Here is a 57,671-nt window from a genome sequence, read left to right on the forward strand (position 1 = left end):
GGGACGGAAGCGGCGACCTGTTCGAGCTGTGCGGCGTCCAGGTCGACGAGCGGCACCATGTCCGGCGTGATCACGTCCGTGCCGGTGGGCGGGATGCCGTTCGGCGGCACGACGACGTCCGCCCGGCCCACCACCGACGCCAGCCCCGTCACCGTCGGCGAGGTGAACAGGGTGCGTACGTCCACCATGACGCCCCGCGTCCGCAACCGCTCCACCAGCGACACCGCCAGCAGCGAATGCCCGCCCAGCGCGAAGAACGAGTCATCCACACCGACCCGCTCCACGCCCAGGACCTCGGCGAAGGCCTGACACAGCACCCTCTCCCGCTCCGTCACCGGCTCACGGCCAACGGCGACGGGGCTGTGATCAGGGGCGGGAAGCGCCTTGCGGTCGAGCTTGCCGTTGACGGTCAGGGGCAGCTCGTCCAGGACGACGAAGGCGGAGGGCACCATGTAGTCGGGCAGGAAGGCCTCCATGGAGGCACGGATGTCAGCGACGGACACCTCGGCCGTGTCGCCACCCGGCACCACGTACGCGACGAGCCGCCGGTCGCCAGGACGGTCCTCGCGCACGACAACGGCGGCCTGAGCGAGCGCGCCGTGCCCGGCGAGGACCGTTTCGATCTCGCCGAGCTCGATGCGGAACCCACGGATCTTCACCTGGTCGTCCACGCGCCCCAGGAACTCCAGCTCGCCGTCGGTGTTCCAGCGGGCCAGGTCCCCCGTCCGGTACATGCGCTCGCCGGGTGCCCCGAACGGGCAGGCGACGAAGCGTTCCGCCGTCAGGCCCGGCCGGTTCAGATACCCACGCGCCAGGCCGACACCGGCGATGTACAGCTCACCGACCGCCCCCGCCGGAACCGGACGTAAGGCACTGTCGAGGACGAACATGCGCGTGTTGGCGATCGGCCGGCCGATCGGGACGGAGACCGCCTCCGAGCCGGAAACCTCCACGGCCGCGCACTCCCAGTACGTCACGTCCACCGACGCCTCCGTCGGCCCGTACAGATTGTGCAGCGGAACGCCCGCCACCACGGCCTGGAACCGGTTCGCCAGCCCCGCCGACAACGCCTCACCCGAACAGATCACCCGACGAAGGCCCGTGCACGAGGCCGCCGCCGGATCACCCAGGAAGGCCTGAAGCATCGACGGCACGAAATGAACCGTCGTCACGCCCCGGACCCGGATCAGCTCCGCCAGATAGCCCGGGTCCTTGTGCCCGCCCGGAGCCGCCACCACCAGCCCCGCACCCGCGATCAGCGGCCAGAAGAACTCCCACACCGACACATCGAAACCCGACGGCGTCTTCTGCAACACCCGATCATCAGCACCCAGACCGTACTCCGCCTGCATCCACACCAGCCGGTTCACGATCCCCCGATGCGGCACCACCACACCCTTCGGACGACCCGTCGAACCCGACGTGTAGATCACATACGCCGGATGCTCGGGGCGCAGCGGCGCCAGACGGTCCACGTCCGTCAGATCCTCCTGCGAGCAGGCAGCGAGTGCCGCGATGTTCCGGGGGTCGTCCAGGAGCAGATGCGGGATCGCGGTTTCGGGCAGGTCCTGGGCCACCGATGCCGATGTCACCACCGTCGTGGGCGCCGCGTCCCGCAGCATGTACGCGAGGCGGTCGGCCGGGTAGTCCGGGTCCAGCGGTACGTACGCCCCTCCGGCCTTCACCACCGCCAGCAGCGCCACCACCAGCTCCACGGACCGGGGCAGCGCGATACCCACCCGGGCCTCCGGGCCGACGCCCCGCTCCACGAGCAGCCGCGCCAGCCGGTTGGCCCGGCAGTTCAGCTCCCCGTATGAGACCTCTTCGTTGTCGAACACCACCGCGACCGCATCGGCGGACTGCTCCACCCGCGCCTCGAACAGCCCGGCCAACGACCGGCCGGGAACCGGTCCTTCCGTCGCGTTCCACTCGACCAGCAGACGCTCCAACTCCGCCGGCGGCACCACATCGAGCTGCTGGAGCGCGACCTCGGGACGGGCCTCCAGCTCCTCGGTGATGCTCCGCACCGCCGTGTGGAGGCAGCCGCACACCACTCGTGGGTCGATGGAGCCCGTCGCCTGGACGGTCAGGTGGAACTCCGTGCCCATGTCGTCCACCGAAGCCATGAGCGGGTAATTGGTCCGCTCCTGGTCGTGGAGCCGCTCCACTCCGTCGATGCCGGTGTCGGTCGACCGTTTGTCGGTTCCCTGACTGCGCCGGTAGTTGAGGAGGGTGGTGAACAGGGGCAGCGGGGGTTCGACGGCGCTGGCGCGCTGGGCCAGGGTCAGCGGCGCGTGCTCGTGTGCCAGTACGTCGGCGAGCTGGGCCTGCATCCCGCGTACCGCGTCGGCGACGGACACCCCGCCCACGGTCACCCGCACCGGGAGCGTGTTGATGAACAGCCCGGGTACCCGGTCCGCCCCGGCCCCGGCCTGGAGGCGGCCGAACACCACGGTGCCGAACACCACGTCGTCCCGCCCCGACAGCGCCGCCACCACCCGCGCCCACGCGACGTGGAACACCGTGGCCGCGCTCACGCCCAAGCCCCGGGCCACCTCACGCAACCGCTCTGCCAGCGGGCGTTCGACCTCAAGAGACACCTCGCTGAGGCCAGTGCCGTCGCCCTGGACGTCCAGCACCCCGTACGGCGCCGTGGGCTCGTCCACATCGCCCAGCAGCCCACGGAAGTACCGCTCGTGCTCCTCCCGAGATATACGCAACCGGGCCTGAGCGACGAACTCCCTGAACGGCAAGGGCTCACCCAGCTCCCCGCCACGGCCTGCCAGCAGAGCACCCACCTCACGCGCCACCACCTCCGACGACGTGTGATCACCCATCAGGTGATGCATCCGCAGAAGCAGCAGCCACCGGCCACCACCGGTTTCCCGGCCCACATGAACGTCCAGAAGCGGCGCACAACCCAAGTCCATCGGCACATCGCCCAGACCCAAAAGCTCCTCGACCGCCACCTCACCCGAGCCCGCCAGCCTCACCTCGGTAACCCGCAAGGGCGCCTCCCGCAGCACAACCTGCACCGGCTCGGGCAGCCCCTCCCACACCACCGCAGTCCGGAACACATCGTGCCGCTCGACAACCCGCCCCAGCGCCGACACGAAACCATCCAGCAGCGCCCGCGAATCGAACCCCAGAACCATCGGCAGCACATACACATCACCGCCACCACCACCAGCAGCCATCACATGATGGAAGAAGATGCCTTCCTGAAGCGGCGCCAGCGGATACACATCCGCCACATTGCGCGCCCCGCCGGGGACGGAAGCGGCGACCCGCTCAAGCTGCGCGGCGTCCAGGTCGACCAGCGGCACCATCTCCGGCGCGAGCACATCCACACCGCCCACCGGAATACCGTTCGCCGGCACCACCACATCCGCCCGGCCCACCACCGACGCCAACCCCGCCACCGTCGGCGACGTGAACAACGTCCGCACGTCCACCGCCACGCCCCGCGCCCGCAACCGCTCCACCAACGACACCGCCAGCAGCGAATGCCCACCCAACGCGAAGAACGAGTCGTCGATGCCCACCTGCTCCACGCCCAGGACCTCGGCGAAGGCCTGGCACAGCACCTCCTCCCGCACATCACGCGGCCCCCGGGATGACACGTCACCCGTGAGATCCGGCGCGGGCAACGCGTCGCGGTCAAGCTTTCCGTTGGCCGTCGACGGCAGCTCGTCCAGGACGACGAACGCGGACGGCACCATGTAGTCGGGCAGTACCTTCGCCACGCGCCCACGCAGTTCACTCGTCAGGCCCGCCGGGGCATCCTCCCCCGGCACCACGTACGCGACGAGCCGCCGATCGCCAGGACGGTCCTCCCGCACGACGACGGCGGCCTGAGCGACCACGTCGTGCCCGGCGAGGACCGTCTCGATCTCCCCGAGCTCGATGCGGAACCCACGGATCTTCACCTGGTCGTCCACGCGCCCCAGGAACTCCAGCTCACCGTCGCTGTTCCAGCGGGCCAGGTCCCCCGTCCGATACATACGCTCCCCCGGCGCCCCGAACGGGCACGCCACGAAACGCTCCGCCGACAGACCAGGCCGGTCCAGATACCCACGCGCCAGACCCGCACCGGCGACGTACAACTCACCGACCGCCCCCGCCGGCACCGGACGCAGGCCACCGTCGAGTACCAGGACTTCGGTGTTCGCGATCGGGCGACCGATGGGTGGGGTCATCGCCCCGGACAAGGGGGCGCTCATGGTGGCGCAGACCGTGGTCTCGGTGGGACCGTACTGATTGATCATTCGGCGCCCGGCCGAGCGCTGCTCCACGATCGCCGGTGCACACGTCTCGCCGCCCACCACCAGCGTCATTCCGTCCGGCAGGGCGTCGTCGGGAAGTGCGGCGAGCACGACCGGCGGTATTCCCGCGTGAGTGATCTCGTGCCTCTTGAGTACGTTCACCATGCCTTCGCCCGGGAGCAGTTCAGCCGCGGGTGCCATGACGAGACGTGCTCCGGAGAGGAGCGACATCCACACTTCCATCTGGGCCACGTCGAAGCTCGGTGAGGCGAACTGGAGCACGCGGCCTGCCCGGGTGATCTCGTTGACCTCGATCGCGGCGTGCGCCATGTTCACGAGGCTCCGGTGCTGGATGACGACGCCCTTGGGGCGGCCGGTGGAACCGGAGGTGTAGATGACGTACACCGGGTGCTCGCGGCGCAGCGGCGCGAGGCGCTCGGCGTCCGTCAGGTCCTCCGGTGCGCGTTCCGACAGTGCCCCGATGGTCTGCGGGTCGTCGAGTACCAGCAGCTCCACGCCGCACTCCGGCATGCCGGCGGCCGCCGGGCCCACCGTCAGGACCACGGACGGTGTGGAATCCCGCAGCATGTACGCGAGGCGGTCGGCCGGGTAGTCCGGGTCCAGCGGTACGTACGCCCCTCCGGCCTTCACCACCGCCAGCAGCGCCACCACCAGCTCTACGGACCGGGGCAGCGCGATACCCACCCGGGCCTCCGGGCCGACGCCCCGCTCCACGAGCAGCCGCGCCAGCCGGTTGGCCCGGCGGTTCAGCTCCCCGTACGAAACCTCTTCGTTGTCGAACACCACCGCGACCGCATCGGCGGACTGCTCCACCTGCGCCTCGAACAGCCCGGCCAACGACCCCTCGGGAATCGGCCTCTCCGTCGCGTTCCACTCGACCAGCAGACGCTCCAGCTCCGCCGGCGGCACCACATCGAGCTGCTGGAGCGCGGCCTCGGGACGGGCCTCCAGCTCTTCGGTGATGTTCCGCACCGCCGTGTGGAGGTAGCCGCACATCGTCCGCGGGTCCATGGGAGAGACGGACTGGACCCGGAGCTGGAAGTCGGTGCCGGTGTCGTCGATCGCCGCGGTGAGGGGGTAGTTGGTCCGCTCACGGACCCGGAGCCATTCGACGCCGTCGATGGCCAGGTCAACGGGCTCGGCGTCGCCCGAAGCGCCGTTGTGCCGGTAGTTGAGGAGGGTGGTGAACAGGGGTACCTGCGGATCGACGGCGCTGGCGCGCTGGGCGAGGCTCAGCGGCGCGTGCTCGTGTGCCAGTACGTCGGCGAGCTGGGCCTGCATCCCGCGTACCGCGTCGGCCACCGAGCCCCGCATGGCGGCGCGGACAGGGAGGGTGTTGATGAACAGACCCGGTACCCGGTCCGCCCCCGCACCCGCCTGGAGGCGGCCGAACACCACGGTGCCGAACACCACGTCGTCCCGCCTCGACAACGCCGCCACCACCCGCGCCCACGCGACATGGAACACCGTTGCCGCGCTCACGCCCAAGCCCCGGGCCACCTCACGCAACCGAGCCGCCGCTTCGCCCGCGAGGGGCAGGGACGCCTCGCTCACATCGCTGCCGTCGCCCTGGACGTCCAGCACCCCGTACGGCGCCGTGGGCTCGTCCACATCGCCCAGCAGCCCACGGAAGTACCGCTCATGCTCCTCCCGAGACATACGCAACCGCGCCTGGGCGACGAACTCCCTGAACGGCAAGGGCTCACCCAGCTCCCCGCCACGGCCTGCCAGCAGAGCACCCACCTCACGCGCCACCACCTCCGACGACGTGTGATCACCCATCAGGTGATGCATCCGCAGAAGCAGCAGCCACCGGCCACCACCGGTTTCCCGGCCCACATGAACGTCCAGAAGCGGCGCACAACCCAAGTCCATCGGCACATCGCCCAGACCCAAAAGCTCCTCGACCGCCACCTCACCCGAGCCCGCCAGCCTCACCTCGGTAACCCGCAAGGGCGCCTCCCGCAGCACAACCTGCACCGGCTCCGGCAGCCCCTCCCACACCACCGCAGTCCGGAACACATCGTGCCGCTCGACAACCCGCCCCAGCGCCGACACGAAACCATCCAGCAGCGCCCGCGAATCGAACCCCAGAACCATCGGCAGCACATACACATCACCGCCACCACCACCAGCAGCCATCACATGATGGAAGAAGATGCCCTCCTGGAGCGGCGCCAGCGGATACACATCCGCCACATTGCGCGCCCCACCCGGAACCGACGCCGCCACGTGCTCAAGCTGCGCCGCGTCCAGGTCGACCAGCGGCACCATCTCCGGCGCGAGCACATCCACACCGCCCACCGGAATACCGTTCGCCGGCACCACCACATCCGCCCGGCCCACCACCGACGCCAACCCCGCCACCGTCGGCGACGTGAACAACGTCCGCACGTCCACCGCCACGCCCCGCGCCCGCAACCGCTCCACCAACGACACCGCCAGCAGCGAATGCCCACCCAACGCGAAGAACGAGTCATCCACACCGACCCGCTCCACACCCAGGACCTCGGCAAAGGCCTGACACAGCACCCTCTCCCGCTCCGTCACCGGCTCACGGCCAACGGCGACGGGGCTGTGATCAGGGGCGGGAAGCGCCTTGCGGTCGAGCTTTCCGTTGACGGTCAGGGGCAGCTCGTCCAGGACCACGAACGCGGACGGCACCATGTAGTCCGGCAGGTACCGGGCCAGGAAGGCGTGCAGTTCAGCGCCGAGGGCCTGGCCTTTGTCGGCTCGGTCGTGGGTTTCCGTCGGCACGACGTAGGCGGCCAAGCGCCGGTCGCCGGGACGGTCCTCGCGCACGACAACGGCGGCCCGCACGACACTCGGGTACCTGGTCAGCAGCGTCTCGATCTCGCCGAGCTCGATGCGGAACCCACGGATCTTGACCTGGTCGTCGGCGCGCCCCAGGAACTCCAGCTCACCGTCGGTGTTCCAGCGGGCCAGGTCCCCCGTCCGGTACATGCGCTCCCCCGGCGCCCCGAACGGGCAGGCGACGAAACGCTCCGCCGACAGGCCAGGCCGGTCCAGATACCCACGCGCCAGGCCGACACCGGCGATGTACAGCTCACCGACCGCCCCCGCCGGAACCGGACGTAAGGCACTGTCGAGGACGAACATGCGCGTGTTGGCGATCGGCCGGCCGATCGGGACGGAGACCGCCTCCGAGCCGGAAACCTCCACGGCCGCGCACTCCCAATACGTCACGTCCACCGACGCCTCCGTCGGCCCGTACAGATTGTGCAGCGGCACACCCGCCACCACGGCCCGGAACCGTTGCGCCAGCCCCGCCGACAACGCCTCACCCGAACAGATCACCCGACGAAGGCCCGTGCACGAGGCCGCCGCCGGATCACCCAGGAAGGCCTGAAGCATCGACGGCACGAAATGAACCGTCGTCACGCCCCGGACCCGGATCAGCTCAGCGAGGTACCCCGGGTCCTTGTGCCCGCCCGGAGCCGCCACCACCAGCCCCGCACCCGCGATCAGCGGCCAGAAGAACTCCCACACCGACACATCGAAACCCGACGGCGTCTTCTGCAACACCCGATCATCAGCACCCAGACCATATTCCGCCTGCATCCACACCAGCCGGTTCACGATCCCCCGATGCGGCACCACCACACCCTTCGGACGACCCGTCGAACCCGACGTGTAGATCACATACGCCGGATGCTCGGGACACAGCGGCGCCAGACGGTCCACGTCGGTCAGATCCTCCGGCGAGTGCCGGGTCAGAGCCGCCGCGGTCTGCGGGTCGTCGAGGAGCAGCAGCTCCACTCCGCACTCCGGTATGTCGCCGGCCGCCGGGCCCGCCGTCAGGACCACGGACGGTGTGGAATCCCGCAGCATGTACGCGAGGCGGTCGGCCGGGTAGTCCGGGTCCAACGGCACGTACGCCCCTCCGGCCTTCACCACCGCGAGGAGCGCCACCACCAGCTCCACCGACCGGGGCAGCGCGACACCCACCCGGCCCTCCGGACCCACACCCCGCTCCACGAGCAACCGCGCCAGCCGGTTCGCCCGGCGGTTCAGCTCCCCGTACGAAACCTCCTCCTCACCGAACACCACCGCGACCGCACCGGCGGACCGCTCCACCCGCGCCTCGAACAGCCCGGCCAACGACCCGCCGGGAACCGGTCCTTCCGTCGCGTTCCACCCGACCAGCAGACGCTCCAGCTCCGTCGGCGGCACCACATCGAGCTGGTCCAACGCGGCCCCGGGACGGGCCTCCAGAGCGGTGGTGACGTTTTCGAGGGCGGTGCGCAGGTAGCCGCACATCAGGCGCGGGTCCACGGATTCCGTCGCCTGGACGGTCAGGTGGAACTCGGTGCCCATGTCGTCCACCGAAGCCGTGAGGGGGTAGTTGGTCCGCTCACGGATGTGGAGCCAGTCGACGCCGTCGATGGGCGGTGCCGCGGGCTCGCCGGCCGAAGCACTGCTGTGCCGGTAGTTGAGGAGGGTGGTGAACAGGGGCAGCGGGGGTTCGACGGCGCTGGCGCGCTGGGCCAGGGTCAGCGGCGCGTGCTCGTGTGCCAGTACGTCGGCCAACTGGCCGTGCATGGCACGTGCCGCGTCCGCCACCGACGCCCCGCCCACGGTCGCGCGGACGGGGAGCGTGTTGATGAACAGACCCGGTACCCGGTCGGCCCCGGCCCCGGCCTGGAGGCGGCCGAACACCACGGTGCCGAACACCACGTCGTCCCGCCCCGACAGCGCCGCCACCACCCGCGCCCACGCGACGTGGAACACCGTGGCCGGGCTGACCCCGTGGCTGTGTGCCGCCTTCCGCACCCGTGCGTCCAGCTCGCGTTCCACCGCGAGGGTGGCTTCGGCCACTTGGCTGCCGTCGCCGTGGACGTCCAGCACCCCGTACGGCGCCGTCGGCTCGGTCACGTCCTCCAGCAGTCCACGGAAGTACGACTCGTGCTCGTCCCGGGACATCCTCAGTCGCGTCTGCGCCACGAAGTCCCGGAAGGGCAGCGGCGCCGGAAGCTCCTGCCCGCGGCCGGCTTGGAAGGCGTCCACCTCACGCGCCATGACGCCCAGTGAGGTGTGGTCACCGATGAGGTGGTGTAAGCGGTAGAGCAGCAGCCACCGGCCGCCGCCCGTGTCCTGTCCGATGTGCAGATCGAGCAGCGGGGCCCGGCCGAGGTCCATCGGCCGGTTTCCCAGGGCCTGTAACTCCTCGATCGCCGCCTCACCGGAACCCGTCAGGGTCACCTCGGTGACCCGCAAGGGCGCTTCCCGCAGTACGACCTGTACCGGCTCGGGCAGCCCTTCCCACACCACCGCAGTCCGGAACACATCGTGCCGCTCGACCACCCGGCCCAGCGCCGACACGAAACCATCCAGCAGCGCCCGCGAGTCGAACCCCAGGACGGCGCTCAGCACGTAGGCGTCACCGCCACCACCGGCGGCCATCACGTGGTGGAAGAAGATGCCCTCCTGGAGGGGTGCCAGGGGGTACACGTCCGCCACGTTGCGCGCCCCACCCGGAACCGACGCCGCCACGTGCTCAAGCTGCGCGGCGTCCAGGTCGACCAGCGGCACCATCTCCGGCGTGAGCACATCCATACCGCCCACCGGAATACCGTTCGGCGGCACGACGACGTCCGCCCGGCCCACCACCGACGCCAACCCCGCCACCGTCGGCGACGTGAACAACGTCCGCACGTCCACCGCCACGCCCCGCGCCCGCAACCGCTCCACCAACGACACCGCCAGCAGCGAATGCCCACCCAACGCGAAGAACGAGTCATCCACACCGACCCGCTCCACACCCAGGACCTCGGCGAAGGCCTGACACAGCACCCTCTCCCGCTCCGTCACCGGCTCACGGCCAACGCTGATGGGGCTGTGATCAGGGGCGGGAAGCGCCTTGCGGTCAAGCTTGCCGTTGACAGTCAGGGGCAGCCCGTCCAGGACCACGAACGCGGACGGCACCATGTAGTCCGGCAGTACCCTCGCCACGCGCCCACGCAGTTCACTCGTCAGGGCGGGCGCAGGGGCGTCCTCCCCCGGCACCACGTACGCGACGAGCCGCCGGTCGCCAGGACGGTCCTCCCGCACGACGACGGCGGCCTGAGCGACCACGTCGTGCCCGGCGAGGACCGTTTCAATCTCCCCGAGCTCGATACGGAACCCACGGATCTTCACCTGGTCGTCCACGCGCCCCAGGAACTCCAGCTCACCGTCGGTGTTCCAGCGGGCCAGGTCCCCCGTCCGGTACATACGCTCCCCCGGCGCCGCGAACGGGCACGCCACGAAACGCTCCGCCGACAGACCAGGCCGGTTCAGATACCCACGCGCCAGACCCGCACCGGCGACGTACAACTCACCGACAGCCCCCGCCGGCACCGGACGCAGGGCGCTGTCGAGGACGAGTACGCCCAGGTCGGGGATGCCCTGTCCGATGGGGCTGGTCCCGGCCCGGGAGTCGGCGGCGGAGAGGGGGCGGTAGGTGACGTGCACGGTCGTCTCGGTGATGCCGTACATGTTGACGAGGGTCGGGGCGTTGTCGGGGTGGCGGGCGTACCAGGCGGCGAGCCGCGTGGGGTCGAGTGCTTCGCCGCCGAAGACGACGGTGCGCAGGGCGAGGTCCTGGGCGAGCCGCGGGTTTTCCTCGTCCGCCCGCATGAGCTGGTAGAAGGCGGAGGGGGTCTGGTTGAGGACGGTCACCCCTTCGCGTACGAGGAGCGAGAGGAACTCGGTGGGGGTGCGGCTGACGTCGAAGGGCACGCCGACGAGCCGGCCGCCGTGGAGCAGGGCTCCCCACAGTTCCCAGACCGAGAAGTCGAAGGCGAAGGAGTGGAACCAGCTCCACACGTCCTGGGGTCCGAAGCCGAACCAGTCCTCGGTCTCCGTGAACAGGCGCACCACATTGCTGTGCGGGACGAGCGTTCCCTTGGGGCGTCCGGTGGAGCCGGAGGTGTAGATGACGTACGCCGGGTGCTCGGGGCTCAGCGGCGCGAGGCGGTCGGCGTCGGTCAGGTCCTCCGGCGAGTGCCGGACCAGAGCCGCCGCGGTCCGCGGGTCGTCCAGGAGCAGGTGCGGGGTTCCGTCCCCGGGCAGGTCCCGGGCCACCGATGTCGAGGTCACGACCGCTACCGGGGCCGCGTCCCGCAGCATGTAGGCGAGGCGGTCGGCCGGGTAGTCGGGGTCGAGGGGTACGTACGCCCCTCCGGCCTTGACCACCGCCAGCAGCGCCACCACCAGGTCCACCGACCGGGGCAGCGCGATACCCACCCGGCCCTCCGGACCCACACCCCGCTCCACGAGCAGCCGCGCCAGCCGGTTCGCCCGGCGGTTCAGCTCCCCGTACGAGATCTCCTCGTCGCCGAACACCACCGCGACCGCACCGGCGGACCGCTCCACCCGCGCCTCGAAGAGTGCGGCCAGGGACTGCCGGGGCCGGGGAGGCCGGCCGATCGCTTCCGGGTGGAGGCCGTGGGTGAGTGCCTCGCGCTCTGCGGGGAGCAGCAGCTCCGCCCCGCCGACCCGGTCCTGGGGCGTGGCGGCGGCGATCCAGTGCAGGAGGGTGCGGAAGCGGCGGGCGTGGGTTCGGTTGGCCGCTTCCGTGTAGGAGGCGGGGTTGGCGTCGAAGGCGAGTTCCACGCTGCCGTCGTGGGAGCGGTCGTAGACGTTGATGTTGAGGTCGTCGACCGGTCCGGCCGACAGGCTGTGGGGGGTGACGGGGCAGTTGCCGAACTTCACGTCGTAGTCGAACGACAGGATGTTCACCACGGGCCCGAAGAGTGCTCCGGTGTCGGTGGTTCGCAGGTCCCGGGCGATGTCTTCGTAGCGGTAGCGCTGGTGGCGCATGGCGCCGCGTACGGTTTCGGACACCTGGCGGAGCAGGTCGTGCAGTGTCGTCGCGGGGCGTAAGGAGAGCCGGATGGGAAGGATGTTGGACGTCATCCCGGGTACGGCCTTCGCGGCGGCTCCGGTCCTGCCGGGGGCGGGCATGCCGAGGACGATGTCCTCGGCACCGGTCATGCGGTGCAGGTACACGGCGGTGGCCGCGATGACCAGGCCGGACAGGGAGGTGCGGAGTCCGCGTGCCGTGCTCTTCAGGGCGGTGACCTCGGCCGCGTCGATCCTTTCGACGTGCCGGATGTGAGTGCGGAGGTTGCGCTCGGGGCGGCGCTCGCTGAGGGTGGCGGCGTCGGGGCGGTCGGCGAGGGCCGCTCGCCAGTACGCGGCGTCGGCCGCGAGATCGGCGCTGCCGCGGTAGGCGGCGTCGGCGTTCACCAGCACCTCGACCGGGGGGAGGGCGCCTTGGTCGCAGGAACGCCCTTCGAGAAGGGCGTTGTAGACCTGGGCCACTCGGTTCACGATGATCGAGCCGCTCAGGCCGTCGGCCGCGATGTGGTGGATGCGGTGGAACCACAGGTGCCGGTCGGGTGCCTCCCGGAAGACCGCCTCGGTGAACAGCGGCCGCCCGAGCCCGCCGGGCCGGCCCAGCTCTTCCCACATCCACCGCTCGGCGGCGGCCCGGGCGTCCGCCTCGTGGCTGACGTCCACGACGTGCACCGGCCAGTCCTGTGTGACGTCGACGCGCTGCGTCACCGTCCCGTCGGCGTCCTGGTCGAAGCCGACGTGCAGGGACTCCACCTCGCTGAGCGCGCGGCGGAGCGCCCGGGTGAAGAGGTCCACGTCGAAGTGGCCCGTGATCTCCAGGTATTCGGCGGTCTGATAGCCCGGGCTTTCCGGTTCCAGTAGCTGGCCGTACCAGATGGAGAGCTGTCCGGCGGTGAGACCGTGCCGCTGCCCCGGCTGCTGGACACCGTCGTTCTGGCCCATGCCCTTGCCACCCCGATCTGTCGGCTGCAATTCCTGCGCGACCGTCTCGCACCCCCGGCCGCCGGGCGCGCCCCGGTCGACCGTGGCCGGAGCGGAAACAGGCATCACCCGGTTGAACGCTAGACACGCGTCACAGGGGGAGCCACGTCCTTAAGCGCTCGGTGAAATACGCAGGCGGCCCCGGTGGGAGGGCAGAGGCGTACGCTGGGCCGGCTCGGCCCGGGACCGGCTCGGCCCGGGACCGGCTCGGCTCGCCCGGCCGGGCGCGTCAGCCGGTGGCGGGGTCGAGGAGGCCGGCGACGGCGCCCATGAAGCCTTCGTCGAGCATGGTGTGGGCCGCGGTGTCGGGGGAGGTGTCGAGGCCGGCGTCGTGGCAGGCCACGCTGATGAGGTAGCGGCCGAGGACGTGGCGGGTGGTGAAGGCCCATTCGCCGCGGGCGGCCGGGGTGCCGTCGGGGGCGAGGAGGCCGCCCGTGTCGACGCCGAAGCCGAACTCGGTGAAGCCCAGCCGCAGTCCCTGGCCGAGGGCCTTGGTGTAGGCCTCCTTCAGGGTCCACAGCCGCAGCAGTTCGGCGGTCCGGCCGGCCTCGGGCAGCGCTTCGAGGGCGGCCCGCTCGGCGGGGGTGCACACATGGCTCTGGAGCAGTTCGAACGACATGTGCCGGTCGGCGGGTTCGGCGTCGACGCCGATCCTGCCGTTGCGGCTGATGCCGACGGCGATCAGGTCGTCGGTGTGGGTGAGGCTCACGTCGATCTGGTCGAGGCCCCGCAGATAGGGGCGTCCGCCGATCTTGTACGCAAGGTCGAGTTCGGCGGGCCGTACGCCCAGCGCGGCGGCGGCCGTGAACTTGGTGGCCAGCCGGGAGGCGACGAACCGGTAGCGGATCGTGGGGTCGGGGGTGCGGCGGTAGCGCTGCCAGTCCCGGCCGAGCAGCGGGCGCAGCGCGGGGTCGGCGACGGCGCCGGTGAGCCACTCGCCCCAGGTGGTGTGCACCACGGCGTTGCCGTGCCGGTCCATTCCCTCGCGCACCGGGTCCCACGGCCCGTCGGGGCCGCTGACGTGGATGGGCTCGGTGATGCGCTGCGTCGGTTCCGGCTTCGTCAAGAGCTCGCTCCTTTCACTGCGCGAGGGGGATGGCGTCCAGGTCGCAGCTACGGCCCGTGCGATAGCGGCGCACCAGCTCGTCCAGGACCTGTTCCAGGCAGTTGTCGGGCAGGTCGGGCACCGGGATGCCGAGCCGTTCGCCGAGCCGGGACAGGGCGAGCACGGCCCAGGCCGCGTCGGCGAGGAACGGATCGTCGCCGTTCTGGCCCTCCCACACGCCGAGCACGGCGGCGGCGGCGACGATCAGGCTGTAGCGGTCGCTGAGGACGCACACGGCGGGGTCGGCCGGCGCCATCGTGCCGTACGCGGGCAGCCTGCGGCACTGTTCGCGCAGGGCGCGCAGTTCGGTGACGAACCCCTCGGCCAGCGCGGCGAGCGCGGCGATCTGGCCGCCGACCCCGCGCGAGGCGGCGAGCCGGGCGGCCGAGCCGACCAGGGAGGCGGCCATGAAGTCGCCGCCCCCGGCGATGCCGAGCGACCGGTAGTCCAGGGCCGGCAGGTCGGCGCCCTGCCGGAACAGTTCGGGCGGCGGCTCCTCCTCGGCGAACCAGGCGCGTTCGGCCAGGCCCCGCAACTGCGGGACGATCACGGCCTGGCAGGACGCCGTCCCGGCGTGCCCGAGCCCGGCGACCGGGAGGTCGCGCACGAGCTTGTCGAGGGCGCCGTACTCGGGGCTGTCGTGCTCGTAGCCGCGCGCGCCGAGGACGGTGGCGAGTTCCTCCAGGTTCTCGCGCAGCAGGTCGGGGACGACGTATTTGACGGCGGCGGCGAGGACATGGGCCCGGTCGGGCAGCAGGCTCAGGGCGCGCAAGCCGACGGTGGCCATGCTGTCGCAGGCCAGCAGGTCGGCGAAGACGCCGGTGAGCGGCTTGTGCCAGCGGCGCGCGACGGGGCCGCTGCGGCCGGCGGTGGCGGCCCGCACGGCGGAGTGCAGCACGGTGTCGGCGGCCGAGGTGACGACGCCGCAGATCAGGCTGCGGTTGACCTGGAAGGTGCGCAGGGCGAGGGCGACGCCGTCTCCCGTACCGCCGACGAGGGCGTCGCCGGGGACGGCGTAGTCGTCGAACTCCAGCCCGGAGAAGAGCGCTCCGCGCATGCCGGGGGTGGTGACGCGGGGCAGGTGCCGCACGGCGGGGGCGTGTTGTCCGGCGGGGTCGAGGAGGAGCACCGAGTGGCTGCGCGGCCCGCGCGCCGGGTCGGTACGGGCGTAGACGACCTGGGCGTCGGCGCGCGCGGCGTTGATGATGACGTCCTTGCGGCCGTCGAGCCGGTAGCCGCCGCCGGGTGCGGTGCGGGCGGTGAACTCGTGGCGCAGGATGGCGTTGGAGTGGGCCAGTTCGTGGTGGAGGATCGTGGCCCGGCCGCCGCCGAGCAGCAGGTCGGCGACGTGGCGTCGGTGTTGCTCGGTGCCCGCCGCCCAGACGGCGCCGGTGGCGAACAGCGAGGTGATGCCGAAGCCGAAGCCGAGGGCGACGTCGCGGCGGAAGACGGGGCGCAGGACGCGGGCGAGCAGGTCGGCGCGGGTGAGCCGGCCGCCGTACGCCACGGGCACGAACTCGGCGCCCAGGCCCTCCTCGGCGAGCAGGTGCTCGGTCGCGGCGGGCGGGACGCGCCGGTCGTCGGCGGCGAACAGGGCGCGCAGCCCGTGCGGGTTGGCCGGGTCGCAGGGGTCGCCGAGCAGCCTCTCCAGCCGGGCGGCGCGCGCCCTGGCGTCGGTCTCCCACCGGCCGCGTGCGGTGGCCGTGGTCCCGGTGTTCTCGGCGATGGTGGTCATGGTGGCCGGGCAGCTCCGTCGTCGCAGGAGGGGCGCGATCTCCCGCGCCCGTGGCACGACCCTGACGGCGGCGGCTCGCACCGTGCTGGAGCGGTGCTCGACGGGTCGTCCGTACGTCCCGGATCGCTCTGCGAGCGTTCCCCGAGCGGCATTCGAGCGGGTCTCAGGCCGCTCCCGGCCGGGGGGCCAGACCGGTGACCAGGAGGTCGGCGAGCAGGTCGGTGAACTCGGGCGTCACGGGCCGGGCGAGCAGCAGCCACCGGTGCACGACCGGGCCGATGAGCACGTCGAGGGCGACGGCCGGGTCCCTGTCGGCGGCCACCTCGCCGCGCTCGGAGGCGGCGCGCAGCCGTTCGGCCAGCGGGGCGAGGCAGGGTTCCAGGACCCGGCGGGTGAACTGCCGGGCCAGGTCGGCGTCGTCGATCCCGGCCGATGCCAGGGCCCGCGCGGGCCCCTGGAACCGTGGGTCGTTCATGGTCCGCGCGAGGGCACGCAGCAGCCGGGCCAGGTCGGACCGCAGGTCCCCGCTCAGGGGGCCGGCCGGCCCGGCGACGACGCCAACGCCGAGGGCGGCGGGGCCACCGACGTCGTCCCACTTGGCGACAGCGGTGGCGGCCGCGACGCCCGGCCCGGCGACGGCAGTGGCGGTGGCGGCCGTGCCGTCCGGCCCGCCGACAGCGATGGCAGTGGCGGTGGCGGCCGCGACGCCCGGTCCGGCGAAGCCCGGCGTGGCGTCCCGCCCCGCGCCGACGGTGGCCTCGCCGGCAGTGACGTCCAGCGCGGCCACCGCGTCGAGGAGTACCGCCGCCCGGGACGGCCACCAGCGGTAGATCGTCTGTTTGCCGACGCCCGCGCGGGCGGCGATGGCCTCGATCGTCAGCTTGGGGTAGCCCACCTCACGGACGAGTTCCAGCGTGGCGTCGAGGATGGCCCGCTGGGGACGCCGCTGCCGGCGTGCGGTGTTCGCTCCGGGGCGGGCAGGTGCTTTCGTCGCTTTCGTCATGTCTGCCATGCCGGGAACCATAATCTTTAACGAGACGAGACGTCTAGTCTTGACAAGACGCGGCGTCTCGTGGAGACTCGTCAACGAAGCGAGACGAGGCGTCTCGCGAAACCGAACGAAGGAGACAGCACCATGGCGCGAGGCGCAGGCGGAATGCTCGGCGTGGGCGGCACCCGTTCCAACCTCTCCCGCACGGCGATGCGCGGCGGTGGCGGCCGGCGCGGCGGAGGCGGCGGCGGTCTGGACCCGGTCGCCCAGAAGCGAGAGTTGCTGAAGAAGCTCAAGGAGGCCCGCGACAGCGGACAGAAGGCGTCATGACCCCCGCGCGAGGGGGTGTGACCGGACCCCGCACCTGCCGCGACCCCGCTCCCCGGAGCGGGGTCGCGGTCTTTTCACGTGCCCGGCCGCGTGCCGGACGTACCCACCCGCGACCCCGACCTGATGAAGTCCCCGCCGCGCCGTGGAAGGTGCCGTCGGCGCCGCCCTACGCTCGCGGTCCGGTCAGTGGCGCCATCAGGGAAAGGGAACCCACATGGGCGAGACCAGAGAACGCATCGCGGAGCTCGTCCGTGAGTACCACGCGGAGCAGGCCCCCGGGCCGTTCCGGCCGGGCATCACGCCGGTACAGGTCTCCGGCGCCGTGCTCAGCGAGGAGGACCGGCTCGCGCTGGTGAGTGCCGCACTGGAGATGCGCATCGCCGCCGGGGTCAGTTCCCGCCGCTTCGAGCGCGACTTCTCCCGTTACATAGGCGCCCGCAAGGCGCACCTGGCCAACTCGGGCTCCTCGGCGAACCTGCTGGCGCTCAGCGCGCTCACCTCCCCGCAGTTGGAGGACCGCAGGCTGCGGCCGGGGGACGAGGTCGTCACCGTGGCCGCGGGCTTCCCGACGACCGTCAGCCCGATCCTGCACAACGGCCTGGTGCCGGTGTTCGTGGACGTCGAGCTCGGTACGTACAACACGACTCCCGAGCGCATCGAGGCCGCCATCGGCCCGCGTACCCGGGCCATCATGATCGCGCACTCGCTCGGCAACCCGTTCCAGGTCGAGGAGATCGCGCGGCTGGCCGAGGAGCGGGACCTGTTCTTCATCGAGGACAACTGCGACGCCGTCGGCTCCACCTACCGGGGCCGCCGCACGGGCACCTTCGGCGACCTGTCCACCGTGAGCTTCTACCCCGCCCACCACATCGCGATGGGCGAGGGCGGCTGCGTACTGACCGACAACCTGGTCCTGGCCCGCATCGTGGAGTCGCTGCGCGACTGGGGCCGTGACTGCTGGTGCGAGCCGGGCGAGGACAACCGCTGCATGAAGCGGTTCGACCACCAGATGGGGACGCTGCCGCACGGCTACGACCACAAGTACATTTTCTCCCACGTCGGTTACAACCTGAAGGCCACCGACATCCAGGCCGCCCTCGGGCTGAGCCAGCTCACCCGGATCGACGAGTTCTGCGAGGCCCGCAGGCGCAACTGGCGCCGGCTTCGCGAGGGACTGGAGGGCCTGCCCGGCCTGCTGCTGCCGGAGGCCACCCCCGACAGCGACCCGAGCTGGTTCGGCTTCCTGATCACCGTCGACCCGGACGCCTCCTACTCGCGCGCCGGTCTCGTCGACTTCCTGGAGTCCCGGCGCATCGGCACCCGCCGCTTCTTCGCGGGCAACCTCACCCGCCACCCCGCCTACGCCGACCGGCCGCACCGCATCGCGGAACCGCTGGTCAACAGCGACCTGATCACCGATCAAACGTTCTGGATCGGCGTCTACCCGGGGCTCACGGAGGAGATGCTCGACTACGTCGTGGAGTCCGTCCGGGAGTTCACGCTCAAGAACTCCTGAGCCGGCCGCGTCACAAGGCGCCCACAAGGCCGCGGCCCCCGCCGACATCCACTGTCGACGGGGGCCGCGGCCTTTGCGCGCCGGCCGGGCTCAGCCGATCGCGTACGGGCGCAGCTCGGCCGCGAGCTGGGCGTCGACCTTGGCCCGCACCCGGGTGCCGTCCTCGCCGTGGGCCTCCATGAGGACCTCGCCCGAGTCGTGGATCCTGGAGAGCAGGTGGCCGTCCGTGTACGGGAGAAGCACGTCGACGTCGATGTCGGGGTGCGGCAGCGCCTCCTCCACGCGGGCCAGCAGGGTGTCGATGCCCTCGCCGGTGCGCGCCGAGACGGTGACCGCCGCGGGCTCCGCCTCCAGCAGGCGCGCCAGCGCGCCCTCCGGCGCCGCGTCCGCCTTGTTGATCACGACGATCTCCGGCACGCCCGCCCCGCCGATCTCACCGATGACGGTACGCACGGCCTCGATCTGCGACAGCGGGTCCGGGTGCGCGCCGTCCACCACGTGCAGGATCAGGTCCGCCTCCGCGACCTCCTCCAGCGTGGAGCGGAACGCGTCCACCAGGTGGTGCGGCAGGTGCCGTACGAAGCCGACGGTGTCGGCCAGCGTGTAGGTCATCCCGCCGGGCGTCTGCGACCGGCGCACGGTCGGGTCGAGCGTGGCGAACAGGGCGTTCTGCACCAGTACTTCGGCCCCGGTGAGCCGGTTGAGCAGGGACGACTTGCCGGCGTTGGTGTAACCGGCGAGGGCGACCGAGGGCACCCGGTTGCGCTTGCGCTCCTGGCGCTTGAGGTCGCGGCCCGACTTCATGTCGTCGATCTCGCGGCGCATCTTGGCCATCTTGTCGCGCAGCCGCCGCCGGTCCGTCTCGATCTTCGTCTCACCGGGGCCGCGGGTCGCCATGCCGCCGCCGCCCGAACCGCCGCCGCCCATCTGGCGCGACAGCGACTGGCCCCAGCCGCGCAGCCGGGGCAGCATGTACTGCATCTGCGCCAGCGCGACCTGGGCCTTGCCCTCCTTGGAGGTGGCGCGCTGGGCGAAGATGTCGAGGATCAGCGCCGTACGGTCGACGACCTTGACGCCCACGGCCTCCTCCAGCCGCACCAACTGCGCCGGGCTCAGCTCACCGTCGCACACCACGGTGTCCGCGCCGGCGTTCACGACCAGCTCGCGCAGTTGCCCGGCCTTGCCCGAGCCGATGTACGTGGCCGGGTCCGGCTTGTCCCGGCGCTGGATCACGCCGTCGAGCACGAGCGCGCCCGCCGTCTCGGCCAGCGCCGCGAGCTCGGCCAGCGAGCTCTCCGCCTCGGCGAGGGTGCCGGAGGTCCACACGCCGGCGAGTACGACCCGCTCCAGGCGCACCTGTCGCTGCTCCACCTCGCGGACGTCCGCCAGCTCGGTGGACAGACCCGCCACGTGGCGCAGCCCGGTGTCCTCATTCGCGTCGATCGCGTCCGCTGTGCCGATCGTGCGGTCAAAGACGGTCATTCGGTTCCTTTCATAGGGGGGTTCAGAGGGTGGTCGTGAGCCGGACGTCGGTCGCCGAGGTGCCGACGCGCACGGCGCGCGGGCCGGGTGCCGTCTTCCAGGCGTGTGCGGCCGCGTCCCAGTACTGGAACTGGCGCGCGTCCACCGGGACGGTGACCCGCTTGGACTGCCCCGGCTCCAGGGTGACCTTGGTGTAGCCGGCGAGCTTGGTGACGGCCTGCGGCGCGCTCACCGAGGGGCTCGGGCCGAGGTAGGTCTGGACGACGTCCTTGCCGGTGCGCTCCCCCGTGTTGCGGACCGTCACGGTGACCGTGGCGCCGCCGGACGCGGTCCTCTTCACCGTCAGGTCGCTGTAGGCGAACGAGGTGTAGGACAGTCCGTGGCCGAACGGGAAGAGCGGCTCCTTGCCCTCCTTGGCGTACCAGCGGTAGCCGGTGTGCACGCCCTCGCTGTAGGTCTGGCGCCCGTTCACGCCCGGGTAGCGCTGGGGGTCGCCCGCGACGGGGTGCGTCCGCTCGTCCGCCGGGAAGGTCTGGGTGAGCCGGCCGCCCGGGTTGGCGTCCCCGTACAGCAGCGCGGCCGTGGCGCCGGCGCCCTCCTGGCCCGGGTACCACATCTGGAGCACGGCGGCCGTGTCCTTCAGCCACGGCATCAGCACCGAGGAGCCGGTGTTGAGGACGACGACCGTGCGGGGGTTGACCTTGGCGACGGCGGCGATCAGTTCGTCCTGGCCGTCGGGCAGCGACAACGAGGGGCGGTCGTAGCCCTCGGAGCCCTCGTCCTGGACGAAGACGACGGCCGTGCGGGCCTTGGCGGCGGCGGCGACGGCGCGTTCCCGGTCGGCGGCGGCCCGCTCGGGGGTGACCCAGGTGAGGTCCACCTCCAGGGGGCGGTCCGGCCAGGCCCAGCCGCTCACCTCGACGCGGTGGGTGCCCTTGGTCAGGCGCAGCACCACGCTGGTGGTGTCACTGAAGGAGTCGGCCGCGTAGACGGGTTGCTGGCCCGCGACCTGGAGAATCGCCAGACCGCCGTCGACGCGCATCGCCACGCGGTAGTCGCCGTCGGCGGGGACGGTCAGCGTGCCGTTGTAGAAGGAGCGGTCGCCGCCCGGTTCGAGCTGCTTGCCGTTGGTGAAGGCGGGGCTGAGTTCCTGTGCGGTCAGGGGCACGCCGATCCGGTCGATGCCCGGCTCGTAGGAGACGGTGGCCCCCGCTCCCGCCCGGGCGCGCAGCGCTTCGACGGGCGGCTGGGCCCGGTCGGGTACGACGTGGGCGCTGCCGAGGCCGGAGACCTTGGGCCGCTGCGCGCTGTCGCCGATGACGGCGAGGCTCTGGCCGTCGGCACCCTTCAGCGGCAGGGCGCCGCCGGTGTTGCGCAGCAGGACCGCGCCCTCCTCGGCGATCTTGCGGGCGGTGGCGCGGCCGAGCTCCGGGTCGCGGGCGGGCCGGGCCGGCGGGGTGGCGGCGAGGAGGCCGAAGCGTTCCATCTGGCCGACGATGCGGATCACGGCGCGGTCCACGGTGGCCTCGGGGATCTCGCCGGCGCGTACGGCCTTGGCGAGCGCGGCACCGAAGTGCCGGGCGTCCGGCACCGGGTCGCCGGGCTTGCCCATGTCGAGGCCGAGTTCCTGGTCGAGGCCCTTGGTGATGTCGGTGGTCGCGTGGGTGGCCTGCCAGTCGGACATCACCCAGCCCTTGAACTTCCACTGCTCGCGCAGCACCGACTGGAGCAGCGTGCCGTTGGAGCAGGAGGGGGTGCCGTTGACGCCGTTGTAGGCGCACATGACGGAGGCGGCGCCCGCGTCGACGGCGGCGCGGAACGCGGGCAGTTCGGTCTCCTGGAGCGTCTGCTCGTCGATGGTGGCGTCGACCGTGGCGCGGTCCTGCTCCTGGTTGTTGCCCGCGAAGTGCTTGACGGTGGCCATCAGGCCCTGGCTCTGGATGCCCTTGATCTCGGCGGCGGCGGTCCGCGAGGTGACGAGCGGGTCCTCGCTGAACGTCTCGAAGTTCCGGCCGCCGTGGGGGACGCGGATGTTGTTGACCATGGGGGCGAGGACGACGTCCTGCCCGAGTGCGCGGCCCTCGTGACCGAGGACCTTGCCGTAGTCGGCGGCGAGCTGGTCGTCGAAGGTGGCGGCGAGGGCGGTGGGCGTGGGCAGGGCGGTGGCGCGGCCACCGTTGAGCCGGATGCCGGTGGGGCCGTCCGCCGCCTGGAGCGGGGGTATGCCCAGGCGCGGCACGCCCGGTATGTAGCCGACGCCCCGGGCCAGCGGCCCGGTCTTCGGGCCCGCGTCCCAGTGGACGAAGGTCAGCTTCTCCTCGAGGGTCATACGGGCGACGAGGGCGCGGACCCGTGCGGTGCCCTCGGCCGCGTCCTCCACGGGGGTGGGCCCGGCCGGCTCGTCCAGGGGGGCGGCGTCGGCGGCGCCGGTGAGCAGGCCGGCGGCGCACAGCAGTGCCAGGGCCGCGGCGACCGGCCGGGTCCGGGAGGGCCGGAATCTGTGGAAGGAACGGGGTGTTCGCCCGTCGGTGCTGCGCGGCGGCATGCGGTCTCCTTGCGTGGTGGATCGGGGGATGCCCAGTCCTTCACGCTGCCCCATGCCGGGCGCCCGGACGAGGTCGCTCAGCCACACACTTGATCGCCCGTCGGGTGCCGTTGCGGCGGTGCCGTGGTGGCCGGGCCACCACCCCTGCGCCGCCCCGGGCGCCTTCCGGCCACAGCCGGGCGTACCGGCCACGGGCGGTCGAAAGTGTGTTCCGGACGCACCTGGGCCCCGGGTGCCCCGGCACCGGACCGTTGGGGCATGCCCATCCTCGCCACGGAACCGACTCATCGACGCCCTGTCCACGACCCGGATCCTTCCCAGGAACTGTGCACGTCCGTGCTGTCCCGGCTGCGGCGGAGGGACCAGCGTCACAAGGGCGAGCTGTACGTCCAGGGTCTGCTCACCGCCTCGGGCCGCAAGACCATGCGGCATCTGGCCGCCCGCACCGAGGAACGCGCGGCGGAGCAGAGCCTGCACCACTTCATCAGTTGCTCCACCTGGGAGTGGGCCCCGCTGCGGGCGGCGCTCGCGACCCGGCTCACCGAGCTGCTCTCGCCGCGCGCCTGGGTGGTGCGGCCGCTGGTGATTCCGAAGACGGGCCGCCATTCGGTGGGTGTGGAGCGGCGGTTCGTGCCGCACCTGGGCCAGGTGATGAACAGTCAGCAGGGCTACACGCTGTGGCTGGCGTCGGGCGCGGCGGCGGTCCCGGTGAACTGGCGGCTGCTGCTGGGGGGCGACTGGCTGGCGGACGAGTCGATGCGGCGGCGCGCCGCGATACCCGACACGGCGGGTGCGGCGTCCGCGCCCGAACTGGCGGTCTCCATGGCACGGCAGACGGCGTCGTGGGGTGCCGCCCCGCAGCCGCTGGTGATGGACGCGCGCCAGGAGGAGGCAGCCCCGCTGGTGGACGCGCTGCGCGCCGCCGGGCTGCCGTTCGTGCTGCGGATCGACTCCGGTACGGGGCTGCTGGCGCCCATGCTGCCGGGCGCCGGGGCGCGGGCGATGTCGGCGTCGGCCGGCCGTCTCGCGGAGCTGTCCCGGTCCCAGCAGCGGCCGGTGGAGTGGATCGACCCGGCCGGCCCGGCGGTGCCGAGGACGAGCCTGGTGGCGCTGCTGCCCGTGCACCTTCCCGGTGTGCGGGGCCCGGTGGCCGCGCGGGCCGGCTGGCCGGCGGCGGGGGCGGGAGCGCCGCTGACCCTGGTCGGGGTGCGCTCGCCCAACAGCCGTACGGTGTCGGAGACGTGGCTGACCAACATGACGGGGGCCGCCCGGTCCACCCTGCTGGGCCTGGTGCGGCTGGTCGGGCGGGTCGACGCCGACTTCACCGACATCTCCCTGCCCGTCGGCGCCCTCGACTTCGAGGGCCGCTCCTACCTGGGCTGGCACCGGCACACGACGCTGGTGTCGCTGGCCCACGCGGTGCGCCTCCTCCAGGGCGGGGTGCCCAGGGAGCGGGCGCGGGAGGTCACGGCGCTCACGCCGGGCGGGGGTCGGCGTGCGCTGTCGCGAGGGAGGTTCGGCTCCGCTGGAGCCGCAGCGCGAGCTGGATTTCCAGGGCGTGGTCAGGCTGCTGCCAGTCCCGGCCGAGTAGCTGGGTGATGCGTTCCATGCGCCGCGAGACCGTGTTGGGGTGGACGTAGAGCATCTCGGCCGCGCGGGTGGGGCTGCCGGCGGCCCGGAAGTATGCCTCCATCGTCTCCACGAGGTTGCTGAACCGCTCGGCGTCGTAGTCGAGTACGGGACCGATGACCCGGTCGATGAAGGCGTCGGCGTCCTGCTCCACCCCGAGGAGCGTGCCGAGGAACCCGAGCTCGCCCTCCCCCGCGGCCCGGCCGGTGCCACCGAGCGCGACGAGCGCCTCCAGGCACCGGACCGCCTTGTCGAGGCAGCCCGCGACCGCTTCGGCGCCGGTGACCGGGCCGGCCGCGCCGACGGTGACCGGGGCACCGGCGGCACGCGTGAACTGCTCCCGTATCTCCTCGGCGACGCGCCCCGCGTCGTCGCCGGGTACGAGGAGCACCAGGTCGTCGCCGCGCCGGGCCTTCATGCCCCGGTGGCGTACGTAGGAGGCGGCCCATGGGCCGGCGAGCGCGGCGGCGGCGGCCTGCGGGCGGACGACGGCCAGCACGTGCGGGCGCCGCAGCGCCGGGGCGGGTCGGGCCCGGCCCCGGTCCGCCCCGGCCGGGCCCGACCCGGCGGCGACGAGGTCCTGAAGGAACTCGTCACGCGCCCTGGCCTCGGCGTCGGAGCCGTTCTGCGTCAGCAGGAGCAGGGCGACGCTGCGGGCGCAGGACAGCAGGATGTGCTCACCGCGCTCGTGGGGCCCGCCCCGGCCGGGCTGGTGCAGCAGGAGGCCCAGGTTCTCGCCGCGGGCGGTCAGCGGCACGATCCAGGTGCCGTCGGACAGGGGGCTGGCGATGCCGGTCGCGGTGGCGGTGAGCTGGGCGCGTTCGAGTTCACCGGGGTCGGGCGCGGGGACGTGCCCGTGGTGGGCGAGGCGCTGGCCGGCCGGGCCGCGGACGGCGAGACTGCCGCCGAGTTCGGCCGCCGCGCGTTCGACCAGCTCGTCGAGGCCGGCACCGTCCAGGACCCGCTGGACCAGCTCGCCCTCCGCCTCCTTGGCCCGCAGGGCGTCGCCGAGCCCGGCCCGCATCCGTGAACCGGCGTGCCTGAGCTCCTCGTTCCGCGCGTTCAGCGATTCGATGAGGTGCGCGGTGCGCACGGCGGCGGCGGCGATGTCGGCGAGGGAGTGCACCAGGGACACCTCGTCGGCGGTGAAGTGCCGGCTGCGGCGCTCGGCCACGCACAGCAGGCCGATCGCGCCGTCGTCGGTGCGCAACGGCACGGTGAGCACCGCGTGCAGGCCCTCGGCGTGGACGATGTCCTCCAGGGCGGGAATCCGGCCGGGGCAGGGGTCGGCCAGGTAGTCGGGGGTCCAGGCGGGGCCCAGGTAGAGGTCGGCGGTGCCGCCGAGGCCGCTGCCGGCGGGGATGCGGGAGCCTGTGGTGCGGGCGCTGACGGACCCGTCGGCGGCGGCGATGACCGCGTCACCGGTCGGGTCGTCCAGGAGCCCGACGCAGGCCAGGTCCATGTTCGTCAGCAGCCGGGCGCGGCGGGTGACCATCCGCAGCAGGGTGTCGAGCGGGGCGCCGCTGGTGAGGTCGCGGGCGGTGTCCACGAGCGCGGCGAGTTCGGCCTCCCGCTGCCGCCCGCGCCGGAACTGCTGGTGTATCTGGAGGGCCAGGCGGCGGGCGTGCTGCACGGCACCGTCGTCGTACGCCCCCGTACCGTGCCCGTCCGCCGCCCCACGGGCCGCCTGCTCGATGTCGCGGGCGGGTGCCTCCGCCGCGAGGAGTTCCAGGAAATGCAGTACGTCACCCGCGCCGGCCGTCTCGTTCGCCATCGTTTCCAGCCCCCTGGTCAAGGAATCGCATCGATCTCGACGTCCTCGGAAACCTAACCCGCAAGGTGGCCGGAGCACCTGTCGGTGAGTGGGGAGTGTGGCGGTTGTCGAGCGGGCCTCCAGCGGGTGACAGTGCCCCCGGTGCCGGGCGGGGCACCGGGGGCTGTCGGACCCAAGCGCTCCGGCCACCGGTCGGAGGACTCACCCCGCGCGACCTTGCCCAGTCTCCACCTGGAGCTGGCTGCGTTCACGACTTCGGGCTCTGGCTCAACTTCTGTGGTGTTGTCCCGACGCCAGCACATCGGCGAGTTTCGCGCCCGGGTCGCCCGCGAAGTGATGCCCTGACCGTCCGGCCGGCCATGTCGAGATCCCGTCGCCCACCCACCGCGGAACGACGTGGAAGTGCAAGTGGGGCACCGACTGTTCTGATCCGGGGCCGCTGGCGCTCAGGATGTTCACGCCCGGGGCGTTCAAAGCGGTCCGCATGGCGATCGCCACGCGCTGGACCAGTGTCATCGTCGCGGCCAGGACATCGGAGGGGATGTCGAAGACGCCAGGGTGGTGGGCTGTCGGAACCACAAGGGTGTGTCCTGGCGCGAGCGGATCCAGCGGGGTGAAGGCACAGGTTACGGGCCCGCGGGCTACCCAGCGGGCGGTGTCTTCACGGATGAGTCGACAGAAGGTGCAGTCCATGCAGTACGACCCTGCCACAGGCAGGACGTCGCCCGTTCACCGATTCGGCCCCGGCTACGGATCTTGTGAACCACCCGTGGGCTCCACGGAAGTTGGGCCAGAACCCGACTTCGAACAGCGTTTGCTCACCACTTCAAGAGGCGTCCGGGAACGGTGGCGTTCGAATTGTTCGCGAATTCCGGCAGCACCGGATGCGGCGGAGCGCCTCGGACGGCCTGGCGCCGCAGCACGGTGGTGGAGCACCCCTCGGATTCACCCGGCGTCCCTTGAGTGGATGTGGGTGAGCACCGCGGCGGCGCCGTCCTCTGCTCCGATGCGGTGAGCGAGTTCGGCCGCGCGGCGGCGGTGGGACGGCTCGGACAGGCAGGCCGTGATCGCGGCGCCGAGGGCTTCGGCGGTGAGTTCCTGGAACGGCAGAGGCCGGGGGCCAACTCCTAGCCGGTGCAGCCGAGACGCCCAGAAGGGCTGGTCGGCCATGACGGGAACGGGTACGGCGGGCACTCCGGCCCGCAGTCCGGCTGCGGTGGTACCGGCTCCGGCGTGGTGGACGACGGCGGCCGTGCGAAGGAAGAGCCAGTCGTGCGGGACGTCGCCGATGGCCAGGACGTCGGGGCCGCAGCCGCTCAGATCGGCCCATCCCGCCTGCACCACCGCACGCACGTCTGCCCGTTTCACCGCTGCGGCCACCAGCTCGCTGAGCCGCTCTCCCTGCCCCGCCGCCATACTGCCGAACCCGATGAACACCGGGGGCGGACCGGCCTGGAGGAAGTCGACCAGTTCGGCGGGGGGTTGCCAGCCGTCCGGTCGAGCGGGCCACCAATAGCCTGATACGTCCACCCGGGAGGGCCAGTCCACGGGGCGCGGCACCACCAGCGGGCTGAAGCCGTGGAAGACCGGCCGCATGTCCACCGGTGCCGAGGGCGCGCCGGCGGGCAGTCCGAGGCGGGCACGCAGCCGGGTCACGGCGCCCGCGAAGACCCCTTCCGCCCGCCTCAGCACATCCCGGCCCGCGGCGAGGTTGCCCTCCGGTCCCAGGCCGTCGGTGTTCCGTGCGTTGGGCAGCGGGAATTGTCTGGTGGCGAACGACGGTGCAAGGTAGGTGCCGATGACGGGGACGCCGAGCGCTTCGCCGGCCATCAGGCTGAGCGGTGCCGGGCCGAAGGCGGTGAGCAGCAGGTCGGCTCCGCCCGCCACGGCCTCCACCACCCCGTCGGCGAGCCCATCCGCGTACGCCCTCGTCATAGCCTGTGCCTCCTCCCGCGATGCCGCCCGGGACCAGTCTCGGATCAGCCCTTGGGGGTCTCCCGGCACCGGCCGGTAGGCGAGACCGCATCCTTCGACGAGTGCGGCGAAGGACGGGTGAGCGGCCACGGCGACCTGATGGCCGGCTTCCATCAGACGCCGCCCCAGGCCTGTGAAGGGCGCGACATCCCCACGTGAACCGGCAGTGATGATCAGAATCCGCATGCAGCGATTCTCCTCGGCGGACGACGGACGGCTCCGGTGGCCGTGGGGATCCCTTTGCGCGGCCCACCGCTGCAACCCCGGGAGTGTGCTGTCGTGGTCGCTATGCCGCCTTCTGCTGGGCCACGACCCGGACACGTTCACCGAGCTGCTTCACCACTCGGGTCCTGGGCTGCGTCTTGATCCGGTCGCGGAGTGTTTCGAAGTGCTCGTCACCGCGTGCGCTGGACAAGGTGGTGTAGTCGTCCAGGAACCGGTCCCATGTCGCGCACGCCGCCTCGACGTGCCCGAGCTCCCACTGCCGTGAGGCCAGGACGCCATTCGCATGGACACGGCCCTGGCGCTCGTTCGCGGGGCGGACCCGGTTGGACTGCCGCATGGCCTTGATGGACCCGGGCAGGTCACCCAGCTCGTACAGGACGTGGGAGACGTGGAAGTGGTAGGCGGCCTGGTCGTAGCCGCCGACTGCGTCATTACGACCGTCGGCCTTCGAAAGGGCCTCTTCCGTTTCGCTCAGACGGGCGAAGGCCTGGCGCCGGTCGCCCACCATCGCCGCGCCGTGCGCCTGCTGGCCCCGGAGGAAGGCGATCAGGCGCGGCCCGGCGCCCGGTGCCGCCTCGGCTGCGGAATCGGCGAATTCCAGCGCCCGCCGGCCGTACCCGAGGTTCGACGCCTGAAGGGCCATGCCGCGCAGCGTGCGGCAGTAGGTGACGTGGTCCTGGGCGTCCTTGGCCAGGTCGAGGGCCTGCATGAAGTATTTCTGTCCGAGCCCGTGCGCCCGCTCGTACATGGCCATCCAGCCCGTGAGGTACACGAAGTCGGACGCCGCAGCCATCAGTTCGCGCTTCACCTTCGGCGTGGCATCGGCCCGCAACCAGGCCAGGACGGTGTTCGCGAGGAACGCCGCCGCCATTGGCCGGGCGTGGCCTCCGCCCAGGTCGTCCAGGATGTTCGCGACGTGATCCGTCATGGTGCGTACGGTGGCGACCTCACCATGGCCGACCCGGACTGTGCGGCCTGCTTTCACCTCCTTGTCGGAGGATGCGAGCCGGTCGCCGAGGTCGCTGTACTGCGGGACCATGAGAGCCGCAGAATAGAGCCCGGCGGAGAGGACTCCACGCCGCGATGGGTCCATATCGCCCCTGACGAGATCAGCGAGATCGCCGGCCTGGTCCGCGTTGTCTCCGGGGAACCCTGCTTCGGCGCACGTCACCGGGCGACCGATACGCCGGGAGAGGGCTTCCACGATGAATGGCCGGGCGGCCTCCTTCGGCATCGAGCCCTTGAGCCAGTACGTCACGGTGCTGGCGCTGTAGCCGAAGGAGTGGCCCGCTTCGGCCGCCGTGCGGTTCACCGCCCGCGCGAGCTGCCCGTTTCCCCAATCGGCCTCGCGCATCAGCGCGACGAGGGCCTCGTTCGGCGTGCGTTCCATTCCAGCTCCCCTGGCATTCAACGCATTCAACGGCCGTACCAGCATGGCCCGTTCTCAGGATCGGTGTACCCCCGTTGAATGAGTACCAGCCACCCGGCGTCCTGGGTCGGACACCAGGCTCCCCTGGGAACGACCCCGGCGGCGGGCGCACAGACCGGCGGCTCCCTCCCGCGTCCCGGCGTGGACCGGGGCCACCCTCCATCCCTGCCCGAGGAGCAGTCCTCATGACCACCATCGACGCGTTCGGCCACGAGACAGACCCCCGGATTGGTCACACGGTTCGCGACATCGCGTCCAAGGGTGAGGGTGAGCTGACAGCGATCGTGCGCGAGAAGGTCAAAGACAAGTCCGGGGGCGAGCGGTACGTACGCGTGGCGTTCATCAGGGCGGAGTCCGGCATCGAATGGTCGACCGCCGCCGACAACGTGACGGTGATCTCGTGAAGCGGGACTGCCCTCAGTGCGAGGAACTGCGACGCGAGTACGCCAAGGGCGCCCACCTCGGAGACCTCCTTGATCGCGTCGCACTGCACGAAGCCGTGGCCCACCCGCGGCGAAAGCCGAAGGAGGCCGTGAAATGAGCACTGGCCGTCACGCTGCTCCGTCGACACCCAACCGCCGCTGACCTGGCGGCCACACAGAGCCCGCCCCACCTTCCCAGACAGTCGGCACGGGCGGACACGCGCCGGTCGCCTTCTTACGGGAGCGGCCGGCGCTGATCACCGGAAAGCCACCAGCACGACCGACACAGGAGGTACCGATGTACGCCCACTCGGACCGGGTCCCGACCGGGACACCGCTGCCCAACGGCATCAGCACCCCTACGCCGTGGGGTCTGCGCCGTATGGTCCCGTACCCGGCATTCGCCCCGTCGTACGCCCGTGTCGAGCTGAACCCGGTTACCCAGACCGGGCTCTACTTCGACACCACCGGCGCTGTCATGGAGATGCCCGGGCACGGCACCAGTACCGGCACCAACCCCGCCACCAACACCGGCAACCCGTCCGACGGCAGCAGCGGTGGGGGTTCCGGCGGCGGCGACCAGGACCAGGGCAACGACAGCGACCAGTGAGCGGCCTTGGTCCGGTTATGGTCGTCACCAACCTGGACGACCCCACGACCGACCTGGTGATCGGTGAGCTGCACGACCGGGGTGTCCCGGTCGTGCGGTTCGACTCCGGGGACTTCCCCACCGCCTTGTCGTTCGCGGCCACCATCACGCCTGACGGCATCGAGGGGACGCTGAGCACTCCGACACGGATGGTTGATCTCCGCAACATCCGTTCCCTGTACTACCGGCGCCCCTCCGGATTCACCTTCCCGCACCTGGACGAACAGACGGCTCGATTCGCCGTCACACAGGCCCGCTACGGACTCGGCGGTGTCCTCGCCTCCCTGCCGCGCTGCTTGTACGTCAACCACCCGCACCGCATCGGCGACGCCGAGTTCAAGCCCTCCGGACTCGCCGCAGCCGTCGCCAGCGGTTTTCGCATCCCACCCACCCTGATCACTTGCGACCCGGAGTCGGCGCGAGCGTTCATCAAGCGCCACGGATCGGTGATCTACAAACCGCTGTCCACGCCGCTGTACCGCATTGACGGTGTCTCATGCACGGTCGAGGTCCGGGAGGTGACGGCCGACGAAATCGACGACTCAGTGGCCGGCACGGTCCACCTCTTCCAGCGGCGCATCGACAAGACCGGCGACGTGCGCGTGACGGTCATCGGTGACCAGGTGTTCTGTGTCCGCATCGCCTCGGACCTTTTGGACTGGCGCACCGACTATTCCCGGCTGACGTACACCGTCGTGCAGCCGCCTCCCGGGATCGCCGAGGCCCTGCGCGCCTACCTGGACCACTTCCGCCTGGTGTTCGGCGCTTTCGACTTCGCCGTGGACCGCCAGGGGCAATGGTGGTTCCTGGAATGCAATTCGTCCGGCCAATGGGCCTGGATGGAGCCGGAGACCGGGCTGCCCATGGTGGCGGCCATGGCCGACCTGCTGGAAAGGAAGTGGAGATGACCGACGACGCGGCCCTGAGGGTGCGGCTCGCCGAACGGCTCACGGCCGGCGGCCACCTGCGCACGCAGCCATGGCGGAAGGCCGTCGAGTCAGTGCCACGCCACGAGTTCCTGCGTGGCGGGTTCTTCGAGCAAGTCGAGGGCTCGTCGCCCACGGCCTGGACGCCGGTCATGCCGGACCATCCCAAGTGGCTGGAGAGCTGTTACCGGGATGACTCCCTCGTCACCCAGATCGCCGGGACCGTGGTGCCGGGAGACATCCGGGGCGAGATCATGCGTGCCCCCACCTCCTCCAGCACCATGCCTTCCCTGGTCGTGCGGATGTTGGAAGACCTCCAGGTCGAAGCCGGCCACCGCGTTCTCGAAATCGGCACGGGCACCGGGTACTCCACGGCCCTGCTGTGCCACCGCCTCGGCGAGCACCTGGTGACGTCGGTGGAGGTCGACCGCGAAGTCTTAGCCCGCGCCCGGACCGCCCTGGGCACGGGCGGCTTCACACCTCACCTGGTCGTCGGTGACGGGCTCGCGGGAGACAAGGACGGTGCGCCCTACGACCGGGTGGTGGCCACCTGCGGGATCGTCACGCTGCCCCGGGACTGGATCGAGCAGACACGGCCCGGCGGGATCATCCTCGCCACCATCTGCGGCTGGATGTACTCCTCCGAACTCGCCCGGCTCACCGTCCACGACGACGCCACCGCCTCCGGCCGCTTCCTCGGCGGCCGGATTTCCTTCATGCTCGCCCGCCCCCAGGTGCCGCCCCCGATCGGAGCCCTCCCCGATCTTGACCAGGGCGATGAGCGGCGAGCGGTGTTCGGGGCCGACGTGCTCGACGACTGGGACACGCGCTTCGTCGCCCAGCTCGCCGCCCCCCGCACCCAGCGCTTCAGCCTCGACCGATACGGCCGAACGGAACACGTGCTGCTCGACCTCGAAGCGGACGCCTGGGCGGTGCTGTGGGAGAAGAGCGGCACATGGGCGGTGCGCCAGGGCGGCGGGGCGCGCGTATGGGACGCGGTGGAGGGGTACGTCACCCGCTGGCGTGAGGATGGCTCCCCGCCACTGGAGCGGTTCGAGATCACCGTGACGGCGGACTCTCAGACGATCACCTGGCCGAGCCGCTGACTCCCACCATCCGCCCCGCCCTCGGGCGGTCGGCACCGGGGGCCGTGGGCGGCGGCGATCCGGGGCGGGCCGGTGGTCAGGTCACCGGAGTGCGGTGCCGGTGAACCCTCGATGTCTGCCGAACGCCGAACGCATCGGCGCGGCGGCTTAGAAATTGTCTCAACTGGTTGGGCATGGGAACTCGGGGGCGGGCGGCCGCCCCCGAGCGGGTCGGTGCCGTCAGGGTTGCCGCGCCGGGGGCAAGGAGAGGTAGAGGCGAGTGCCGTGCGGTTGGTAGCCGGCGCGTTCGTAGACGCGGCGGGATCCTTCTCCGGAGTACTCCAGCCAGACCGATCCGGCCCCTTGGGCGAACATCGCTTCGCTCAGCGCGGCGGTTACCGCGGCGGCGATGCCGCGGCCGCGGTGGGCGGGGCGGGTGCCGACGCCGGACAGCTCTGCGGTGCCCTCGGCCGGCGGGGAGCAGGACGCCCCGCCGACGATGCCGCCCTGCGGGTCGCGGACGAAGCGCACTGCTCCGCCGCTCTGCTGCGTGCGGCGCAGTCGGGCCGCACCCTGTGCGGAGGGTGGGAAGACACCGCCGAATGCCTCGGCGAGCGCGGCATCGAGCTCGGCGAATTCCTCATCCGTGGTCGGGCTCTCCACACGAGGAGAGTCGGTGGACCGGGGGAGCACCAGTGTGTGCGGGGTGCAGACGAGGTATTCGTGAACCGCCTCGGTGCCGAAGCCTGCCTTCCGCAGGGCCGGTGCCACGGCGGGGGCGGCCTGCGGTGCGAACTCCAGCCGGGGCAGCAGGCCCCGCTCCCGGAAGGTCCCGATCAGTGCCGCGACGTCCTGCCCGGTCGGCTCGGCGCCGGGGAGCGGGGTCGCGTAGTTGAGGTAGGGGTTGTCGGTATCGGGGGTGAAGCCGGCGACGAAGCCGCCGGTCTCGATGACCACGGGACGGCGGCGGAGGTTGGTGACGGCAAAGCTCTGGACCCGGATGTCCATGGTGGGTGTTGACCTCACGAAGTCTCTGGCGGAGCCCCTGGCGCACTCGGGGAGTTCGGGGCGCGGAGAGTGGCGATGCGTCAGGCACCGCGTCGTGGGGCCGCCGTAGGGAACAGCGTGGCAGGCTGAGGCTGCCGCAGAGCGGGCGCTCAGTGCCGACGGCGGCCGCTGGGGGACGCCGGGAACATTGGCTTCGTTCCTCACTGTGAGTGTGTCCGCAAGGTCGCAGAGCGGAGCACACTGTCCCACGACCGACCGGAGCGGGCAAGCGGTTTTTCCCAGCCGCCGGGGAGCGGAAGAAAGCTCAGGCTTTCGCAGGAGTGCAGGCCATGGCTGCCGGCGGGCGCATCATGAAGACGTCGATCGGGTCCTGGGCTTCCACGACGAATCCGTGGCGCTCGTAGAGTCGACGGGCAGCGCTGCCCTGCAAGACGTTCAGGCCCACGGTCATGCCCTGCGCATCCGTTCGCTCCAGTACCGTGCGCAGCACAGCGGATCCGAGCCCTTGCCCCTGACAGTGCGGAGCAAGGTAGAAGTGCTCCAGCCACTGCCTGCCTTCGGCGGGCCGGACCGTCACGCATCCTGCCAGTTCACGGTCGATCAGGATGATCGAGGTGTGGTGCGGGGAGAAGGAGTCCCGCAGCCGTTGCCGTACCCGGTGCTCGTCGTAGCGCCCAAGGCGTTCCAAGTCCGCACGCATGACCGTGGCCCGCAACTCCGCGATCACCTCGATGTCCGCGGCCACCGCGGAACGCAGCACCCAGCCCGCGGCGTGCGCCGGCGTGGTCCGTGCAGGCACTGCCACGTCCGATCGCGTACCGTTCCCCATCACCCCGGCCTCCCTGGCCCGAGTATCTCAGTCCTCCGGCCCTGAACAGGCCGCCCTCCGGCGCGATCGGCACCGGGGGCGGGGCGGTGGTCAGGTCACCGGGCCGCCGTGCCGGTGAACAGGCCGCGGCCGGAGGGGCCGCCCGTGGTGAAGGTGACGTCGAGGCCGGCCCGGCGGAAGGCCTCTTCGTAGGCCTCCTGGGTGAAGAGGGTGATGAGGTGGCTCTCGGTCAGGTGCTCGATGCCCCGGCCGGGCTCGGCGACGAGGTAGTGGACGTCGATGCGGGTGGCGGTGTCCTCCAGGCGCGAGTGGGAGACGCGGGAGATCGTGCGGCCCTCCGCCTCGACGACGGCCGCGCCGACGTAGCCGGGGGTGAACGTCCGCGGGAACCACCAGGGTTCGACGACGACGACACCGCCGGGGTTGAGGTGGGCGGCGAACCTGCCGACGGCGGCGTCGAGTTCGGCCTGGTCGGCCATGTGGCCGATGGAGCTGAACATGCAGATGACGGCGTCGAAGCGGCCGGTGAGCGCGAAGTCGCGCATGTCCGCGTGGTGGATGGCCGTTCCGGGGTTGCGGCGGCGGGCGATGGCCAGCATGTCCTCGGACAACTCGACGCCCTCGACACCGCTGAAGTGACGGGCGAGGTGGCTGAGGTGGACGCCGGTTCCGCAGGCGACGTCCAGGAGGGTGCGGGCGCCGGGGTTGCGGGCGGTGACGAGGGCGGCGAGCTGGGCGGCCTCCTCGGCGTAGTCCTTGCCCTTGCCCTGGTGGATGAGGTCGTACAGGGCGGCGATACCGCCCTCGTAGCCCGTGGTGGTCTGCGCGGTGCTGGTGGTCATGGTGTCGTGGCTCCAGGGTGAGGGAGGGCGTGGGCCCGGTCGCGGCGCCGGGCCGCGAGCCGTTCCAGTTCGGGTACGAGCCCGGCCGGGGTCGGGGCCTCGAAGCACTCGTCGCGCAGCCGCCGCGCACCGGCGGCCAGCGACGGGTCGTCCAGCGCGCGGGCGACGGCCTCGCGCAGCGTGGCCGCGTCGAGCTTCTCGGGCGGCAGGTCGATCCCGGCACCGGCCTCGGCGATGAGACGGCCCTTGAGGGGCGCGTCCCACAGGGCGCCGACGATGATCTGCGGGACGCCGTGCACCATGGCCGTGTAGCCGGTGCCGGCGCCGCCGTGGTGGACGATGGCGTCGCAGGTCGGCAGCAGCGCGTCCATCGGTACGAAGTCGACGACGGTGATGTTGCCGGGCAGGCCGTCCCGGTCGGCGAGCTGGCTCGCGTCGAGGGTGGCCACGATCTCGGCGTCGATGTCGCCGAGCGCGCGCAGCAGGTCCTCGAAGGGGACGGCGTCACGCCCGTACGTCTCCCGCGCCGAGACGCCGAGGGTGACGCAGACCCGGCGCCCGGCCGGCGGGTGGTGCAGCCAGTCGGGGATGACGGAGGGGCCGTTGTAGGGGACGAACCGCATCGGCAGGACCTCGGTGCCGGGCACCGGGACGCGCACGGCGCCGGGCGCCGGGTCGATGGTGAACTGACCGGTGATCAGCTCCTCGACGGTGCGGGCGTCGGGCCGCTCGCCGAACCGTTCGAGGGTCACCGTCAGCCACTCGGCCATGGGGTCCTCGCGCCGCTCGGCGGGCTGCTGGTCGCGCAGGGCGGTGAACTGCCGCCGCGCGTTGCCGATGACGTCGGGGCCCCACAGCAGCCGGGCGTGGGCCGCGCCGCTGAGGTGGGCGGCGATCGGACCGGCGTAGGTGAACGGCTCCCACACGACCAGGTCGGGCCGCCAGGCCCGGGCGAAGGCGGTGAGGTCGTCGATGGTGGTGTCGCCGTTGAGCGGCGCGTACGACATGGCGGTCGTCATGGTCTGCTGCCCGAGGGCGTGCTCCCAGCCGAGGGGCGCCTCGCGCGTGTCGGCGAAGTCCAGCCCCTGCTGGTACGGGGTGGGGTCGCCGCCGATCTCGGTGAACAGCTCCATCATCGAGTCCAGGTCGCCGACCGGCACGGCGGTCAGGCCGGTGCCGGTGATGACGTCGGTGAGGGACGGCTGGCTGGCCACGCGCACCTCGTGCCCGGCGGCACGCAGCGCCCAGGCCAGCGGCACCAGGTTGTAGTAGTGCGTGTTGTGCGCGAAGCAGGTCATCAGGACGCGCATACCAGCTCCCCTCGGACGGCCGGCATCGCCGCGGGTGCGCGCAGTACCGGTGAGCGGCGGCGGACGGCCCTCGCGGGCGCGAGGTCAAGGCGGGGCGCGGCTTCGGCGAGCGCGCGCAGGGCGCCCCGGGCGGTGCTGCGGACCAGCGGGCCCGCCAGGGCGAAGTACAGGTCGCCGGGGAGCGCGAAGGGCGCCGGTGCGCCGGGGCCCTGGGCGGCGAGGTCGACGGCGCCGTGCGGTGCCGACGGGTCGCGGTCCACGGCGGCCACGAGGACGACGACCCGGCTCCCGGCGGGGAGCGCGACGCCCGCGAGGGTCGTGTCGGTGCGCGCGGTGCGGGCCTCCAGCCGGACCGGTGGGGTGCGGCGCAGGGTCTCCTCGACGGCGCGCGGGGCGAGGTCGGGCCGCCCGGCGAGCAGTTCCCACTGGCCGGGTGCGTCGCCGAGGACCCGTACCGCGCCCGCGACGAGGACCGGCGCGGTGCAGACCGTGGCGACGGCGACGGCCCGGGCGGCACGCACCCGGTCCTCGTCCGGCTCGCACAGGTGGGTCTCCAGGAGCCGGGTCAGTTCGCTCTCGGCGTGCTGCCCGGCCCGCTCGGTGTCGTACGGCTGGGGCGCGAACAGGCCGTCCAGGGCGTGCCCGCAGCTCGCGAGGGCCCGGGCGAACGGCTCGTACGCGTCGGCGGGCAGGCCGAACTGTTCGGCGACGGTGCGGACGGCGACGGGGACGGCGTAGTCGTCGACGAGGTCGAAGGCGTCGCCCAGGGCGGTGAGCAGTTCGCGGGCGTACCGTTCGGCGCGGCGTTCCACGCACTCCTCGTCGGGCGCCCACAGCAGCGGGCCGCCGAAGGCGGTGAGCGGCCGGAGCCGTTCGCACGCGGCGCGGTCCAGGGCGAGCGCGGCGCTGGGGACGGGCGCGTCCTGGGCGGCGGGGGCGTCGAAGTCCGGGTGGGCGGCCAGTTCGTCGGCGACGGCCCGGTGGGCGGTCACCCAGGTGTCCAGGAGTTCGCTGCGGAACAGCGGGCCCCGGGCGCGGATCTCCTCCTCGTACGCCGTGCAGGCGTCGGGGTCGTCGTCGGTGGCGCGCAGGATCTTTCCGTACGGGTCGCCTTGCGCCGCCGCGAACCAGTGGGCGGCGCGGGTCAGTTGCAGGCGTCTGACGCGGCGGGCGGGGTCGGTGGTCACACGCGGCTCCTCGTCATGGGTCACCGTTCGGCGAGCGTGTCGAGCCAGGACTCGACGGTGCCGGCGGCGGTCGGGGCGTGCTCGGTCATCATCGTGAAGTGGTTGCCGGGGATGTCCGCGGCGCTGTCGGGGGCCGGCCAGGCGGAGCGCCAGTCGGCGTCCGGGTCGGTCCAGGGGCCCATGGGGTCGGAGGCCCGCAGGTGGAGTACGGGGGCGCGGGTCGGCCGGGGTGTCCAGTCGAGCAGCAGCCGGTGGTAGGCACCCATGGCGGTGAGCCGGGTGTCGTCGACGGGCAGGACGGCCCGCTCGTCGGCGAAGCGCAGCATGGTGTCCCGCCACACGCCCATCGCGCCGGGGTCGGCCGGCGTGTAGATGTCGGCGAGCACCAGACCGGCGGGCCCCTCGCCCTGTGCTTCGAGGTGGCGGGTGAGGGCGTGGGCGACGTTGGCGCCCGCCGAGTGGCCGATCAGCACGTAGGGCCGCCCGCCGGTGTGGGCGCGGACCGCCCGCGCGTGGGCGGCGCACAGCGCGTCCAGGTCCGCGGGCAGCGGCTCCCCGTCGGTGAACCCGGGCTGCGGCAGGACCGCGAGGGGCCGTGCGCCGTTGAGCGCGGCGGCGAAGGCGGCGAACTCGGCCGGCCCGGACACGGCGGACGTCCCGCACACCCCGATGAGCAGGGGGTGGGTGTCCTGGTGGGGGCCGGACGCCGGGCCGGTCAGGGTGACCGGGTGGACGGTGTGGACGGAGTCGGCGGTGAACGTGGGGCGCAGGAGGGCCAGCGCGGCGAAGGCGTCGACGGCTTCGGGGACGCGGCTTTCCGCGATGGCGCGGCGGTAGAGGGCGACCAGGGTGGATTGCGCCCGCACCGGGGTGGGCGCGTCCGTGTCGTCGAGCAGGGTGAGCAGGTGGGTGGCGAGCGCCGAGGGCGAGTTGTGGTCGAAGACGGCGGCCGCGGTCAGGTCCGTACCGGTGGCGGCGACCAGGCGGCGGCGGAGCCGGCCGACGGCGAGCGAGTCGAAACCGAGCGCGGTGAACGAGGCGTCGGGGTCGATCTCGGCCGCCGTGCCGTAGCCGAGGACGGTGGCGGTCTCGGCGCGGACGAGGGCGCTGAGGCGTTCCGCCCGCGCTGCCGGGTCCAGGGCGAGCAGCTCGTCGCGCGGCGCCGGGCCGGTGCCGGGCGTGTCGGGGGCCGGGGCGGCCTGGGCGGAGGGGGGCGTGGCGCCGAGGCCGGCGATGAGCGGGCTGGGCCGCAGCGCGGTGAACGCCTCGGCGAAACGGGCCCAGTCGGTGTCGGTGACGGTGACGCACGGCTCGTCGGCGGCGACGGCGCGGAACAGCTCGGTCAGCGCCCGGTCGGGGTCCATGGCGCGCACCCCACGGCGGCGCAGGTAGTCGGCGCCGTCCCCGTCGCCCATGCCGCCGCCGTCCCACACGCCCCAGGCGACGGAGGTGGCGGGCAGGCCGTCGGCGCGGCGCTGCTCGGCGAGGGCGTCCAGGGCGGCGTTCGCGGCGGCGTAGGCGCTCTGCCCGGCGCTGCCCCACACGCCCGCTCCGGACGCGTACAGCACGAACGCGTCCAGCTCCAGGCCCTGGGTGAGCTCGTGCAGGTGGTGCGCGCCCGCGACCTTGCCCGCGTACACCTCGTCGACGAGGCGGGCGTCGGTGGCGGTGAGGGGGGTGACCTGCGGGACGCCCGCCGCGTGGAAGACGGCGGTCGGCGGGTGGTCCTCGATGAGGCGGGCGAGTGCGTCGCGGTCGGCCGCGTCGCAGGCGGCGACGGTCACCTTGGCGCCCAGTGAGACCAGTTCGGCCTCCAGCGCGGCGGCACCGGGCGCGGCCGGCCCGCGCCGGCCGGTGAGCACGATGTGGTCGGCGCCCTCGCGGGCGAGGCGCCGGGCGAGGTGGCCGCCGAGGGCACCGGTGCCGCCGGTGACCAGGACGGTGCCGCGCGGCTTGTAGGGGGTGACGCCGGGCGTGGCGGGCGCGGCGGTGAGCCGCCGCCCGGACGCGACGCCCGCGCGCACGGCGACCTGGTCCTCGGGGCCGTCGAGCAGGGCGGGCAGCACGGCGGCGTCGGCCGGGTCCGCGAGGTCGACCAGCCCGCCCCAGCGGGAGGGCAGTTCGAGTGCGGCGACCCGGCCGAGACCCCAGAGCTGGGCGCCCGCGCTCCCCGGCACCTCGCCCGGGGCGGCGGCGACCGCGCCCCGGGTCAGGGACCACAGGCGAGCGGGCATCGACAGCTCCTCCATCGCTTGGGCCAGGTACAGGGTCGCCACGACCGCGGCCGGGGCCGGGCCGGGACCGCCGTGCCTCCGATCATCGGTGCCGAGGAGGGACAGGACCCCGTCGAAAGGAACGGCTGTGTCACCTTCGTCGCCGCCCTGGGCGCGCAGCAGCTCCGCGTAGTCGTCGCGGGTGGCGCGCCGGGCGTCGGCGGTGACCCGGCGCACCGTGGCCCCGGCGGCCGCCAGGGCGCGCTCGGTCGCGTCGGCGACAGCGCTGTCGCCGCCCTCCGGGGCGAGCAGCAGCCAACTGCCGAGGGGGCGTACGGGGGCGGCGGGTGCCAGCCGCTCCCAGCGGGCGCGGTAGCGGCGCGGGCCGGTGGCGGTGCGGTGCCGGGGGGTGGGTTCGATCCAGAAGCGGCGGTGCTGCCAGGCGTACACGGGCAGGTCGACGGCGGGCGCGGGGTGCTCGAAGAGCCGGGCGCGGTCCAGTGCGGCGCCGGTGACCTGCACGGTGGCCACGGCCCGCAGGAGGCCGGCCGGCTCGGGGCGGTCCTTGTCCAGGGCGGGCACCAGGGTGACGCCGCCGGGCAGGCACTCGTCCGCCATGCCGCACAGCACGCCGCCGGGCCCGAGTTCGACGAAGGTCGTCGCACCCATGTCGTGGGCGGTGCGCACGCCGTCGGCGAACCGGACGGTGGCACGGACGTGTTCGGTCCAGTAGTCGGCGCCGCGCAGCTCGTCGCGGGTGGCGCGGCGGCCCGTCACGTCGGAGACGACCGGGATCTCGGGGGCGCGGTAGGTGAGGGTGGCGGCGACGGCGCGGAACTCGTCGAGCATGCCGTCCATGAGGGGCGAGTGGAAGGCGTGGCTGACGTTCAGCCGCTTGGTGCGGCGGCCACGGGCGGCGAGCGCCTCGGCGACGGCGGTGACGGCGGCCTCGCTGCCGGAGACGACGGTGGACGTGGGCCCGTTCACGGCGGCGAGTGCCGCGTCCCCGGTCAGCAGGGCGCGCACCTCCTCCTCGGCCGCGCGCACCGAGACCATGGCGCCGCCGGCGGGCAGCGCCTGCATCAGCCTGCCCCGCGCGGCGACGAGGGTGCAGGCGTCGTCGAGGTCGAGCACGCCTGCGGCGTGCGCGGCGGCGATCCCCCCGACGGAGTGGCCGAGCAGCACGTCGGGCCGCATGCCCCACGATTCGAGCAGCCGGTACAGGGCGGACTCAAGGGCGAACAGCGCGGCCTGCGTGTACTGGGTGCGGTCCAGGAGGGCCGGGTCGTCCAGCGCGGCGGACAGCGGGCGGTCCAGGTGCGCGTCGAGACGGGCGGCGGCCGCGTCCCAGGCGGCGGCGAACACGGGGTGGGCGGCGTACAGTTCGCGCCCCATGCCGGGGCGCTGGCTGCCCTGACCGGTGAAGAGGAACGCCGTCTTCGCCTTGCGCCGTTCGACGCCGGTGACGAGCGCCGGGTGGTCCTCGCCGCCGGCGAGGGCGTCCAGTGCGCGCACCATCTCCGGGTACGAGGAGCCGAGCACCGCGGCACGGTGCTCGAAGGCGCTGCGGGTCACGGCGAGGGCGCGCCCGATGGCGTACCGGCTGTCCGTGCCGTCCTCCTCCCGCGCACGGATGTGGTCGCGCAGGCGGGCGGCCTGGGCGCGCAGGGCGTCGGCGGTGCGGCCGGAGAGGAACCAGGGCGGCGTGGCGACCCCGGCCCCGCCGGGTGCCGGGGCCGGTGACGTGGCCGGGCGCGCGGGGTCGGCGGCGGGGGCCGGTGACGGGGCGGGGGCCGGAGCCGAAGGCGTGGCCGGGCGGGCGGGGTCGGCGGCGGGGGGCGGGGCTTCCTCCAGGATGACGTGGGCGTTGGTGCCGCCCACGCCGAAGGCGGAGACGCCGGCCCGGCGTGGGGAGTCCTCGCGCAGCCAGGGCCGGGGCCGGGTCAGCAGGCGGACGGTGCCCGCGGACCAGTCGACGTGCGGGGACGGGCGGTCCGCGTGGAGCGTCGCGGGCAGCACGCCGTTGCGCATGGCCTGGACGGTCTTGATGACGCCGCCGACCCCGGCGGCCGCCTGGGAGTGCCCGATGTTGGACTTCAGCGAGCCCAGCCACAGCGGCCGTTCGGGCGACCGGCCCCGGCCGTAGGAGGCGATCAGGGCCTGCGCCTCGATCGGGTCGCCCAGGGTCGTGCCGGTGCCGTGCGCCTCGACGGCGTCGACCTGATCGGGCGTCAGTCGCGCGTCGGCGAGCGCGGCCCGTACGACCCGCTGCTGGGAGGGGCCGTTGGGCGCGGTGAGCCCGTTGCTGGCACCGTCCTGGTTGACGGCCGAGCCCCGCACGACCGCCAGGACCCGGTGCCCCCGGCGCACCGCGTCACCGAGCCGTTCGAGGACGAGGACGCCCACGCCCTCCGCCCAGCCGGTGCCGTCCGCGTCGGCGGAGAACGCCTTGCAACGCCCGTCGGGGGCGAGCCCCTTCTGCCGCGAGAACTCCACGAACGCGGACGCGTCCGGCATGACCGCCACTCCCCCGGCCAGGGCGAGCGAGCACTCGCCGCGCCGCAGCGCGGACACCGCCAGGTGCAGCGCCACCAAGGAGGACGAACAGGCGGTCTCCACCGTCATGGACGGGCCTTCGAGCCCGAGGGCGTAACTCACCCGCCCCGACAGGACGGCGTCCGCGCTGCCCGTCAGCAGGTAGCCCTCCGAGCCGGCCGGGATACGGTCCGGATCGCTGGCGTACTCGCCGTGCGCCGCCCCCACGTACACCCCGGTGTCGCCGCCGCGCAGCGAGCGCGGGTCGAGCGCGGCCCGCTCCAGCGCCTCCCAGGACACCTCCAGCAGCAGCCGCTGCTGCGGGTCCATGACGACGGCCTCGCGCGGGGAGATGCCGAAGAAGGCGGCGTCGAAGTCCCCGGCTCCGGCGAGGAACCCGCCTTCGCGGCAGTACGTCGTGCCCTGGGACTCCGGGTCCGGGTCGTAGATGCCCTCCACGTCCCAGCCCCGGTCGCCGGGGAACGGCGCGACGGCGTCCGTGCCGGAGGCGACCAGCTCCCACAGGGCCTCCGGGGAGTCGACGCCGCCGGGGTAGCGGCAGGCCATGCCGATGATCGCGATCGGCTCGTGCGCGGCGGCCTCGAGCTCCCGGTTGTGCCTGCGCAGCCGCTCCGTCTCCTTCACCGAGGTACGGAGCGCCTCCATCAGCTTCTCGGGCGGCATGGCCATCGGGGTGAGGTCCCTTCTTCGTACGGGGGTCAGGCGGCCGCGTCGCCGAGCGCGAGCGCGATCAGGGCGTCGCCGTCGAGGTCGTCGATGGCGGCGTCCAGGTCGGTGTCCACGTCGGCGTCGAGCGGGTGGACGGCGGCCGGTGCCTGGGAGGGACTGTTCTCGGTCCCGGTCGAGGCCAGCTCGAGCAGCCTGTCCAGCAGCCCCTCGGCGCGCAGCCGCTCCAGGGGCAGCTCGGCCAGGACGGCCCGCACCCGGTCCTCCTCCGGGTCCGTGGCCGGGAGGAGCGAGCACAGGTGGTCGGCCACGGCCGACGGCGTCGGGTGGTCGAAGACCAGCGTCGGCGGCTGCTTGACCCCGGTGGCGCGGCTGAGCCGGGCGGCGAGTTCACCGGCGGTCAGCGAGCTGAACCCGAGGTCCTTGAACGCCTCGTCGGCGTCCACGTCGTCCGGGCCCGCGTGCCCGAGCACCGCCGCCACCTGCCGCCGCACCTCCTCCAGGACCGCCTCGTACCGCTCGACGCCGGACAGCCCGGCGAGCAGGGCGGTGAGGGAACCGTCCGGGCCCTGGCCGGCGCCGTCGGGGCCGGCGTCCGGCTCCAGGGCCTCGCGCACACCCGGCAGCCCGGAGATCAGGGGGCTGGGCCGCAGCGCCGTGAACCCCTTCGCGAACAGCGGCCAGTCCATGTCGGCGAGCGCCACACAGGTGTCGTCGCGGTCCAGCGCCCGGGCCAGCGCGTCGACGGCGTCGGCCGGGTCCATGGCCCGCAGCCCCCGGCTGGTGAGGAACTCCTCACCCGCGCCTTCGCCCATGCCGCCGCCGCCCCACAGGCCCCAGGCGACGGAGGTGGCGGGCAGGCCGTCGGCCCGGCGCTGCTCGGCGAGGGCGTCCAGGGCGGCGTTCGCGGCGCCGTAGACGCTCTGCCCGCCGCTGCCCCACACGCCCGCGCCGGACGCGTACAGCACGAACGCGTCCAGCTCCAGGCCCTTGGTGAGCTCGTGCAGGTGGAGCGCGCCCGCGACCTTGCCCGCGTACACGTCGGTGAACGACCGGAGGTCCGAGGAGAGCAGGTCCAGCGAGTGCGGCACCCCGGCGGTGTGGAACACGGCGGTCGGCGGATGCGCCTCGACGACGGCGGCCAGGGCGTCCCGGTCGGACACGTCACACGCGGCCAGGGTCACCCTGGCGCCCAACCGCTCCAGCTCGGCCGCCAGTTCGGCGGCACCGGGCGCACCGGAGCCGCGCCGCCCGGTGAGGACGAGGTGCTCGGCGCCGTGCGCGGCGAGCCAGCGGGCGACGTGCCCGCCGAGGGCGCCGGTGCCGCCGGTGACCAGGACGGTGCCGCGCGGGGTGTACGTACGCCGGGCCCGGCCGCCGTCGGCGGGCGTGAGCCTGCGCCCGTACGTCCCCGACGCCCGCACCGCGACCTGGTCCTCGGTGCCCGCGAGAGACGCGACGAGCCGGTCGAGGGCGGCGGTGTCGGCCTGGGCGGGCAGGTCGACCGAGCCGCCCCACAGGGTGGGCAGTTCGAGGGCCACGGTGCGCCCGAGACCCCACACCTGGGCGCCGGCCGCGTCCGGCCGCTCGCCCGGCGCCACGGCCACGGCGCCCGTGGTCACGTTCCACAGCCGTGCCCCGGCAGGGGCGGTGGCCGCGGCGGCCTGGGCGAGCGCGGTGGTGGCGAGCGCGGCCAGGGCCAGGCCCGGGTGGTCGGGGTGCGCCCGCCCGTCGGTCCCCAGCAGCGAGAGGATGCCCTCCCACGTCCCGCCCGTGAGGTGCGAGGCGAAGTCCTCGCGCCGTACGGACGCGGGGTCGACGCTCAGGACGTCCGTCCCGGCGCCGTGGCGGGCGAGGGCTGCCTCCACGTCGTGCGTGGCCACCCCCTCGGGGGCGACGACCAGCCAGCGTCCCGTGAGCACGGGCGCGTCGGCCCGGCCCAGGTTCTTCCACGTGACGCGGTAACGCCAGGAGTCGACGGAAGGGGCGGCCCCGGGTGTGGGCGCGGGCGCGGAGGGCTCCAGCCAGTAGTGGGAGCGCTGGAAGGCGTACGTGGGCAGATCGACGTGCCGGGCGCCGGTGCCCTCGAAGAGGGCGGCCCAGTCGACGTTCACACCGGCCACGAACAGCTCGGCCGCCGAGGTCAGGAACCGGTCCAGGCCGCCGTCGTCACGGCGGAGGGACCCGGAGGTGACGAGGGCCGCGTCGGCGGCGTAGGCCGTCTCCTGGATGCCGATCGTCAGGACCGGGTGGGCGCTTGACTCCACGAACGTGGTGAAACCGCGCCCGAGGAGGGCACGGACGGTGTCCTCGAAACGGACGGTCTGCCGCAAATTCCGGTACCAGTACGAGGCGCCGACAGTCGACGTGTCGATCACGCCGCCATCGACCGTCGAGAAGAACGGAATGGCGGCACTTCGGGGAGCGATGGGAGCCAGGACCTCAAGCAGCTCCGCCTCGATCCGCTCCACATGCGCCGAGTGCGAGGCGTAGTCCACCGGCACCTGACGGGCCCGGATGTCCTCCGCCTGACACGCGGCGACGAACTCCACGATCGCCTCCGCATCACCGGAGATGACCGTGCTGTTCGGCCCGTTGACCGCCGCGACGTCCAGCCGCCCGGACCACGCACCGAGCCGCGCCTCCACCTCCGTACGCGGCAACGGAATCGACGCCATCCCGCCCAGCCCGGCCAGCTCACGCCCAATGACCTGAGCACGCAGAGCAACGACCCTCGCCGCGTCCTCCAACGACAACGCACCCGCCACAGCCGCCGCGGCGATCTCACCCTGCGAATGACCGATCACCGCATCGGGAACGACCCCCAACGACCGCCACAACTCCGCGAGCGAGACCATCACGGCCCAGGTGACGGGCTGGATGACATCCACCCGGTCCAGCGCACCGCCCTCACGGACCAGCTCCACGAGATCGAAGTCCACGAACGGCGCCAAAGCCCGCCCGCACTCCTCCAACCGAGCCGCGAACACCGGGGACTCCCCCAGCAACCGGGCACCCATACCCACCCACTGCGTCCCCTGACCCGGAAACACCAGCACCGTCCGACCAGCACCACCGGACGCGACACCATCCACCTCGACGTCCCCCACGAACACCTTCCGGTGCTCGAACACCGAACGCCCCGCCGCCAGACTGAACCCCACATCCAGCAACCCCGGCCCACGCAGCGCACGCACCCGCTCCGACTGCTCACGCAACGCCGCCGACGACTTCGCCGACACCACCAACGGAACCACCGGCAGCACCACGTCCCCCGCCGGGACGTCCTCGACCGCCGGCGCCTGTTCCAGGATCACGTGCGCGTTGGTACCGCTCACGCCGAACGACGACACCGCCGCCCGCCTGGGCCGGCCCGTCTCGGGCCAGTCCCGGCGCTCCGTGAGCAGCGACACGGCACCCGCGTCCCAGTCGATCTCGGCGGAGGGCGCGTCCACGTGCAGTGTCTTGGGGAGCACGCCGTGCTCCAGGGCCTTGACCATCTTGATGACGCCGCCGACACCGGCCGCCGCCTGCGCGTGCCCGATGTTCGACTTCAGCGAGCCGAGCCACAGCGGCCGTTGCGCCGGCCTGCCCTGCCCGTAGGTCTCCATCAGCGCGTGGGCCTCGATGGGGTCGCCGAGCCGGGTGCCGGTGCCGTGCGCCTCGACCGCGTCCACGTCGGCGGCGGTGAGCTGCGCGTCGCCGAGCGCCTGGCGGATGACGCGCTGCTGCGCGCTGCCGCTGGGCGCGGTGAGGCCGTTGCTCGCGCCGTCCTGGTTGACGGCCGAGCCGCGCAGCACGGCGAGGACGCGGTGGCCCTTGCGTACGGCGTCGGAGAGGCGTTCCACCAGGAGCATGCCCGCGCCCTCGCCGGGCCCGAAGCCGTCGGCCGCGTCGGCGAACGCCTTGCAGCGGCCGTCGGCGGCGACGCCGCGCTGCCGGGCGAACTGGACGAAGACGGCCGGGGTCGCCATCACCGTGACGCCACCGGCGAGCGCCAGGTCGCACTCGCCCCGGCGCAGCGACTGGGCGGCCAGGTGCAGGGCGACCAGCGACGACGAGCAGGCCGTGTCGACGGTGACGGCCGGGCCTTCCAGGCCGAGCGTGTAGGAGAGGCGTCCGGAGCTGAAGCTGACGACGCCGCCGGTGAGCAGGTCGCCTTCGAGCTGGGCGGACGGTTCGCGGACCTGGTCGGTGTAGCCGCTGTTCCAGGCGCCGACGAAGACGCCGGTCCGGCTGCCGCGCAGGGTGCGCGGGTCGATGCCGCCGCGCTCCAGCGCCTCCCAGCCGGTCTCCAGCAGCAGCCGCTGCTGCGGGTCCATGGCGAGCGCCTCGCGCGGCGAGATGCCGAAGAAGCCCGCGTCGAAGCGGCCCGCGTCGTACACGAAGCCGCCTTCGCGGACGTAGGTGCGTCCCGCGGCGTCCGGGTCCTCGTCGTACAGGCCCTCGATGTCCCAGCCCCGGTCGGTGGGGAAGGGGGAGACCGCGTCCGTGCCGGACGACACGAGTTCCCACAGGGCTTCCGGTGAGTCGGCCCCGCCGGGGAAGCGGCACGCCATCGCGACGATCGCCACGGGTTCGTGGGCGCGTTCCTCCAGCTCGCGCAGGCGTTCGCTGGTGCGGTGCAGTTCCGTCGTGGTCCGCTTCAGATAGGCGCGGAGCTTCTCTTCGTTCGCGTTAGCCATGTCAGAACCGTTCGTCGATGAATGCGAAGATCTCGTCGTCGTCGGCGGCTTCGATGGCCTCGGCCACCGATGTGCCGTCGGGGGACCCGGCGTGCAGCCCGCTCCATGTCCCGGAGAGGGCGGCGAGGCGGGCCGCGATCTCCTGGCGTACGCCCTCGTCGACCGGTGAGCCGGAGGCCGGTGAGCCGGAGGCCGGTGCGCCGTCGGCCGCCCGGTCGGCGAGCGCGGCGAACAGCCGCTCCAGCCGGTCGAGGCCGCTCAGCACGGCTGCCTCCGACACGTCCGTGCTGCCGGTGAGGTCGTCCGCCGGAGTGTCGGCCGTGCCGGTCTGCGGGGCGAGCTTGCGGTACAGGTGCTCGCCGAGCGCCTCGGGGGTCGGGTGGTCGAAGACCAGGGTGGCCGGGAGGCGCAGCCCGGTGGCGGCGGCCAGCCTGTTGCGCATCTCGACGGCGGTCAGCGAGTCGAAGCCCAGGTCCTTGAACGCCCGGTCGACGGGGACCGATTCGGGCGCGCCGTGGCCGAGGACGGCCGCCGCGTGGGCGCGTACCGCCTCCACGGCGGCCTGGCGCCGCTCGTCGGCGGGCAGGGCGGCGAGGACGCCCGCGAGACCGGCCGTGTCGGCGTCGCCGTTGTCGCCGGTGGCGGCCCGGCCGGGGGCGGTGCGCACCTCGCCGACGAGGCCGCTGAGGAACGGGGTGACGGCGCCGGATGCCCGCAGCACGCCCTGGTTGAGCCGGATCGGGACCTGGAGCGGGACGTCGAGGGTCTGGGCGGCGTCGAAGAGCGCCAGGCCCTCCTCGTCGGTGAGCGGCAGGATGCCGCCACGGGCGAGCCTGCGGTGCATGCCGTCCTGGTCGAGGTGGTCGGCCATGCGGCTGTTGTTGGCCCACAGGCCCCAGGCGAGGGAGAGCGCGGGCAGTCCGAGGCCGCGCCGGTAGCCGGCGAAGGCGTCGAGGAAGGCGTTCGCGGAGGCGTAGCCGCCCTGGCCGGGGCTGCCGAAGAGCGCGGAGGAGGACGAGTAGACGACGAACGCCGACAGGTCCTTGCCGGAGGTGAGTTCGTGCAGGTTGAGCACGGCGTCGACCTTGGGGTGCATGACCCGGTCGATCTGTGCGTGGGTGAGCGCGGGCACGGTGGCGTCGTCGAGGACGCCGGCCGTGTGGACGACGGCGGTCAGCGGGTGGTCGTCCGGGATGCCGTCGAGCAGTGCGGCGAGCTGGTCGCGGTCGCCCGCGTCGCAGGCGGCGAGGGTGACGTCGGCTCCCGACTCCCGCAGTTCGGCGGCGAGCGCGCCGGCGCCCTCGGCGTCCGGGCCGAGCCGTGAGGCGAGCACGAGGTGGCGTACGCCGTGGGTGGTGACCAGGTGGCGGGCGACGGCGCTGCCGAGGGTGCCGGTGCCGCCGGTGACCAGGACGGTGCCGTGGGCGTCGAACGCGGGGGGCATGGTCAGCACGATCTTGCCGGTGTGCTTGGCCTGGCTGAGGGTGCGGAACGCGCTCCGGGCGTCGCGGATGTCGTACGCGGTCAGCGGCAGCGGTGCGATCGCGCCCGCCTCGAACAGGGCGAGCAGCTCGCCGAGCATCTCGCCGACGGTGTCGGGACCGGCCCCGACCAGGTCGAACGCCTGGTAGCGGATGCCGGGGTGGTCGGCGGCGACCTGCTCGGCGTCACGGACGTCGGCCTTGCCCAGCTCCAGGAAGTGGCCGCCGCGCGGCAGGAGCCGCAGGGAGGCGTCGACGAACTCGCCCGCCAGGGAGTTGAGGACGATGTCCACGCCCTGCCCGCCGGTCGCGGTGAGGAACCGGTCGGCGAACTCGGTGGTGCGCGAGTTGGCGATCGCGTCGTCACCGAGGCCGAGGCGGCGCAGGGTGTCCCACTTGCCGGTACTGGCCGTGGCGTACACGGTCAGGCCGAGGTGGCGGGCGAGCTGCTGGGCGGCCATGCCGACGCCGCCGGCCGCGGCGTGGATGAGCACGGACTGGCCGGGCCTGGCCTGGGCGAGGCGGGTCAGCGCGTACTGGGCGGTGAGGAAGACGGCCGGGACGGAGGCCGCCTCGGCGTAGGACCAGCCGTGCGGGATCTTCGCGACCATGCGGCGGTCGGCGACGGCGTACGGGCCGAATCCGCCGGTCCACATGCCGAACACCCGGTCGCCGGGGGCGAGTCCCTCGACGTCGGGCCCGGTCTCGGTGACCACGCCCGCGCCTTCGGCGCCCATGACTCCCTCGCCCGGGTACATGCCGAGGGCGATGAGGGTGTCGCGGAAGTTGAGCCCGGCGGCCTTGACGGCGATGCGCACCTGTCCGGGGGCGAGGGCGGCCCGGGTGTCGGGCGCCGGGACGAGCGCGAGCCCTTCGAGGGTGCCGTTGCCGGAGCCGGTGAGCCGCCAGGCCGGGGTGCCGGCCGGGACGGCGAGCCGGTCGCCGCCCGTGTCGCCGGTGCCGCCCGTGTTGTCGCCGGTCCGGGTGAGCCGGGGGACGCGCACACCGTCGCCGCGCACGGCGAGCTGGGGTTCGCCGGTGGCGAGGGCCACGGCGAGGGCGGTGCCGTCGACGGCGTCGGCGGCCACGTCGAGCAGGACCATGCGGTCCGGTTCCTCGGACTGCGCGGAGCGGAACAGGCCCCACGCGGCGGCCGCCGCCGGGTCGGTGAGCTGCTCGTCGGGTCCGGTGGCGACGGCGCCCCGGGTGACGAGGGCGAGCGTCGCGGAGGCGAGCGCGGGGCCCGCCGCCAGCCAGCCCTGGGCCAGGTCCAGGGCCCGGTGCGCCACCGTGTGCACGGTGGCCGCGTCGGGCACGGCGGCCTGCGGCAGCGACACGGCGACCACGTCGGGGGCGCCCCCGGAGCCGGCGGCGGCCACGAGCGCGGCCAGGTCCGGGTACCAGTCGGCGCCGGTGCCGGCGGCCTCCAGGGCGGCGACGAGCTTGGCGTGGTCCTCGCCGACGACGGCCCAGCGGAGCGGCGGCACGGTGGCCGGGGCGGTCACCGGCTGCCAGCGCACCTCGTACAGGGAGCCGTTGCGCCCGGTGCCGCCCGCGCCGGCCGCCAACTGCGCCGCGGAGACGGGGCGTACGACGAGTTCGTCGATGTCGAGGACGGGCGCGCCGGCAAAGTCCGCGCACCGGATGCGCACCGCTTCGTCACCGGCCGGTTCGACGGTGACGCGCAGCCGGTCCGCGCCGGTGGCGTGGAGGCGGACGCCGCGCGCGGCGAACGGCATGCGGGCCTGCCCGTCCTCGGGGAAGAACGAGCCGAGGCTCAGGGCCTGGAGGGCGGCGTCGAGGAGGACGGGGTGGATGCCGAAGCGGCCCGCCTCGCCCTGGACGCGCTGGTCCAGGGCGACGTCGGCGTGGACGGTCGCGCCGTCGCGCCAGCCCGCGGTGAAGCCCCGGAAGAGCGGCCCGTAGTCGTAGCCGCGCTCGGCGAACCGGGCGTAGAACTCGTCCGGTCCGGCGGGCCCGGCGGGTGTGGCGCCGCGCGGCGGCCACACGGTGTGCGGCGCCGGGGGCTGCTCGCCGGCCGCCGGGGTGACGGTGGCCTCGGCGTGCCGGGTCCAGGGGGTGCCGGGTTCGGCGCCCGCCGCGCGGGAGTGGACGGTGAGGGTGCGGGCCCCGTCGGTGCCGGCGGCGCCGACCAGGACGCGCAGGTCGAGGGCGCCCTCGTCGGGGAGGGCGAGGGGCGCCTGGAGGGCGAGCTCGTCCAGGTGCGGGCAGCCGGAGTTGTGGCCCGCCCACAGGGCGAGGTCGATCAGGGCCGCGCCGGGCAGCAGGACCGTTCCCATGAGGGTGTGGTCGGTGAGCCAGGGCCGCGAGTCGGCGCCGATGCGGGCGGTGTACACGACGGACCCGGACTCGGGGAGTTCGACGCCGCCGCCGAGCAGCGGGTGCCGCGCCTCTTCGAGGCCGAGGGCGGACACGTCGCCGCGCCGGTCGGCCGGGTGGTACCAGTAGCGCTCGCGCTGGAAGGGGTACGTCGGCAGGTCGACGCGGCGCGAGTCGCTGCCGAACAGGGCCTCGCCGTCGATCTCCACACCGTGGACGTGGGCGGCGCCGAGCGCCGCGCCGAAGGAGCGGGGCCCGCCCTTGTCCCGGCGCAGGGTGCCGAGCACGGCGGCGGCGCTGCCGCAGTCGGCGATGGTCTCCTGGAGGGAGAGGGCGAGCATCGGGTGCGGGCTGGACTCGATGAACACGTCGTGGCCGTCGGCGACGAGGGCACGGGTGGCCTGCTCGAACTCGACGGGTTCGCGCATGTTGCGGTACCAGTACGTGTCGTCGAGCGCGGCCGTGTCGAGGAGGCCGCCGGTGACGGTCGAGTAGAACGGGATGTCGCCGGAGCGCGGCGCGACGGGCGCGAGGACCTCCATGAGGTGGTCCTTGAGCGCGTCGACCTGCGCCGAGTGACCGGCGGTGTCCACGCCGGGGATGGCGCGGGCGTGGACGCCCTCCGCGGTCAGCTCGTCGAGGAGTTCGCGCAGCGCGTCCGGGTCGCCCGCGACGGCCGCGGTGCCCGGGCTGTTGACGGCGGCGACGGACAGCAGGTCGCCGAACCGCTCCAGGCGGGCGCGGAGTTCCCCGGCCGGGAGGGACACGGCGATCATGCCGCCCTTGCCGGCCAGGGTCAGCCACGCCTGGCTGCGCAGGGCGACGATGCGGGCCGCGTCGTCGAGGGTGAGGCCGCCCGCCACGTACGCGGCGGCGATCTCGCCCTGGGAGTGGCCGACGACGGCGGCCGGGTGGACGCCGAGGGAACGCCAGGCCGCCGCGAGGGAGACCATCATGGTGAACAGGACCGGCTGGACCACGTCGACCCGGGCGAGCGAGGGCGCGCCCGGCTCCTGGCGCAGCACGTCCAGCACCGACCAGTCGAGGTAGGCGCGCAGCGCCTCGTCGCAGGCCCGGGCGGACGCGGCGAACGCCGGGGAGCGCTCCAGCAGCCCCTCGGCCATCGCGGCCCACTGGGAGCCCTGGCCGGGGAAGACGAACACGATGCGGTCGCCGGGGCCCGCGGTGCCGCGCACGACGGCCGGGTGCGTACGGTCCTGGGCGAGCGCGCCGAGCGCGTCGAGCAGCTCCTCGCGGCTCTCCCCGATGACGGCGGCCCGCCGGTCGAAGCGGGAGCGCGAGGTGATCAGGGTGTAGCCCGCGTCGGCCGGGTGCAGGGCGGGGCGCTCGACGAGGTCGGCGCGCAGCCGGGCGGCCTGGGCGCGCAGGGCGGCTTCCGAGCGCGCGGAGAGCAGCAGCGGGACGGTGACGTCGGCCCACGGGTCGCCGTCGGCCGCCTCGGCCGGGCCGGGCTCGGTGCGCGGCGGTTCCTCGACGATGACGTGCGCGTTGGTGCCGCTGATGCCGAACGCGGAGACGCCCGCGCGGCGCGGGGTGTCCCGCTCGGCCCACGCCACGGTGTCGGTGAGGAGGGCGACCTGGCCGGACTCCCAGTCGACCCGCTCGGTGGGGGCGTCGACGTGCAGGGTGCGCGGCAGGACGCCCTCGCGCAGCGCCAGCACCATCTTGATGACACCCGCGACACCGGCGGCGGCCTGCGCGTGGCCGATGTTGGACTTCACCGAGCCGAGCCACAGCGGCTGCCCGCCGGGCCGGTCCTTGCCGTAGGTGGCGAGCAGGGCCTGCGCCTCGATGGGGTCGCCCAGTTCGGTGCCGGTGCCGTGCGCCTCGACCGCGTCGACGTCGCCGGGGGCCAGGCCCGCGTCGGCGAGGGCCTGGCGGATGACGCGCTGCTGGGAGGGCCCGTTGGGGGCGGTGAGGCCGTTGCTGGCGCCGTCCTGGTTGACCGCCGAGCCCCGGATGACGGCGAGGACGGGGTGCCCGTTGCGCCGCGCGTCGGAGAGCCGCTCGACGAGCAGCATGCCGGCGCCCTCGCCGAGGGCGACGCCGTCGGCGCCCGCCGCGAAGGCGCGGGAGCGGCCGCTGGGCGACATCACGCGCTGGCGGGAGAACTCGATCAGCATGTCGGGCGTCGACATGACGGTCGCGCCGCCGACGAGGGCCATGCCGCACTCGCCGCGCCGCAGCGCCTGGACGGCCAGGTGCAGGGCGACCAGTGAGGCCGAGCAGGCGGTGTCGACGGTCACGGCCGGGCCTTCGAGGCCGAAGACGTAACTGAGCCGGCCCGACATGACGCTGGCGGAGTTGCCGGTGCCGAGGTAGCCGTCGAAGTCCTCGTCGCCGCTCTGGAGCAGCGGCATGTAGTGCTGCCCGTTGGTGCCGACGAACACGCCGGTGCGGCTGCCGCGCAGCAGTTTCGGGTCGAGCCCGGCGCGCTCGCACGCCTCCCACGCGGTCTCCAGCAGGAGCCGCTGCTGCGGGTCCATCGCCAGCGCCTCGCGCGGGGAGATCCCGAAGAACTCCGGGTCGAAGTCGGGCGCCTGGTGCAGGAAGCCGCCTTCGCGGACGTACGTGCGTCCCTTGGCGTCCGGGTCGTCGTCGAACAGCTCGCCCAGGTTCCAGCCGCGGTCGCGGGGCAGGCCGGTGATGGCGTCGCCGCCGGCGACCAGCAGTTGCCACAGCTCCTCGGGCGTGGTGACGCCGCCGGGGAAACGGCACGCCATGCCCACGACGGCCACGGCGTCGTCCTCGGAGGCCGGCTGCTGCGGCGGGGCGGCGAAGGCGTCCGGGGCGGTCTCGTCATCACCGGCGACGAGTTCCTGGAGGTGGCGGGCGACGGCCTCGGTGCTGGGGTGGTCGAACACCAGCGAGGCGGCGAGGGTGAGCCCGGTGGCGCGGGCCAGCCGGTTGCGCAGTTCCACCGCCGTCACGGAGTTGAACCCGAGGTCACGGAACGCCCGGTCGGGCGCGATGCCGTCGGGCGACTCGTGGCCGAGGACGGCGGCGACGTGCGAGCGGACCAGGCGCAGCAGGTGGCGGGTGCGCTCCTGGTCGGACAGCCCGGCGAGGGACGCGGCCAGGCCCGTTCCCGGTGCCTGGGGCCGGTCCTCGGCCTCGGCCGCGCGGGCGGCCTTGACCTGCGGCAGTTCGTCGAGGAACGCGGTGGGGCGGACGGCGGTGTAGGCGGCGGCGAACCTCTGCCAGTCGACGTCGGCGACGGCGACGGTGCCGCCGCGCTCGGCGAGCGCCCGCTCCAGCGCGTCCAGGGCCCGTTCGGGATCGAGGGGCTCAAGTCCGGTGCGCCGCAACTGGTCCCCGGCCGCCGGTCCGGCCGCCGAGCCCTGCCAGGGGGTCCAGGCGACGGAGGTGGCGGCGAGGCCCCGGGCGCGGCGGCACTCCACGAGGGCGTCCAGGTGCGCGGTACCGGCGGCGTACCCGGCCTGCCCCGCGCCGCCCCAGGTGCCGGAGACCGACGAGAACACCACCAGGTCGGCGTCTTCGAGCAGCCCGTCGATCCGGGTGGCCAGGCCGGTCTTGACGGCCAGGGCCGTGGCCAGTGACTCCACGGTCGTCTCGGCGACGGTGGCCAGCGGCGCGGTCGGCGGGGCGACGTGCACGGCGGTGGGGCCGTGCGTGGCGATCAGGTCGCGCAGCCGGCCGGGGTCCGCCGGGTCGCCGTCGGCAACGGTGACGCGGCCGGCGAGCCCGCCGAGGGCGTCGTGCACCGCACTCGCGTCGACGTTCCCGGCGAGGACGACGCGATCGGCGCCGCCGTCGAGCAGCCGCCGCGCCAGCGGGGCGGCGACGGTGTCGAGTTCACCCAGCACGAGGACCGTGCCGCGCGGGGTGTACGCGCGTGCGGGGGCGCCGTTGTCGGCCGGGACGAGCCTGCGCCCGTACGTTCCCGAGAGCCGCACGGCGACCTGGTCCTCCGCACCGGGCGCCGCGAGGTGCGCCGCGAGCCGGGCCAGGACGCGGGCGTCGGCGGTACCGGTAGCACCGGCGGTTCCGGCGCTTTCGGCGGTTTCGGCGGTTCGGGCCGGGAGGTCGACCAACCCGCCCCAGCAGCGGGGGAGTTCCAGGCCCGCGACCCGGCCGAAGCCCCAGATCTGGGCCTGGGCGGGGGAAGGCGTCTCGCCGGGCGCGACGGCCACGGCACCTCGGGTGACGGCCCACAGCCTGGCCTCGGTGCCCGCGTCCCCGGCCGCCTGGACGAGGGCCAGGGTCGCGGCGAGGGACAGCGGCAGTTCCGGGTGTTCGGCGTGCGCGCCCCGGGCGAGGGAAAGCAGCGACAGGACGCCTTCGAGCGGCGCGGCGCCGTCCCGCTCGGCGGCCCCGGCGAGGGCGGCCCCGAGCCGCGACCGGTCGACCGTGGCCGGGTCGACGAGCAGGGTCTCCGCCGTCGCGCCGCGCGCGGCCAGGGCCTCGCGGATCGCGGAGGCCGCGTCGGGCTCGCCCTCGGGGGCGACGACCAGCCAGCGGCCGGTGAGCCGCTCGTCGTCGCGGGAGGCGGCGGTCAGGTTCTTCCAGGTGACGCGGTAGGAGAGGCCGTCGCGGGTGGCGTGGCCGTCGGCGGCTGCGGGGGCGGAGGGCTCCAGCCAGTAGTGGGAGCGCTGGAAGGCGTACGTGGGCAGGTCCACGTGCCGGGCACCGGTACCGGTGAACAGCGCGGCCCAGTCGACGTCCACGCCGGCCACGAACAGCTCGGCCGCCGAGGTCAGGAACCGCTCCAGGCCCCCGTCGTCACGCTTGAGCGAGCCCACGGCAACCACATCGGCGGTCTCCTGGATGCCGATGGTCAGCACCGGATGGGCGCTGGACTCCACGAACGTGGTGAAGCCCTGGTCGAGCAGGGCACGGACGGTGTCCTCGAAACGGACGGTCTGACGCAAATTCCGGTACCAGTACGAGGCGCCGACAGTCGACGTGTCGATCAGGCAACCGTCAACCGTCGAGAAGAACGGGACGTCAGAAGCCCGGGGCGTGATCGGAGCGAGAACGTCAAGGAGTTCGGCCTCGATCCGCTCCACATGCGCCGAGTGCGAGGCGTAGTCGACGGGCACCTGACGGGCCCGGATGTCCTCCGCCTGGCACGCGGCGACGAACTCCACGATCGCCTCCGCGTCACCGGAGAGAACCGTGGACTTCGGGCCGTTGACGGCAGCGATGTCCAAGCGCCCGACCCACTCCGTGAGCCGCGCTTCCACCTCCGTACGCGGCAGCGGAATCGACGCCATGCCCCCGAGCCCGGCCAGCTCACGCCCAATGACCTGCGCACGCAGAGCAACGACCCTCGCCGCGTCCTCCAACGACAGCGCACCCGCCACAGCCGCCGCGGCGATCTCACCCTGCGAGTGACCGATCACCGCATCGGGAACGACCCCCAACGACCGCCACAACTCCGCGAGCGACACCATCACGGCCCAGGTGACGGGCTGGATGACATCCACCCGGTCCAGGGCGCCGCCCTCGCGGACCAGCTCCACGAGATCGAAGTCGACGAACGGCGCCAAAGCCCGCCCGCACTCCTCCAGCTTCGCCGCGAACACCGGGGACTCCGCCAGCAACCGGGCACCCATGCCCACC

The 57,671-nt window shown here is 73.3% G+C and carries 24 protein-coding genes and 1 pseudogene (2 of these 25 cut by a window edge); 7 read left to right on the forward strand and 18 right to left on the reverse strand.

All coding sequences use genetic code 11. The features are described 5' to 3' along the window. From ACZ46W_RS32330 to ACZ46W_RS32345, 4 genes are all read right to left on the reverse strand, one after another. Positions 1–13,091: the 5' portion of a non-ribosomal peptide synthetase gene (locus ACZ46W_RS32330; protein ID WP_468345400.1), read on the reverse strand. The gene continues 4,045 nt to the left of window position 1, outside the view; 13,091 of the gene's 17,136 nt are visible here — the first part of the coding sequence; the start codon lies at positions 13,089–13,091; its stop codon lies off the left edge, out of view. A gap of 268 nt (positions 13,092–13,359) precedes the next feature. Then, positions 13,360–14,196, reverse strand: coding sequence for a 4'-phosphopantetheinyl transferase family protein (locus ACZ46W_RS32335; RefSeq protein ID WP_468345401.1), 837 nt, complete (start codon positions 14,194–14,196; stop codon positions 13,360–13,362). A 13-nt stretch (positions 14,197–14,209) separates the two neighbouring features. Further along, a complete protein-coding gene (locus ACZ46W_RS32340; RefSeq protein WP_468345403.1) occupies positions 14,210–15,970 on the reverse strand; it encodes an acyl-CoA dehydrogenase in 1,761 nt (586 codons plus the stop codon). Between the two features lie 163 nt (positions 15,971–16,133). Then, complete coding sequence (locus tag ACZ46W_RS32345) at positions 16,134–16,982, reverse strand: TetR/AcrR family transcriptional regulator (RefSeq protein WP_468345405.1); 849 nt, start codon at positions 16,980–16,982, stop codon at positions 16,134–16,136. A gap of 123 nt (positions 16,983–17,105) precedes the next feature. On the opposite strand from ACZ46W_RS32345, the gene ACZ46W_RS32350 reads away from it, so the two are divergent. Together ACZ46W_RS32350 and rfbH are read left to right on the forward strand one after the other, a co-directional pair. After that, entirely contained in the window at positions 17,106–17,291 is a 186-nt protein-coding gene (locus tag ACZ46W_RS32350; RefSeq protein WP_366132134.1) for a DUF6243 family protein, read from the forward strand. 214 nt (positions 17,292–17,505) lie between these two features. Continuing rightward, entirely contained in the window at positions 17,506–18,807 is a 1,302-nt protein-coding gene (gene rfbH, locus ACZ46W_RS32355; protein WP_468345408.1) for a lipopolysaccharide biosynthesis protein RfbH, read from the forward strand. A gap of 90 nt (positions 18,808–18,897) precedes the next feature. On the opposite strand, the gene hflX is transcribed toward rfbH, so the two are convergent. Then, positions 18,898–20,289 (reverse strand): GTPase HflX, encoded by a 1,392-nt coding sequence (gene hflX, locus ACZ46W_RS32360; RefSeq protein ID WP_468345410.1) that lies wholly within the window; start codon positions 20,287–20,289, stop codon positions 18,898–18,900. Positions 20,290–20,311: 22 nt separating this feature from the next. Beyond that, positions 20,312–22,834, reverse strand: a complete 2,523-nt coding sequence (locus ACZ46W_RS32365) for a beta-glucosidase (RefSeq protein ID WP_468345411.1) — start codon at positions 22,832–22,834, stop codon at positions 20,312–20,314. 258 nt (positions 22,835–23,092) lie between these two features. Between ACZ46W_RS32365 and ACZ46W_RS32370 the strand changes: the two genes are divergently transcribed. Then, a complete protein-coding gene (locus ACZ46W_RS32370; RefSeq protein WP_468345413.1) occupies positions 23,093–24,433 on the forward strand; it encodes an IS701 family transposase in 1,341 nt (446 codons plus the stop codon). Here ACZ46W_RS32370 and ACZ46W_RS32375 read toward each other — a convergent pair. The 4 genes and pseudogenes from ACZ46W_RS32375 to ACZ46W_RS32390 all read right to left on the reverse strand — a co-directional run. After that, positions 24,423–26,237 (reverse strand): annotated as a pseudogene (locus ACZ46W_RS32375) (helix-turn-helix domain-containing protein); the annotation flags it as partial. The gene ACZ46W_RS32370 and the pseudogene ACZ46W_RS32375 sit on opposite strands and share 11 nt — an antisense overlap. 267 nt (positions 26,238–26,504) lie before the next feature. Then, positions 26,505–26,930, reverse strand: coding sequence for an HIT family protein (locus ACZ46W_RS32380; protein WP_468345415.1), 426 nt, complete (start codon positions 26,928–26,930; stop codon positions 26,505–26,507). 252 nt (positions 26,931–27,182) lie between these two features. Then, positions 27,183–28,397, reverse strand: a complete 1,215-nt coding sequence (locus ACZ46W_RS32385) for a glycosyltransferase (RefSeq protein ID WP_468345417.1) — start codon at positions 28,395–28,397, stop codon at positions 27,183–27,185. A gap of 100 nt (positions 28,398–28,497) precedes the next feature. Then, complete coding sequence (locus ACZ46W_RS32390; RefSeq protein WP_468345419.1) at positions 28,498–29,871, reverse strand: hypothetical protein; 1,374 nt, start codon at positions 29,869–29,871, stop codon at positions 28,498–28,500. 179 nt (positions 29,872–30,050) lie between these two features. Here ACZ46W_RS32390 and ACZ46W_RS32395 point away from each other — a divergent pair, with 179 nt between their 5' ends. From ACZ46W_RS32395 to tgmC, 4 genes are all read left to right on the forward strand, one after another. Then, positions 30,051–30,269 (forward strand): hypothetical protein, encoded by a 219-nt coding sequence (locus tag ACZ46W_RS32395; protein ID WP_468345421.1) that lies wholly within the window; start codon positions 30,051–30,053, stop codon positions 30,267–30,269. Positions 30,270–30,585: 316 nt separating this feature from the next. Beyond that, positions 30,586–30,897 carry a putative ATP-grasp-modified RiPP gene (gene tgmA / locus ACZ46W_RS32400; RefSeq protein WP_468345423.1) on the forward strand — a complete coding sequence of 104 codons (312 nt, stop codon included), beginning with the start codon at positions 30,586–30,588 and terminating at the stop codon, positions 30,895–30,897. Positions 30,898–30,914: 17 nt separating this feature from the next. Beyond that, positions 30,915–31,844 carry an ATP-grasp ribosomal peptide maturase gene (gene tgmB / locus ACZ46W_RS32405; RefSeq protein WP_468345425.1) on the forward strand — a complete coding sequence of 310 codons (930 nt, stop codon included), beginning with the start codon at positions 30,915–30,917 and terminating at the stop codon, positions 31,842–31,844. Further along, the gene (tgmC, locus tag ACZ46W_RS32410; protein ID WP_468345426.1) at positions 31,841–32,968 is read left to right on the forward strand and encodes an ATP-grasp peptide maturase system methyltransferase; all 1,128 of its coding nucleotides are present in this window, start codon (positions 31,841–31,843) and stop codon (positions 32,966–32,968) included. Before tgmB ends, tgmC begins: the two co-directional genes overlap by 4 nt. A gap of 219 nt (positions 32,969–33,187) precedes the next feature. On the opposite strand, the gene ACZ46W_RS32415 is transcribed toward tgmC, so the two are convergent. From ACZ46W_RS32415 to ACZ46W_RS32450, 8 genes are all read right to left on the reverse strand, one after another. Continuing rightward, positions 33,188–33,955, reverse strand: a complete 768-nt coding sequence (locus ACZ46W_RS32415; protein WP_468345428.1) for a GNAT family N-acetyltransferase — start codon at positions 33,953–33,955, stop codon at positions 33,188–33,190. A 304-nt stretch (positions 33,956–34,259) separates the two neighbouring features. Continuing rightward, on the reverse strand, positions 34,260–34,784 hold the full coding sequence (locus tag ACZ46W_RS32420) for a GNAT family N-acetyltransferase (protein WP_468345430.1): 525 nt from the start codon (positions 34,782–34,784) through the stop codon (positions 34,260–34,262). Positions 34,785–34,879: 95 nt separating this feature from the next. After that, the gene (locus tag ACZ46W_RS32425) at positions 34,880–35,626 is read right to left on the reverse strand and encodes a class I SAM-dependent methyltransferase (RefSeq protein ID WP_468345432.1); all 747 of its coding nucleotides are present in this window, start codon (positions 35,624–35,626) and stop codon (positions 34,880–34,882) included. Next, positions 35,623–36,936 (reverse strand): activator-dependent family glycosyltransferase, encoded by a 1,314-nt coding sequence (locus ACZ46W_RS32430; RefSeq protein WP_468345434.1) that lies wholly within the window; start codon positions 36,934–36,936, stop codon positions 35,623–35,625. The genes ACZ46W_RS32425 and ACZ46W_RS32430 overlap by 4 nt, the downstream gene beginning before the upstream one ends. Beyond that, complete coding sequence (locus tag ACZ46W_RS32435; RefSeq protein WP_468345436.1) at positions 36,924–38,123, reverse strand: cytochrome P450 family protein; 1,200 nt, start codon at positions 38,121–38,123, stop codon at positions 36,924–36,926. The genes ACZ46W_RS32430 and ACZ46W_RS32435 overlap by 13 nt, the downstream gene beginning before the upstream one ends. Before the next feature lie 20 nt (positions 38,124–38,143). Further along, complete coding sequence (locus tag ACZ46W_RS32440; RefSeq protein WP_468345438.1) at positions 38,144–43,561, reverse strand: SDR family NAD(P)-dependent oxidoreductase; 5,418 nt, start codon at positions 43,559–43,561, stop codon at positions 38,144–38,146. Between the two features lie 29 nt (positions 43,562–43,590). Then, on the reverse strand, positions 43,591–48,243 hold the full coding sequence (locus ACZ46W_RS32445; RefSeq protein ID WP_468345440.1) for a type I polyketide synthase: 4,653 nt from the start codon (positions 48,241–48,243) through the stop codon (positions 43,591–43,593). A gap of 1 nt (position 48,244) precedes the next feature. Continuing rightward, positions 48,245–57,671, reverse strand: partial view of an SDR family NAD(P)-dependent oxidoreductase gene (locus ACZ46W_RS32450; protein WP_468345442.1) — the 3' portion only. Its footprint extends 1,733 nt past the window's final position; only the last 9,427 of its 11,160 coding nucleotides appear in the window; its start codon lies off the right edge, out of view; it ends in the stop codon at positions 48,245–48,247.

Source organism: Streptomyces sp. NPDC031064, from assembly GCF_055570965.1.

Excerpts from the sequence above, each read along its gene's own strand:
- ACZ46W_RS32350 (WP_366132134.1), top strand. The coding sequence starts at position 17,106 with ATGGCGCGAGGCGCAGGCGGAATGCTCGGCGTGGGCGGCACCCGTTCC.
- ACZ46W_RS32370 (WP_468345413.1), top strand. The coding sequence starts at position 23,093 with ATGCCCATCCTCGCCACGGAACCGACTCATCGACGCCCTGTCCACGAC.
- ACZ46W_RS32340 (WP_468345403.1), bottom strand. The coding sequence starts at position 15,970 with ATGACCACCATCGCCGAGAACACCGGGACCACGGCCACCGCACGCGGC.
- tgmB (WP_468345425.1), top strand. The coding sequence starts at position 30,915 with ATGGTCGTCACCAACCTGGACGACCCCACGACCGACCTGGTGATCGGT.
- ACZ46W_RS32385 (WP_468345417.1), bottom strand. The coding sequence starts at position 28,397 with ATGCGGATTCTGATCATCACTGCCGGTTCACGTGGGGATGTCGCGCCC.
- tgmA (WP_468345423.1), top strand. The coding sequence starts at position 30,586 with ATGTACGCCCACTCGGACCGGGTCCCGACCGGGACACCGCTGCCCAAC.
- ACZ46W_RS32430 (WP_468345434.1), bottom strand. The coding sequence starts at position 36,936 with ATGCGCGTCCTGATGACCTGCTTCGCGCACAACACGCACTACTACAAC.
- ACZ46W_RS32440 (WP_468345438.1), bottom strand. The coding sequence starts at position 43,561 with ATGGCCATGCCGCCCGAGAAGCTGATGGAGGCGCTCCGTACCTCGGTG.
- tgmC (WP_468345426.1), top strand. The coding sequence starts at position 31,841 with ATGACCGACGACGCGGCCCTGAGGGTGCGGCTCGCCGAACGGCTCACG.
- ACZ46W_RS32390 (WP_468345419.1), bottom strand. The coding sequence starts at position 29,871 with ATGCTGGTACGGCCGTTGAATGCGTTGAATGCCAGGGGAGCTGGAATG.
- ACZ46W_RS32380 (WP_468345415.1), bottom strand. The coding sequence starts at position 26,930 with ATGGACTGCACCTTCTGTCGACTCATCCGTGAAGACACCGCCCGCTGG.
- ACZ46W_RS32345 (WP_468345405.1), bottom strand. The coding sequence starts at position 16,982 with ATGGCAGACATGACGAAAGCGACGAAAGCACCTGCCCGCCCCGGAGCG.
- rfbH (WP_468345408.1), top strand. The coding sequence starts at position 17,506 with ATGGGCGAGACCAGAGAACGCATCGCGGAGCTCGTCCGTGAGTACCAC.
- ACZ46W_RS32415 (WP_468345428.1), bottom strand. The coding sequence starts at position 33,955 with ATGGACATCCGGGTCCAGAGCTTTGCCGTCACCAACCTCCGCCGCCGT.
- ACZ46W_RS32420 (WP_468345430.1), bottom strand. The coding sequence starts at position 34,784 with ATGGGGAACGGTACGCGATCGGACGTGGCAGTGCCTGCACGGACCACG.
- ACZ46W_RS32445 (WP_468345440.1), bottom strand. The coding sequence starts at position 48,243 with ATGGCTAACGCGAACGAAGAGAAGCTCCGCGCCTATCTGAAGCGGACC.
- ACZ46W_RS32425 (WP_468345432.1), bottom strand. The coding sequence starts at position 35,626 with ATGACCACCAGCACCGCGCAGACCACCACGGGCTACGAGGGCGGTATC.
- ACZ46W_RS32365 (WP_468345411.1), bottom strand. The coding sequence starts at position 22,834 with ATGCCGCCGCGCAGCACCGACGGGCGAACACCCCGTTCCTTCCACAGA.
- ACZ46W_RS32395 (WP_468345421.1), top strand. The coding sequence starts at position 30,051 with ATGACCACCATCGACGCGTTCGGCCACGAGACAGACCCCCGGATTGGT.
- hflX (WP_468345410.1), bottom strand. The coding sequence starts at position 20,289 with ATGACCGTCTTTGACCGCACGATCGGCACAGCGGACGCGATCGACGCG.